Genomic DNA, 50,317 nt, shown 5'->3' on the forward strand with positions numbered 1-50,317 from the left:
GAATCCGGTACGTGATCGACACCGGCACCGCGCGCATCTCGCGGTATTCGGCACGCACCAAGGTGCACCGGCTTCCGGTGGAGAAGATCTCGCAGGCCAGCGCCCGTCAGCGCGCAGGCCGTTGCGGACGCGTCGCGCCCGGCGTGTGCATCCGGCTCTACAGCGAAGAGGATTTCGACTCCCGACCGGCATTCACCGACCCGGAGATCCTGCGCACCGATCTTGCCGCGGTGATCCTGCAGATGGCCTCACTGCGGCTCGGTGACATCGCCGAGTTCCCGTTCGTCCAGCCACCCGACGCACGTGCCATCCGCGACGGACTGTCGGTGCTCACCGAACTCGGCGCCATCACCGCCACCGACCGCACCAGCAGCGACCCACGGCTGACACCGGTGGGCCGCACCATGTCCCGCATCCCGGTGGATCCGCGGATCGCGCGCATGCTCATCGCGGCCCACGAGCAGGGATGTCTCGATCACGTGCTGGTGATCGCCGCCGCCCTCTCACTGCCCGACGTCCGTGAGCGGCCCGCCGAGCATCGCGAGGCCGCCGACACCGCACACCGCCGCTTCGTGGTGCCCGGCTCGGACTTCCTGAGCCATCTGGCGCTCTGGGAGTACCTGCGTGAACAACGAGACAACTTGTCGGGCAACCAGTTCCGCCGAATGTGCGAACGCGAGTATCTGCATTACCTGCGCATCCGCGAGTGGCAGGATCTGCACCGGCAACTCGAGCGGATCGTCGCCGACCTCGACTGGTCGACGACCGCCACCGAACGCGACGCCGACGCGATCCACCGTTCCGTTCTGGCCGGGCTGCTGAGCAACATCGCCGCCCGTAACGCCGAGGGTCGCGAATACACCGGTGCCCGCAACACCACGCTGGTGATCTTTCCCGGTTCGCCGGTCTCCAAGAAGCCACCGCCGTTCCTGATGGCCGCCGAGATCCTCGAGACCTCAAGGTTGTTCGCCCACACCGTGGCGGGCATCGACCCACTCTGGGCCGAACGCCTGGCCGGCGATCTCGTGAAACGCACCTACTCCGAACCGCATTGGTCGGCCAAACGCGGTGCGGCGATGGCCTATGAACGCGTCACCCTCTACGGCGTCCCGCTGGTGGCGCGTCGTCGCGTGAACTACGGACCGGTCGACGCGGTGGCGGCACGAGAGATCTTCATCCGGCATGCGCTGGTCGAGGGTGACTGGCGCACCGATCACGACTTCTTCGGGCGCAATCGTGCGTTGCTGGCCGACGCCGCCGACGTCGAACATCGCGCCCGCCGCCGTGACGTGGTGATCACCGAGGATCAACTCTTCGACTTCTACGACCGCAGGGTGGCGGCGGAGGCCACGTCCGCGCGCCACTTCGACACCTGGTGGCGCACCGCGCGCAAGCAGAATCCGCACCTGTTGGATCTGCGTCGCGAGGATGTCGCCGCCGACGTCACCGTGTCCGACAGCGACTACCCGGGAGCGTGGCAGCAGGGCGACACCCGTCTGGAGTTGCGCTACCGGTTCGAGCCCGGCGCCCCGGACGACGGGGTGACCACGGTGATCCCGCGTGCCCTGCTGACGCATGTACGGTCCGCCGGATTCGACTGGCTGGTACCGGGAATGCGCAACGAGTTGGCCGCCGAGCTGGTGAAGACGCTGCCCAAACAGATCCGCAAGACGATGGCACCCGCGCAGCGGTTCGCCGACCTGGCGTTGCAACGTCTCACCCCGCGCAAAGAGCCGATCATCGTCGGTCTGGCCCGCGAACTGTCGGCGATCACCGGTCATACGGTGCGGCCCGACGACTTCGCCCCGGAAAACCTGCCCACCCACCTGCGCATGCACTTCGCCGTCACCCGGCCCGACGGTGACAATTATGGCGGGGACAATCATGGCGGGGACATCATCGCCACCGGGACGTCGCTGCCCGACCTGGTGACCCGCCTCTCCGGAGACGCGCCGGCGCCGACACGTCGACCGGTCTACACCTCCTGGACCGCCGACGGCATCGGGACCCTCGCCGACGCGGTCACCGAACCCGTTGCCGGACAACACCTCACGCGTTATCCCTCGTTGGCGGTGGTCGACGGCGCCGACGTCCGGCGGGCCGTCTCGCCGACCACCGCGGCGTCGGCACATGCCCGCGCCGCGCAAATGTCCGCGGCGGTCACGGTACTTCTCGATCACGCCATCGCCCCGCTGAGCCGTAAGATCAGCGCCACCCTCGACCCAGCGGACCGGCTCGCGTTGAGCCAGAACCCGTATCACGACCCCGACGGCCTGTACCTCGACTGCACCCGGCGGGCCATCCGCGACATCGCGCCACGGACCGCCGACCTGGGAGACGTGCGCGACCCGGTGGCGTTCGCCGAGATCGTCCGCACCGTGAGCCCGGAGGTTCGGTCGGCGGCGCCGGACTACTTCGGCCTGGCGGTGGCCGCGCTGGCACAGGTAGCCCCGTTGCGGGCACAGATCGACCGGCACGCGGGCAGTGTGGCCGCCGACGACGTGGCAGATCAACTGGCGCAGTTGATTTTCGACGGTTTCGTGGTGGCCACGCCGCGCGAGCACCTGACGCACCTGCCCCGCTACCTGCAGGCCGCGCGGTACCGGCTGGAACAGTTGCCCGGCTCGGCCGACCGCGACCGCGCGGCGCTGGCGTCGGTGGACCGGGTGGTCGAGCGCTGGAATCAACGACTCGCGCAGGTTCCGGAGCCGCGCCGCGATGCGGTCAACGAGCAGGCGGTCTGGATGGTGGAGGAGTTGCGGGTCGGGCTGTTCGCCCAGCGCCTCGGCACCGCCTACCCGATCTCCGAGAAACGCGCGCTACGAACTCTGGACCGTCTCGGCTGACACCGACTGGCCGTCGCCGGCTGTGGTCTCTCGACGCCGGGTCAGGTTGCCCTGCAGATCATCGATCTCCCGCTGGAAATCCTCAAGCGAGTCGAACGAGCGATACACCGAGGCGAACCGCAGGTAGGCGACCTCGTCGAGGTCACGGAGCGGACCGAGGATCGCCAGCCCCACCTCGTTGCTGGGGATCTCCGCCGATCCGGACGCGCGCACCGCGTCCTCGACCTGCTGCGCGAGCTGTGCGAGGTCGTCCTCGTTGACGTGCCTGCCCTGACAGGCACGCCGAACCCCGCGCATCACCTTCTCCCGGCTGAACGGCTCGGTCACCCCGTTGCGTTTGACCACCGCCAACACCATGCTCTCCACGGTGGAAAATCGTCGTCCGCACGCGCTGCAGGCGCGTCGCCGACGAATGGCCTGACCTTCGTCGGCGACCCGGGAATCGATCACCTTCGTGTCTTCGTTGCGGCAAAACGGGCAGCGCATCTCGTCCTCGGGCACATCGCGGGACGCACCAGCGACGAACGCGAGCAGCGAGCCGTCGCCGTGTCGGTTTCCGACAGGACCCTGTGCCCTCGAGGATACCGTTCCGTGATCAGGCGGTCCGGGATCAGACGGTCCGGGATCACGCCGGGCTGGGGTGACGGTGGTCTGGGGTGACAGTGGCCGGGTCACCGGTAGGTGGGGGCGAGCAGCGGCTGACCCACCCGCAACCCGCTCGACGGCAGATCGTTGAGGTCGACGATCTCGTCGATGACGGCCTGCTCCGGCATGCCGGGAGCGACCCGCCCGGCGATGGTGCTGAGCGAATCCCCCGCCCGCACGTGGATCACCTCGGTCGACACCGGTGCGGGCATTACCGACCGCTGGTAGTCGGCGCCCACGATGCCGATGACCCACACGGCGACGGCAAGACCCGCCCCGACCAGCACCGCGAGCGCAGCGGCACGGCGCCGGCGATACACCGTGACGGCGGCTTCCCCACTGCAGCGGGTGCCCCGGGGAGTCGGACCCATCCGGTCGACAGCGGTGGGGCGCCCGGCGGGCGCGCGATACGGCCGCCCACGCCGGTCGTCGCGCGAGCAGCGTGCACCTCGCGGCAACGCGTGGACTCGTCCGGGATCGGTCTGCCGGGAAGTGCCGGTACCCGTGCCGGTACCGGGACGAAGGGTAAGGATGTCGGTCGCCATGGTGTCCTCCAATTGCTCGATCACGCGTTCGATGAACGGATGTTCGATTAGTATCACGGGGGACCGACAAAGTCTCGCGACACGTCGAACACATGTTTGAAGTTGTCGGGCTTCTGGGCTACTGTCGGCGACGGGCGATACGGAGATCAGCGGTTTTCCCGCCGTCCTCCCCGACCGTCCCGCAACCGTGGCATCGGGCAGTGAGCCGTGGTCACCCAGCAGCGAAAGGAAGCCATCCGATGAGCGACACAACCCGGCGCACCGAGGCGCCGCCGAAGAAGAAGTCCGGGGCGGCGCAGAAGAAGGGCCCCGCGTCGTCGGCGAAGGCCACCGCCGGGTCGGCGCACAAGAACACCGCCGGGACCGCGCACAAGACCACCGCCGGGTCGGCCGAACACCACGAGGATTCGGTGACCGTCGAAGCCGAACTGACCGCACGTCAGCGCGGTGTACTCGAGGTCATCCGCAAGTCGGTGCGCGAACGCGGCTACCCGCCGAGCATTCGGGAGATCGGCGACGCCGTCGGCCTCACCTCCACGTCATCGGTGGCGCATCAGCTTCGTACCCTCGAGCGCAAGGGCTTGCTCAAGCGCGACCACAACCGCCCGCGCGCGGTGAACGTGCAGGACGCGACCGATCCCACCACGCCGAATGAGGCCGCGATCGGCGACCTTCCCACGCCCACGTTCGTTCCGGTGCTGGGCCGGATCGCGGCCGGTGGTCCCATCCTGGCCGAGGAAGCCGTCGAGGATGTGTTCCCGCTACCTCGCGAGTTGGTCGGAGACGGTTCCCTGTTCCTCCTGCGGGTGGTGGGCGAATCGATGATCGACGCCGCGATCTGCGACGGCGACTGGGTGGTGGTGCGTCAGCAGAATGTCGCCGACAACGGTGACATCGTGGCCGCGATGATCGACGGAGAGGCCACCGTCAAGACCTTCAAGCGCAAGGACGGCCACGTGTGGCTCATGCCCCACAACCCTCTGTTCGAACCCATCCCCGGCGACGATGCGGCGATCCTCGGCAAGGTCGTCACCGTGATGCGCCGGGTCTGAATTCCGTTCAGCCGAGTTGGTCGGCGGCCGCGGCGCGAGCCTGCGCGGGTGATGTCGCGGCCAACGCTGCCGTCGCCGCTGCTCGGCAGCGATCGAGACCGACCCCGGCGAGCCGCGCACCCACCGCGGCAGCCGCAGCGGGTGCCGCCGACAGCGAGGTCACGCCCAGGCCGACGAGGACGCAGGCCAGCGCCGGATCGGCAGCGGCCTCGCCGCACACCCCTACCGGCTTGCCGCTCGCCGCGCCCGCCTGCGCCACCTGCGCGATCAGGTGAAGGACCGCCGGCTGCCACGGATCGGTGAGTTCGGCGAGTTCGGCCGACATCCGATCGGCCGCCATCGTGTACTGGGTGAGGTCGTTGGTGCCGATCGACACGAAGTCGACCTCCGCGAGGATGGCGGGCGCCAGGATCGCGGCGGCCGGGACCTCGATCATCACGCCCGCCGTGAGGCCGTGCGCACGCACCTTGGCGGCGAATGCGGCCGCCTCGGCCACAGTCGCGATCATCGGTGCCATCACCCACGGCGCCGACTCCGACTCGCGGCCGGCACGCGCGATCGCCTCGAGTTGTGTCTCGAGGATCTCCGGATGCTCGATCGCGATGCGGTCGCCACGCACGCCGAGTGCCGGATTGGCTTCGTGGGCATGCGTGATGAACTTCAGCGGTTTGTCCGATCCGGCGTCGAGCGTCCGGATCACCACTTTGCGTCCCTCGAACGCCTCGATCACATCCCGGTAGAGCCTGGTCTGTTCGTCGACCGTCGGCGCGTCGGCACGGTCGAGAAATGCGAGTTCGGTGCGGAACAAGCCAACACCCTCGACGGGATGCCCGGTGGCCGCGCGCGCCGACGCACCGTCGGCCACATTCGCCAGGATCGGCACCGGATGACCGTCGGCGGTGCATCCCGGTCCGCGCCATGCCGCGACCTGCGCGGCGTCGGCCCGACTGCGCTGCACCGCCGCGGCGGCCACCTCCGGGTCGGGTGCGACGATCAGCGACCCCGACGCGCCGTCAACGAGTACCGGTGTGCCGCCGTCGATCCCGGTGAGCCCCGCTACCGCCACCACGCAGGGTATGCCCAGTTGACGGGCGATGATCGCGGTGTGGCTGGTGGGTCCGCCCAGTCGCGTGACCAGCGCGGTGATCAGCGCGGGATCGAGACCGGCCGTGTCGGCGGGTGCCAGGTCGTCGGCCAGCAACACCGACGGCTCCGCCGGTTCCGGCACACCGGGTTCCGGCTCGCCGAGTAGTTCGGCGATGATCCGGTCCCGGACGTCGTTGAGGTCGGTGATGCGTTCGGCCATGAGGCCACCGAGCTTGGCGAACAACTGCGCAAACTGGTCGGTGGCCGCGGCCGCTGCGGCCGGCGCGGGCGTCCCCTGCCCGACGAGTGTGGTGGCTGCCTGAATCCATCCACGATCCTCGGCGAGGCCCGCCGTCGCGACGAGGACCTCGGCGGCCGCCCCGGAACTGTGGGAGGCGCGCTCACGCAGTCGCGACGCCACCGCGCCCGCAGCGTCGGAGAGTCGTTTGGCCTCCACCTCGCGGTCATCCTCGGTGATCAGTTCGTCGGCACCCAGATGTGCCGGATCGTGTGCCGGCCGACGTCCCGGCCAGACGGCCGGTCCATATGCGAAGCCGGCCACAACTGGTGTGCCCGTCAGTTCGGTAACTGTGCTCATGTGATCGAAGTTACTCAGAACTCTTGACTTGTCAACACAAACGGGCGTAAACAAACAGATAGGAACATCGAAAGCCACACATAGTCACAGACCGCCGGACTTGCCGGCGCTGGAGCTCAGATCGGAGACAGTGTGTACGCCGAGGAACGACAACAGGCGATCACCGAACAGGTCCTCACCCACGGGCGCGCGTCGGTGACGGCTCTCGCATCCCATTTCGACGTCACCAGCGAAACCGTTCGCCGCGATCTGGCCGCCCTCGAACGCGCCGGACTGCTCCAGCGGGTGCACGGCGGTGCGGTACGGCCCGGGCTGGTCACAGTGATCGACGAGCAGGGCATCGACGAACGCGAAAGCTCGCACACCACGCAGAAGGAGGCGATCGCCCGGGCAGCCATTCGCTTCCTGCCCCCCGACGGCGGATCGGTGATCTTCGATGCGGGCACCACCACCCATCGAACCGCGCAGCTGTTGCCGCACGATCGCCGCCTCACGCTGGTGACCACCAGCCTCCAACTCGGCGCCGTGCTGACCGCGTACGGCCGATGCACCCTGCAGATGATCGGCGGCCGGGTCCGCGGTCTCACCCAGGCCGCGGTGGGCGCCGACACCGTCGCCGCACTCGGCAAACTGCGCGTCTCCACCGCCTTCGTCGGCACCAACGGAATCAGCGAAGCGCACGGCCTGTCCACCCCCGACCCCGACGAGGCCGCGGTGAAGGCAGCCATCGTCAAGGCGGCACAACGGGTGATCGTGCTCGCCGACTCATCCAAGATGAATCGCGAGGACCTGAGCTCGTTCGCCGACCTCGAGGACGTCGATGTGCTCGTCACCGACGACGCGATCGATCCGGAGTTCTCCGCGGCGCTCTCCGCGCGCGGCATCGAGGTCGTGATCGCATGATCCTCACCGTCACCGCCAATCCCAGCCTCGATCGCACCCTCGAGATCTCCGGGCCGCTGCTGCGCGGCGAGGTGCAGCGCGCGGTCGGCGTCCGCGCCGAGCCCGGCGGGAAGGGTGTCAACGTTGCCCGGGTGATCGCCGAGGCCGGAATCGCCACCACCGCGATCCTGCCCGCCTCGGACACCGATCCACTGCTCGCCGCACTCGACGACGTGGGCCTGTCGTACCGCACCGTTCCGGTCGCCGGCGAGGTGCGGTCCAACATCACCATCGCCGAACGCGACGGCACCACCACCAAGATCAACGCCTCGGGTCAGCCGCTCGACAGCGCGCGACTGCGGATGCTCACCGACCTCATCCTCGATCTCGCAGATGGTGCCGGCTGGGTCACGCTGTGCGGATCGCTGCCTCCCGGCGTACCCACCGACTGGTATCGGACGGTCGCCGATCGTCTCGTCGGACTCGACTGCCGCGTGGCGATCGACACCTCGGGTCCACCGCTGGTCGACGCGGTCACCGGCCGCGTCGACCTCGTCAAACCCAACGACGAAGAACTCGCCGAGGTATGCGGTGCCGATCCGGCCGTGTTCGCTGCCGCGGTGGCCGGCGGCGACCTCGGACCCATCGTGGCGGCCTCCGCGCACCTCATCGGCACCACCGGCGGTGCCGTTCTCGCCACCCTCGGCGCCACCGGCGCCGTCCTGACCACGCCGTCGGGAAGCTGGTTCGCCACCCCGCCACCGATCGTCCCGCGCAGCACCGTCGGCGCCGGGGACGCGTCGCTGGCCGGTTACCTCATCGCCGAATCGCGAGGGCTCGACGAACCCGACCGGCTGCGCTGGGCGGTGGCCAACGGGGCCGCCGCTGCCGCACTCCCCGGAACACAACCACCCCGACCCGACCATCTCGACCTCGACGGCGTCACGGTCACCGACCTCGCAGGAGCCGCCCCGATCAGTTGACACCCACCGACACGCTCCGACGACGAAGCGGCCGGTACATCCGGCTCCCGGGTCCTTCACCGGACCGACCAGACGGTCACCCACCACCTTCGGCGAGAACGCCGCACATCCACCCCATCAGTAAAGGAAAGTCATGTCCGACCAGATCATCACCGTCGACACGGTGAATCTCGACGTCGACGCCGGCGACGACCCGGCCGCGGTGATCACCTTCCTGGCCGACGAACTCGGTCAGGCGGGACGCACCACCGATCCCTCCGAACTCGCCCGCGCAGCGCTGGCCCGCGAAGCGAAGTCGGCGACCGGCCTGCCCGGCGGCATCGCCATCCCCCACGCGCGCGCCGCATCGGTGACCGAGGCCAGCCTCGCGATGGCGCGTCTGTCACGCAAGGTCGATTTCGGGGCCCCCGACGGCCCCGCCGACCTCGTCTTCCTCATCGCCGCACCCGCCGGCGGAGCCAGCGAGCACATGAAGCTGCTCAGCTCCCTGGCCCGCGCTCTCGTCCGCCCCGATTTCGTGGCCGCACTTCGTGCGGCACCGACCGACAGCCGCGTGGTGGAACTGGTGAACGAGGCGATCAACCCCGCGCCCAGCACACCCGCTGCCGCACCTGCCGCAGCCGCATCGGCCGGATCAGCGTCGACAGCAGCCCCCGCGGCGACGTCGTCGACGACCACCGACGGTGCGAAGCGACCGTCGATCGTGGCGATCACCGCCTGCCCCACCGGTATCGCGCACACCTACATGGCCGCCGACGCACTCAAGTACGCCGCCGAGCGGGCCGGTATCGACTTCCACGTCGAGACGCAGGGCTCGTCGGGCACCACGCCGTTCGCGCCCGACGTGATCGCCGGTGCCGACGCGGTCATCTTCGCCACCGACGTGGGCGTGAAGGACAAGAGCCGCTTCCACGGCAAACCGGTGATCAGTTCGGGCGTCAAACGTGCCATCAACGATCCCGATGCCATGATCGCCGAAGCGGTGAGCGCGGCACACGATCCGCGCGCGGCACGCGTCGAGGGCGGTGCCGACGACGCGTCCCCCGACGCCGAGGGCGCATCCCACGGCGGCGGCCTGAGCCTCGGCAAGCAGCTGCAGCAGGCACTGATGACCGGTGTCAGCTACATGATCCCGTTCGTCGCTGCCGGCGGCCTGCTGATGGCGCTTGCATTCCTGCCGTTCCTCGGCACGTACAAGATCGCCAACAAGGACATCGAACCCGGCCAGTCGATATCGAATGGCGCGTACATCGCCCTCCACAACTCCCTCTGGGACCTGCCCTCGGGCGGTCTCGGGCAGTACATCGGCGCGGTGTTGTTCGCGATTGGTTCGCTCGCCATGACGATGCTCGTGCCGGTACTCGCCGGGTACATCTCCTTCGCGATCGCCGACCGACCCGGGATCGCACCGGGCTTCGTCGCCGGACTGGTCTCCGTCGCGGTGGGCGCCAGCTTCATCGGCGGCCTGGTCGGTGGCCTCATCGCCGGTGTGGTGTGCCTCTGGATCTCACGAATCCCCTTGCCGCAATGGGCACGTGGCCTGCAGCCCGTGATCATCATTCCGCTGCTGGGCAGCCTCGTCATCGGCTGCCTGATGTTCATGCTCCTGGGCCGCCCGCTGGCCTGGGTGACCACCGAGATGACCGACGCCCTCAAGGGCATGAGTGGCGGTTCGGCGATCGCACTGGGCGTGGCTCTCGGCCTCATGATGTGCTTCGATCTGGGCGGACCGGTCAACAAGGCCGCCTACCTGTTCGCCACTGCCGGGCTCGACATCGGCGGCACCGCGCAATTGGAGATCATGGCTGCGGTGATGTGCGCCGGAATGGTGCCTCCGCTGGCCATGGCACTGGCCACCGTGGTGCGTCCCGCGCTGTTCACCGAACCCGAACGCGAGAACGGTAAGGCCGCATGGCTTTTGGGGGCGTCGTTCATCTCCGAGGGCGCCATCCCGTTCGCCGCGAAGGACCCCCTGCGCGTCATCCCGTCGATGATGGCCGGCGGCGCACTGGCCGGAGCCCTGATCATGGCCTTCGGCGTCACCCAGTACGCACCGCACGGAGGAATCTTCGTGTTCTTCACCATGAACCACTGGTACCTGTTCCTGGTGGCCCTGGTCGCCGGAACGGTGCTCGCGGCATTCCTGGTGGTGGTGGCCAAGGAGTGGAAGCACGTCCGTGCCGCGGCCACCCAGAGCGCACCGGAACTCGAAACCGTCCCAGCCTGAGCAACCAACCCCGATAGTCGAAGGAGAACATCATGCCCAGCACCACCGTCGTCGTCGGCTCCGCCGTCGGCCTCCACGCCAGGCCCGCCACGATCATCGCCGAGGCCGTTGCCGATGCCGGCACGCCGGTCACCATCGGACTCGAAGGGGGTGAACCGGTGGACGCCGGGTCGGCCCTGATGATCATGACCCTGGGCGCCGAGAAGGGCGCCAGCGTGGTGGTCGCCTCGGACGACCAGGCGGCGCTCGACGCGATCGCCAAGCTGGTCGAGGCCGACCTCGACGCCGAGTAGCATCCCGACAACGAACGGCCCGGCGCAGATGCGCCGGGCCGTTCGTGCGTATCGATACGTCAGGACACGGTGAGCCCGGCGAGTTCTCCGGCGAACGCGGCGGGCACCCGCACCCGCATCCGGGTGCCGTCGGCGCCATGGTCGGCCGAGAGCACCTCGCCCTCCCGGTGAATGCGCGACACCAGATCACCGCGGGTGAAGGGAATGTCCACGGTCAGTTCGACGTCGGTGCGCCCGATGAACTCGCGCACCCGGTCGAACAGTTCCGGCAGGCCCTCACCGGTGCGGGCCGAGACGAACACCGCTCCGTCGAGTGCCCCCCGCAACTCGGTGAGCCGGGTGGCGTCGACGGCATCGATCTTGTTGATCACCAACATCTCCGGCGGCGCGGGCACCCCCTCGTCGGCGACCACCTCGTTGATCACCCGCCGCACCGCAGCGATCTGCTCCATCGGGAACGGATCGGAACCGTCGACGACGTGCAGCACGAGGTCGGCGTCGACGACCTCCTCGAGGGTGGATCGGAATGCCTCGACCAGCTGGGTCGGCAGGTGCCGGACGAAGCCGACGGTGTCGGTGAACACCACCTCACGCCCATCGTCGAGGGTGGCACGACGCGTGGTGGGGTCCAGCGTGGCGAACAGCGCATCCTGCACCAGCACACCCGAGCCGGTCATGGCGTTGACCAGGCTGGACTTTCCGGCGTTGGTGTAACCGGCCACGGTGATCCGCGGCACCGGACCGCGGGTGCGGGCGGCGCGTTTGGTGACGCGCGCGGTCCGCATGCCGCGGATCTCGCGCCGCAGCTTCGCCATACGCTCGCGGATGCGCCGACGGTCGGTTTCGATCTTCGTCTCGCCGGGTCCGCGCAGACCAACACCGCCGTTGCTGCCGGCGCGACCGCCCGCCTGCCGGGACATCGACTCGCCCCAGCCGCGCAGTCGCGGCAGCATGTACTCCATCTGGGCCAGCGCCACCTGCGCCTTGCCCTCCCGGGAACTCGCGTGCTGGGCGAAGATGTCGAGGATCAGCGCGGTGCGGTCGATCACCTTGACCTTGACGACCTTCTCCAGGGCGGTGAGCTGCGCGGGGGTGAGTTCACCGTCGCAGATCACGGTGTCCGCGCCGGTGGCGAGCACCACCTCGCGCAGTTCGGCGGCCTTGCCCGAGCCGATGTAGGTGGCGGGGTCGGGCGTCGACCGACGCTGGATCACCGCGTCGAGTACCGCCGAGCCGGCGGTCTCGGCGAGCGCGGCGAGTTCGGCCATGTTGGCCCGTGCCTGGGCGGCGGTGCCCTCGGTCCACACGCCGACGAGGACCACCCGTTCGAGTCGCAGTTGGCGGTACTCGACCTCGGTGACGTCGGTGAGTTCGGTGGAGAGCCCGGCCACGCGTTGCAGCGACGCACGATCCGAGAGCTCGAGGTCACCGATGGTGGGGGTGGGGGTGGATGCCCGATCCTCGGGGATCTCGATCAGATCGTCGGACAGATCGATGGGATGGTTGTCTGGCAGGTCATGTACCTGTGCTGATGATTCGGTCATACACCATCCATGGTGACACGCCCGGTGCCGATCGAGCACCTGGATTTCAGTCGGGGCGGTTCCACCCGGGCCGAAACCGTCCGTCGGCGACGAGAGCCGAGGGTCCACGCAACCAGGAGTCGCCGTCGACGATCCGCACCTCGACCCGGCCGCCGGGCACGTCGATGACGAGTTCACCGGTATCGCGGCCCAGCGCGTCGAGTGCGGCCGCGCCGGCCGCCACCAGCCCGGTGCCGCAGCTGCGCGTCTCGCCGACACCGCGTTCGAACACCCGCATCCGCGCCGCGAAGCGCTCGCCATCGCGTAGTTCGGGTGGAGTCAGGAGTTCCACGTTCGCGCCATCGGGAAACGCGCCCTCCTCGAGAGTGACGCCGGTGGTGAAATCGACCGCACCCAGGTCGGCGGCCGTCAGTTCTGGCACGACGCAGGCCAGGTGCGGGTTGCCCACGTCCACCGCGACGCCGCGATAGAGGTCGTCGCCGATGCGGACGGTGGCCTCGTCGCCGAGGGCGGCCGGTCCCATCCGGACGCTCACGTCGGCGTGCACGGCGTCGAAGGAGTGCACCACCACCGGACGGGCACCGGCACGGGACCCGACGGTGAATTCGTCACGGCCGACAAGCTCGATGGCGCGCAGATGGTGGGCGAACACCCGCACCCCGTTGCCGCACATCTCGGCAATGGAGCCGTCGGCGTTGCGATAGTCCATGAACCAGTCGTCGGGAGCCACCCCGGCGGGCAGGGTGTCGAGAACTCCGGCCGCGACCAGGGCGGCCGAGCGGGCGACCCGGAGCAGCCCATCGGCGCCGACACCGCGTTGCCGATCGCAGATGACGCTCACCGCGTCCGCGGTCAAGTCGATCTCCGCTGCCGGGTCGGTGAGGATCACGAAGTCGTTCTGGGTGCCATGCCCCTTGACGAAGTCGAGCGTCTCACCGATCGCAGTCACCCGACCAGCCTACTGCGTCACACACAGACCCCCACGGCACGCACAGACCCCGGCGGCTCACTCGTCGACGACGTGCAGCGCGGCGTCGAGCAGTGCCGGAGCGCCGGCGTCGAGCCACACGATCCGGTGGTCGCGCCGGAACCAGGACCGCTGGCGACGCACGTAGCGCCGGGTGCCGATGAAGGTGAGTTCCTCGGCAGTCGCCACATCGAGTTCCCCGCCGAGCACCGCGAGCACCTGGGCGTAGCCGATGGCGCGGCGCGCCGTGACGCCCGAACGCAGCCCGGCGTCGACGAGTGCACGCACCTCGTCGATCAGGCCGCCGGCGAACATCGCCGCGGTGCGCCGACGAATCCGGTCGTCGAGTTCTGCGGTGTCCCGGTCGAGCGCGAGGATCCGGGTACCCCACCGCGGCTCCCCGATCTGCGGCGCCGAGGCGGCAAACGGTGCGCCCGTCAGTTCCACCACCTCGAGGGCCCGCACGATGCGGCGGCCGTCGGTGTCCAGGATCGACGCCGCGGCAGCCGGGTCGACCTCGGCGAGACGCCGATGCATCGCGGCCACGCCCTCCTCGGCGAGCAACGCCTCGTAGCGGACGCGTACCTCGGGATCGGTTGCGGGGAAACGCCAGTCGTCGAGCAGGCCCTGGATGTACATCATCGAGCCCCCGACGATGACCGGGGTGCGGCCCGCGGCGAGCAGCGTCTCGATGTCGGTGGTCGCCGCTTCCTGGTACCGGGCCACCGTCGCGATCTCGGTCACGTCGAGTACGTCGATCTGGTGATGCGGGATCCCGCGGCGTTGCGACGGTGGGAGTTTGGCGGTGCCGATGTCCATGCCGCGGTACTGCTGCATCGCGTCGATGTTCACGATCTCACCGTCGAGGTGTGCGGCGAGGTCGAGGGCGAGATCGGACTTCCCGGTCGCGGTGGGTCCGACCACCGCAACGGGAGTGGGCCGCTCGCGCGCAGGCCGGGGAGCGCCGGCGGCAGTCATGGCGCCCCGGCACTCGTCGTCACGGGTTGCCAGGACGCCACCACGTAGCCGACGCCGAAAGGTGCGTCGGCGAAGAGCAGTCGCACATCCATCGCCCGGTCCCCCACCAGGCCGGCGCTCACCTGCCACGCGGCCCGGCCCGCCGCCCCCTCGGTGCGGCATTCAACCGTCGACAGATCACCCAGCGCCGAAACATCGCCGGTGCCGATCGCGTCGACGATCCGCTGCTGCAGGTCGACGGCCGTCTCCCGGCGACCACCACCCGGGGCGGTGGGGCTCAGCGCAGTCGCGCCGTCGGCGACGACGAGAACTCCGATCGGCTCGTCCGCGTCGTCCACCTCACGTGCCAGGCGTTCACCCAGCGCGATACAGGCCGGGGGCGATGCGTCGGGATCGACGATGACCGGACGCACCGACCGCGCACCCGAACGCTCCCGCAGCCATCCCGCGACCAGCATCGACAGCGGAAGGCGTCCACCGTCGTCGGTATCGCCTCGCGGTCGGGCGGCCAGCGTGACGGGCACGTCCACCCCGAAACGGGCGAAAGTGCCTGATGCGGGCACGCTCGACCCGAATGTGGGCACGCTCGACCCGAATGTGGGCACGCTCGACCCGAATGTGGGCACGCTCGACGGGTCTGCGGCGCCGATGGCAATCCAGCGGGAGGCGGCAGCGGCGAGACCGTCTCCGGCGTGCAGCGTTGCCGTCCGGACCGGCACGGTGTCGAGCGCTGCGGGACCGGCCAATTCGGGCACCAGGAGCGGAGCACTCGGGACGAACACCACGGACGCGAGCACGCCTGACACGCTAGCCGACACAGGTCGATCACCGCCGTCGTGGCCACCGTCGTGCGACCGGATGTCACACAGGTCCCACATCGCCGTCCCTGACCTGCTTGAATGAATGTGCCCGGAGGAACCCCCGCACGCGTTCGGTACCCGCAGTGCCAGCGCGACGGCGTTCTGCCCGGGGGTGAAGTGACCGGCAGCCGTGGCGCGCGGCAGCAAACCTGCTCAGAGGGGCATCAGGACATGACCAGCGACGAGAACACCCCGGCCCAGACGCCGTCCGCGGAGAGCGCCGTCGAATCGACGCCGCCGCCGAAACCCGCTCCCGGACCCAAACCGGGGCCCCGTCCGGGTCCTCGTCCCGGCCCGCGCCCCACCGCCCCCGCGGTCACCGCCCCGGTCGGGTCGCCCGTCTCGAGGACCGCCGCGCATCCCGACCCGCACCGGTTCGGGCGCATCGACGAGGCCGGCACCGTGTGGCTAATCACGGCCGACGGGGAACGGGCGATCGGTTCCTGGCAGGCGGGGTCGGTCGACGACGGACTCGCCCACTTCTCCCGCCGCTACGACGACCTGGCCACCGAAGTGGAGATCCTCGAGGAACGGCTCTCGGCGCGGTCGGGCGATCCGCGTAAGTCGCAGGCGGCGGCGCGTCACCTGCTCGACGCTCTCCCCGACGCCGCGGTGATCGGCGACGTCGGCGCCCTCGAACGCCGCCTGACCGCCATCGTCGGTAACGCCGACGAGGTGGCCGACACCCTCAAGGCCGAACGCGATGAGGCCAGAGCCGCCGCGATCACCCGCAAGGAACAACTCGCCGCCGAAGCCGAGACGATCGGCGCCGACTCCACCCAGTGGAAGTCCTCGGGCGACCGGCTCCGCGCCATCCTCGACGAGTGGAAGACCATCCGGGGAATCGACCGCAAGACCGACGACGCGCTGTGGAAGCGGTACTCCAAGGCGCGCGACGCGTTCAACCGCCGCCGCGGCGCACACTTCGCCGAACTCGACCGCGAGCGAGCCGGCGCCAAGGCACGCAAGGAGGAGTTGATCGCGCGCGCCGAGGAGCTGTCCGGGTCCACCGACTGGGGCGCCACGTCCGCGCGGTTCCGGGAACTCCTCGGCGAATGGAAAGCGGCCGGACGGGCGCCGCGCGACACCGACGAAGCGCTGTGGCAACGATTCAAGGCCGCGCAGGACGTGTTCTTCGCCGCACGCAACTCCGCGACCTCCGAACGCGACGCCGAATTCAGCGCCAACGCCCACGCGAAGGAAACGCTGCTCGCCGCGGCCGAGCGGTCGATCGATCCGGCCAGTGACCTCGACGGCGCCCGCCGGGAGTTCCGCGCGTTCCGGGACAAGTGGGACGAGATCGGCAAGGTACCCCGCGAGCAGATGCACTCCCTCGAGAACCGGGCGCGGGCGCTCGAGCGACGCATCCGCGACGCCGAGGACGCGCAGTGGCAGCGCACCGATCCAGAAGCCCAGGCGCGCGCGGCACAGTTCGCCGACCGTGCCGCCCACCTCGAGGAGCAGGCGCAGAAGGCGGCAGACCGCGGCAAGACGCGGGAAGCCGAGAAGCTGCGCGACCAGGCCAGGCAATGGCAGGAATGGGCCGAGGCGGCGCAGAGCGCCATCTCCGACCGCTGACGCCCGAGGCCCGTCCGCTTCAGTCAGCGCCCGGGAACATCAGCGGTCTGGAACATCAACGCCCGGGATCACCAGCGGTCTGGAACATCAGCGGTCTGGAGCATCAGCGGTCGGTGTGCGGTTTGCGCTGCAACTCGCGGACGGCGTCGTCGCGCGCGGATGCCTCCCGACGGCGTTCCTCCTCGAGCGCCAGGTGGTAGGTGCTGCGTGCCCACACCACCCGCGACCAGTGGAAGGTCAGCACCAGCAGCGCCAGCCAGCCCAGGATCAGACCCACTCCGACACCCGACGGGGGCGCCACTCCGCCCACTCCGGGCGTGTTGCGCGACCACCAGGCGAGCATTCCGGCCACACATCCGATGGCGCAGCCGCTCAGCGCGATCCACGCGATGATCCAGCGCCGGGTGACCAACGCGAGCATCGAGAAACCGATGCCGAAGATCACCAGCAGATAGACGAACACCTTGGAGGTGATCGTCACCCGTTCGGCGACGGAGTCGGGGGCGTCCGTGAGCACCTCGAGGCCGCTCGCCGAACCGGTGTGCGGCAACACCAGCGAGATCATCGCGACCAGCACCGCGACGGCGACCACCACCGCGCGCGCACCCGGATCGATCTCACCGGCCACCTTGCGTTCGGCCTTGCGCAGATCCTCGGCGTACCGAGCGAAGTCGGCTTCCATGTCCGACGACGTGGGTCGCACCGGCCCATCGGGGTGTGATCCCTCGCGACCGGTCTCGTGTGGTGGCTTGTTCCCGGGCGCTCGCTTGTCGGGTTGGTCGGCGGTCATGGCCGCACCTCTTCTCTGTTCCGTCGAGTTCGCGGCCGCGCTCGGCGCCGGCGCGCGTCGGATCGTGTCAGCCGCATGCTCCCGATTCACAGCCCGTTGCCGCCGGCATCGGCGCCGCACCCACGGTCGGCATTCCGAGTCCGACGCCGACCGGCGGCGTGGTGGGGGTCCGGCTCTGTTCGTGCGCGTCGCCGGCCCGTGTGCGGCGCAGCGTCGCGACCGGACCGTCGGCCATCAGGTGATGCGGCGCCGCGCCGGTGATGCGGGTGGTCACCACATCGCCCGGTCGGATGCTGCCGGTGTCGCGGCCGCCGGGGAGCTCGTCGGCCCGGAAATGTACGAGACGTCCGTCGCGGGCCCGGCCGGTGCGACGATGTGTCTGCGCGGACTTGCGGCCCTCGTCGGCCACCACGAGCAACTCCACCTCGCTGCCGATGAGCGCCCGGTTCTCGTCGAGACAGATCTGCTCCTGCAGCGCGATGAGCCGCTGGTAACGCTCGCGCACCACCTCCGGGGGCACCTGATCGGGCATGGTGGCCGCCGGCGTCCCCGGACGCGGCGAGTACTGGAAGGTGAACGCGCTCGAAAACCGTGACTGCGCAACCACGTCGAGAGTTGCGGCGAAGTCTTCCTCGGTCTCGCCGGGAAATCCGACGATGATGTCGGTGGTGATGGCGGCATGCGGCATCGCGTCGCGCACCTTGTCGAGGATGCCGAGGAACTTCGTGCTGCGGTAGCTGCGGCGCATGGCACGCAAGATGCGGTCGGACCCCGACTGCAACGGCATGTGCAACTGCGGACACACATTGGGGGTCTGTGCCATCGCCTCGATCACGTCGTCGGTGAACTCGGCCGGATGCGGCGAGGTGAACCGGACCCGTTCGAGTCCGTCGATGCGGCCGCAGGCCCGCAACAGATCGGCGAAGGCCCCACGGTTGCGGGGTTGCGCGGGGTCGGCGAACGACATGCCGTAGGCGTTCACGTTCTGTCCGAGCAACGTCACCTCCAGCACCCCTTGCTCGACGAGCGCGGACACCTCGGCGAGCACGTCACCGGGCCGGCGATCCACCTCCTTGCCACGCAACGCGGGCACGATGCAGAAGGTGCAGGTGTTGTTGCAGCCCACCGACACCGACACCCAACCGGCATAGGCGGATTCGCGTTTGGCCGGCAGCGTCGACGGGAACGCCTCGAGCGAGTCGAGGATCTCCACCTGGGCGGCGTCGTTGTGCCGTGCGCGGTCGAGCAGCGCGGGCAGGGAGCCGATGTTGTGGGTGCCGAAGACCACGTCCACCCACGGCGCCTTGCGCAGCACGGTGTCCTTGTCCTTTTGCGCCAGGCATCCGCCCACCGCGATCTGCATACCCGGACGCCGCGACTTGACCGGGGCGAGATGCGAGAGGTTGCCGTAGAGCTTGTTGTCGGCGTTCTCACGGACCGCGCACGTGTTGAACACCACGAGGTCGGCGTCCTCGCCGTCGGCGGCACGCACGTAACCGGCATCCTCGAGCAGTCCCGCGATCCGCTCGGAGTCATGGACGTTCATCTGGCACCCGTAGGTGCGTACCTCATAGCGCCGCGACGTCGACATCTCACCGTCGCGCCCACGTGCGGGTCCGGTCGCGGTGGATCCGGGCAGCTCACGCCGCTCCGACAACTCGATACTCACTGGATCCAGGATACGGGCCGAAGCAAATCGCCCGAAGCGAGGTGGTTTGTTGCCACGCCGAAATCGCGCTCGGCCGGTACAAAGCGCCGTGCGGCACTAAGGTTGCCTCGTATGACCGATTTACCGACGGGGGCGGCGAGCGAACCCTCTTCCGCGCATTCCGCGACCGACACCCCGATGATCACCATGCGAGGCGTCCAGAAACACTTCGGTGAACTCCACGTCCTCAAGGACATCGACATCGAGGTGCCCGCCGGCCAGGTGGTGGTGGTCCTCGGCCCATCGGGTTCGGGCAAATCGACGTTGTGCCGCACCATCAACCGACTCGAACCGATCGACACCGGTGAAATCCGGATCGCCGGTGAGGCCCTCCCCGCCGAGGGCAAGGATCTCGCCAATCTGCGCGCCGACGTCGGCATGGTGTTCCAGTCGTTCAATCTGTTCGCGCACAAGACGATCCTGCAGAACGTGACGCTCGCCCCGATGAAGGTGCGCAAGAAGAACAAGGCCGACGCGGAGAAACGCGCACTCGAACTGCTCGAACGAGTCGGGATCGCCACCCAGAAAGACAAGTATCCGGCGCAGTTGTCCGGCGGCCAGCAGCAGCGCGTCGCGATCGCGCGGGCGCTCGCGATGGAACCCAAGGTCATGCTCTTCGACGAGCCCACCTCGGCCCTCGACCCGGAAATGGTCAACGAGGTCCTCGACGTGATGGTGTCCCTCGCCAAGGAAGGGATGACCATGCTGGTGGTCACCCACGAGATGGGCTTCGCCCGCAAGGCCGCCGACCGGGTGATCTTCATGGCCGACGGCGCGATCGTCGAGGACACCGACCCCGACAGCTTCTTCGACAACCCCCAGTCCGAGCGCGCACGCGACTTCCTCGGAAAGATCCTGGGTCACTGATGAATCACACGAGAAGAACGGCATCGACGCCGCTCCCCCGGCGTCACCGCACCCGGGCCGCGCTGCTGCTGGCGGTGCTCGGCGTTCTCGCCTCGCTGATGGCCGCATGCGGCAGTTCCGAGCCGCGCAGCCTGGTGGACTCGATTCGCAGTGGCTCGGTGGTACTCGGCACCAAGTTCGACCAGCCCGGATTGGGCATCTACAACCCCGACCAGACGATGAGCGGCTTCGATCCGGCCGTGTCGAAATACGTGGTCGATCACATCGCCGACTCGATGGGCGTGGCGCATCCGAAGATCAGCTGGCGCGAGACACCGTCGGCCAGACGCGAGGCGATGATCGATCACGGCGAGGTGGACATGATCGCGGCCACCTACTCGATCACCTCGGCGCGCGCGAAGAAGGTGTCCTTCGGCGGACCGTATCTCATCACCTATCAGGGGCTCATGGTGCGGGCGTCGGACACGTCGATCACCGCCCTCGCCGATCTCGGCAAGGGCAAGAAGCTGTGCTCGGTGACCGGCTCCACCTCTGCCCAGAACGTCAAGGCGCAGTTACCCAATGTCGAGTTGCAGGAGTACGACTCCTATTCGGCGTGCGTGGAGGCGCTGCGCCGCGGCAAGGTGGACGCGCTCACCACCGACGAGTCGATCCTGGCCGGATACAACAACTTCTGGAAGAACGAGTTCCGCCTCGTGGAGATGACCTACCTGAAGGACGCGTGCGTCAAGGACGCACTGAAGACGGCGGGTACGCCGTTCTCCACCGAGCGTTACGGCATCGGCCTGGCCAAGGGTGATCAGGAATCGGTCGACAAGGTGAACGAGGCTCTCGACGCGATGCTCGCACCGGGGCCGGACAACGCCCCGTCCGCATGGCTCACCGCGCTGCGCGACAACCTCGGCGCCAGCTATGTCAACGAGATCGAAACGCGTGCGGCGCAACCGGATTCCAAGTTCAAGTTCATGCCGACACCCGGCGACCTGGACTTTCTCGATTCCACGTCCACGCCGTGCCCGCCGGGCCTGCAGTGAGGGAGGTGACCGATCATGAGTGAACTCTGGGAAGACATGGGGCCACAGTTGTGGCCGGCGTTCTGGGTGACCATCCAATTGACGTTCTGGTCGGCGATCGGTTCGCTGATCTGGGGCACGATCCTGGCGGGTATGCGGGTGTCGCCGATCCCGGTGATGCGGTCCTTCGGCACCCTGTACGTGAACATCGTGCGCAACACCCCGCTGACCTTGATCGTGTTGTTCGCGGCGGTGGGCCTCTACCAGAACCTGGGTCTGACGTTCTCGTCCACCATCAAGACGAACAACTTCTGGCTCGCGGTGCTGGCGTTCATCGTCTACACCTCGACGTTCGTGTGTGAAACGCTGCGATCCGGCTTCAACACCGTGCCGATCGGTCAGGCGGAGGCGGCCCGATCGCTGGGGCTCTCGTTCAACCAGGTACTCGGCATCATCGTGCTGCCGCAGGCCCTGCGGTCGACGATCGGGCCGATGGGTAGCGTGCTGATCGCGCTCACCAAGAACACCACGATCGCGTCGGTCATCGGCGTCGCCGAGGCAGCGGCCCTGATGAAGACCGAGATCGAGACCTTCGCCGATCAATTGCTGGTGATCTTCGCGGTCATCGCTGTCGGATTCATGATCATCACCCTTTCGGAGGGCGCCGTGTTCGGCTACCTCGCACGACGTCTGGCGGTGAAGCGATGAGCCAGGCCACCGTCCTCTACGACGCGCCCGGTCCACGGGCCCGCGTCCGGAACATGATCATCGCCGTCGTCTTCATCGCGGTGATCGTCGCCATCATCGCCTACGTCGTGGTGATCTTCGCCGGCAACGACCAGTTCGCGGGCGAGAAGTGGAAGCCGTTCATCACCGCGAGCACCTGGACGGGATACATCCTGCCCGGCCTGTGGCGAACATTGGCTGCCGCCGCGGTGTCGATCGTGCTCTCGCTGATCCTCGGTTCGGTGCTCGGCATCGGACGGCTGTCCGACCATGCGTGGGTGCGTGGCATCGCCACGCTGTTCATCGAGGTGTTCCGCGCCATCCCGGTGCTCATCCTGATGCTGTTCCTGTGGTTCTTCTTCGCCGAGTACGGAGTGCTGCCGTCGTCGTGGTTGGCGTTCGGGGCCGTGGTGTGCGGTCTCACCCTGTACAACGGCTCGGTGATGGCCGAGATCCTGCGCTCGGGTATCAACTCGCTGCCGGCGGGGCAGACCGAGGCCGCCAAGGCGCTCGGGTTGCGCAAGACGCAGATGATGCGTCTCATCCTGCTGCCGCAGGCCATCACGGCGATGTTGCCCGCACTGATCTCGCAGATGGTGGTGGCGCTCAAGGACACCGCGCTCGGCTACGTCATCGGTTACTCGGAGATCATCCACATGGGCCAGCTATCGGCGGCCCGCTACGGCAACTACATCCCGGTCCTCATCGTGATCGCGATCATCCTGATCCTGATCAACTTCGGGCTCTCTAGCCTGGCCACCCGGCTGGAGCGCACGCTGCGCGAGGGCCGCAGCAGCGCCGGGACAGCCGATGGCGAGGAAGCCGACATGGAGGCGATGGAAAACATGCCACGCTTCGGCGGGAAGGCCTGACCGGGCGGGTCACTCTCGTCCGTCGTACTCGGTCTGCCTGCTCAGTCGGGGGTCGCCGAGTCGAGTGCCTCGGTGACGACGTCGATCGCCATCGACTGCGGGTATCCGCGGCGGACCAGCATGCCGACGAGACGCCGAAACTGCTTGTCGCGCAACACCCGGTCAGCGCTGGCGAGTTCGTCGACGACGCGAACCGTCAGCTTGCGCGCCACGAGGGCGGCCGCGGCGGCGCGCTCGGCATCCGGGTCGACGTCGTCGAGGGCGCGTTCGGCGACCGCGGGGTCGATGCCCTTCTCCGCGAGTTCGTGACGCAACGCGACCCGGCCCCGACCCGAGTACGTGTGCCGGGACCGCACCCACTCGGTGGCGAAATCCTCGTCGTCGAGAAGCTCAGCCTTGTCGAGCCGGGCCATCACATCGGCGACGGTGTCCTCGTCGAATCCCCTGCGCGTCAACCGCTGCGCCATCTCGGAGCGGCTCCGCGCGCGAACCCCGAGGAGCCGCAGCGCGGCGTCCCAGGCGCTGGGGCCCGACGGCTCCCCGGGGTCGGCGGCCGAACTCATTGCGGTGATCAGAACTCCACCGGTGCGGGGGCGATGTCGTCGGCGTCGACCACTGCACCGATTCCGAGCTTCTCCTTGATCTTCTTCTCGATCTCGTCACGGATGTCGGAGTTCTCGAGCAGGAACTTGCGGGCATTCTCCTTGCCCTGGCCGAGCTGGTCGCCCTCGTAGGTGAACCACGATCCGGACTTGCGGATGAAGCCCTCCGACACACCCATGTCGATGAGCGAGCCCTCCTTGGAGATGCCCTGCCCGTAGAGGATGTCGAATTCGGCCTGCTTGAACGGCGGGGCGACCTTGTTCTTGACGACCTTGACCCGGGTGCGGTTACCGACCGCGTCGGTACCGTCCTTGAGGGTTTCGATGCGCCGGACGTCGAGTCGCACCGACGAGTAGAACTTCAGCGCCTTGCCGCCGGTGGTGGTCTCCGGGGAGCCGAACATGACGCCGATCTTCTCGCGCAGCTGATTGATGAAGATGGCGGTGGTCTTCGAATTGCTCAGCGCCGAGGTCATCTTGCGCAACGCCTGACTCATCAGACGAGCCTGCAGGCCCACATGACTGTCACCCATCTCGCCCTCGATCTCCGCGCGCGGCACCAGCGCGGCGACGGAGTCGATGACCAGGATGTCGAGGGCGCCGGAGCGGATCAGCATGTCGGCGATCTCGAGTGCCTGCTCACCGGTGTCCGGCTGGGAGACGAGCAGTGCGTCGGTGTCCACACCGAGTTTGGCGGCGTAATCGGGATCGAGGGCATGCTCGGCGTCGATGAACGCGGCGATCCCGCCGGCGGCCTGCGCGTTGGCGACCGCATGCAGTGCCACGGTGGTCTTACCCGAGGACTCCGGGCCGTAGATCTCGATCACGCGGCCGCGCGGCAGACCTCCGATGCCCAGTGCGACGTCGAGGGCGATGGAGCCGGTCGGGATCACCTCGATCGGTTGACGACTCTCCTCGCCCAGGCGCATCACCGAGCCCTTGCCGAAATTCTTGTCGATCTGCGCCAACGCGAGGTCGAGCGCCTTCTCGCGGTCCTGCGGAGCTGCTGCCATGGGAATCTCCTCGATGGTTCGGGGCCGGGGCCGACCCGTTGGTGTCCGGTCGATCAGGTCTGCATCGATCCGTTGTGCCCCGCACGCTAGCCACTGCCTCCGACAATCCCGTTTCCGCAAAGGAACCGACCTGTGGAGAACCTTGACTCAGCGGTGGCGACAAACGTTCAGACGCTCGCCCTCCCGGCGTGGTTCCGGTCTCCACCACAATGGACGAACGTGTGTTCGATGGCAAGCATGACACGCGGGCGCGTCGACTTTTCCACCAACGGTGAACGGAGGGGTTTCGGTGACGGCGGGGGTTTCGATCACCACTGTTCGCGCGGCACGTCGAAATCGCGGCAGATCGCGATCCACACGTCTCGCGGGTCCACCCCGTCGTCGATCGCGCGGGCACCGGTGCGGCCACCGAGGTCGATCAGCACGTGATCGGCGAGGATGGCATCCGCCGATGCCACCCCGAAATGGGATGTCATCAACTCGGTGAATTCGGTGAGCCGCACGCCAGCAGCCTACGTGCCGACCGTGTCGAGAACGCCACGGACGATCCGGACCGGATCGACGGCGTCGGCAACGGATTCACCCGCAGCCACCGCCGCGGCCCGGTAGGCCGGTTGGGCCAGCACACCCTCGATCGCACCACCGAGGGCTGCGCGGGTGACCGGCCGCACCACCACCCCGCTGCCCTGACGCCGAATCCGATTGGCCAACTCCCACTGGTCACCACCACCGGGTACCGCCACCACCGGGACCCCGGCCAGCAACGATTTGGCCAGCATCCCGTGCCCGGCCCCGCACACCACCAGGTCGGCGTCACCGAGCACCTCGTCCTGGCGGGCCAGCCCACTGGTGACCGCCACCGAACCCGCGTCCGCGAGCACCTCGTCGGAGGGTTGGTGAAGCGACGAGATGATCACGCGCACCGGGGTTCTGGTGGAGATCTCGCCGAGCGCACCCAATGTTTCGGCGAGCATGTCGGGGGCGCCGATGACTGCGGTCGACGGGGCGAGAACCACCAGCGGCCCGGTACCCGCCGGGCGATCGAAGATCTCGGTGGTCGGTTCCCACAACAGCGGTCCCACGATGTGGGTGTCGGCCGGCCAGTCCGGTCGCCACACCTCGAGTGCGGGCAAGGTTGCCACCAGATGAGCCGACGGCGCCGGCGCGGTCGCCGGTAGTCCGATCCCGGCGCGCGCCGCGGACCGCTGTCGAACCCCCAACGCCACCGACCGGTTGCTCGCCGTCCGCATCGCGACGTCGCGCAGGTGTCCCATCACGCCGCGGCCCGGCGCCATGCCCGCGCCCACCGGCGGTCTGCCGCGAGACGGCTCATACAGCGGGTGCGGCGAGAGTTCGACCGCGGGCAGACCGCACAGTTCGGCAGCCCAGGCGCCGGCGAGGGTGATCACGTCGTAGATCACCAGGTCGAACCCGCGGGTGGCCAGGACGGGGGCCAGTTGCACCGCCATGCGGGCGGCGCGGGTGCTCAGCTTGTCGCCCGCGTCGAGATCATCGTCGGCGCCTGCCACCTCGAGACCCGGGAGTTCGGCGATGTCGATGCCGCGGGCGGTGGCCACCGGATACCACGTGGTGCCGGTGAACACCGTCGCCGAGATGCCGTCGTCGGTGCAGCGTTGCGCCAGCGCGAACGCCGGGAACGCGTGCCCTGCGTCGGGTCCGGCGACGATCGCGACCCGGGGTCGGCGACTCAGTTTCCGGTCTGCGGCTGTTCGGCGACCGGTTGGCCGGGGTTGGGTTGTGCATCCTGGCCAGGCTGGGGAACGCCGGCCGCGCCTTCACCCGACGGGAGTGCGCCGCCGTTCATGCTGGCCCGGATCTGCTCGAGGCGCGCGTGCCCGGCCATCTGCACGCTGGCCTGCTGAACCTCTTGCATGCGGCCCTGCACCGAGTTCTTGGCCAGTTCGGCGGAGCCGAGCGCATCGGCGTAGCGGCGTTCGATCTTGTCGCGAACCTGATCGAGGCTGGGCGTGTTGCCCGGAACCGACAGCTCACTCATCTGATTGAGCGACGCGCTGACCTGTTCCTGCATCTTGGCCTGCTCGAGTTGGCTGAGCAGCTTCGACCGTTCGGCGAGCTTCTGCTGAAGGATCATCGCGTTGCGTTCAACGGCCTGCTTGGCCTGCTGCGCCGCCTGCAACGACTGGTCGTGCAGACTCTTGAGATCCTCGACGCTCTGCTCGGCGGTCACCAGCTGTGCGGCGAAAGCCTCGGCGGCGTTCGCGTACTCCTGGGCCTTTTGTGCATCACCGGCGGCACTGGCCTGATCGGCCAGGGTCAGTGCCTGACGGGTGTTGGCCTGCAGTTTCTCGATCTCTTCGAGCTGACGGTTGAGCTTCATCTCAAGCTGGCGCTGGTTGCCGATGACCGCGGCGGCCTGCTGGGACAGCGCCTGGTGCTGACGTTGCGCATCCTCGATGGCCTGCTGAATCTGGATCTTCGGGTCAGCGTTCTCGTCGATCTTCGCGTTGCCCGCCGCCATCAGGTAGCGCCACAGCTTCACGAATGGGTTCGCCATGCGTTCGTCAACTCCGTTCAACGATCAGGTGAGTACGGGGATCTCTGTGAGATCCGGATGTTTCGCCCACCAATCTAGCGTCTGAACCGGCGATGTGGAGCAGTCCGACTATGCAGCGGCCAAAGCGGTGGGACGGTGGTGCACCTCGGGTGCGGGAATCACGACCTTGGTGGCCGCGATGGCGGCATCACCGGAGACGGTGGCCTCGGCGTCGGCCATGGCGGGCCGCAGCGCGCTTCCGACCTCGAGGAGCAGATCGGCGATCTCCACGTCGAGCGCGTCGCAGATAGCCGCGAGCAGTTCACTGGAGGCTTCCTTCTGACCGCGTTCGACCTCGGACAGATAGCCGAGACTCACCCGCGCAACGGAGGACACCTCGCGCAACGTCCGGCCCTGCTGGGTGCGCACCCGGCGCAGGCTGTCGCCCAGCGCCTCTCGCAAGAGCATCGCCATCGAGTCTCCTCTCGGTGTCCTTCGGGAAACCGCCCGGTGAGCAGTCGCCGTGTGCAGTCAACGCCTGACGGCCCCGCCACGTTCCCCCATCGACGCGATCGGGGTAACCCTCAGCGCGTGTGCACGACAGTAGTCGAATATCCCGACAGGTGCCGGTCTGCGGTAGCAGGGCGCGGAGAAGAGGTCAGACGGAGTCGGTGCGACGAGGCACCGACTGGTGTTCGGCATGGTCGGCAGCCGTGGTCCCTGCGCCGGTGGTGTCATCGCCGGCGCTCCCGGCGCGGGCGCGCACCCGCAACGCCCGCCAGGTGTAGTCGAGCCCGGTCGCCACGGTCACGATCACCGCCAGATACATCACTGCCATCGCCGCGATGTGCCAGGCCCCGCCGAGTGGGAGCAGCAACAACCCGATGGCGATCGCCTGAAGCAAGGTCTTCAGCTTGCCGCCGCGACTGGCCGCGATGACGGCATGCCGCCGCACCCAGAACCGCAAGGCGGTCACCCACAGTTCGCGCGCCAGGATGATGCCCGTCACCCACCACGACAGTTCCCCGAGCACCGACAGCCCGACGAGTGCGGCACCGATGAGGGCCTTGTCGGCGATCGGGTCGGCGAGTTTGCCGAAATCGGTGATCAGCCCACGTTCGCGTGCCAGCCGCCCGTCGATGCGGTCGGTGAACGCAGCCCCGGCAAAGATGAGCGCCGAGGCGATTCGCCATCCGGTGTCGTGCCCGCCGTCGGCGAAGAGTGCGACGAGAAACACCGGGACCAGCACGATCCGGAACACTGTCAGCGCGTTGGCGATGTTGACCACCGGCACCGGATCGACCGGATCGGTGATGGGATCGTGGCTGCGCACGGTCTCAGCGTATCGGCCGCGCGGTGTGAATCCGAATACCAGGTGTCCGGCAGGGACGAAACCCCGTCGGGTGCCGACTAGTCTCTGTGTGCATGGCCTCTCCCGAACCGGTGTCCATGGCCTCTCCCGAGCCCGGTCGCGAACCCACGATCCGGCGTGCCCGCACGTCCGACGTGCCGCGCATCAAAGAACTCATCGACCGCTACGCAGGTCGGATCCTGCTGGAGAAGAACCTGGTGACGCTGTATGAGGCCGTGCAGGAATTCTGGGTGGCCGAGGTCGACGGCGTCGTGGTGGGCTGTGGAGCGCTGCACGTCCTGTGGGCCGACCTCGGCGAGGTGCGCACCGTGGCCGTCGATCCCGCGCTCGCCGGCCGCGGCATCGGCCACCACCTCGTGAGACGGCTGATGGACATGGCCCGTGAACTCCAGTTGTCGCGGGTGTTCGTCCTGACCTTCGAGACCAGATTCTTCGGTCGCCACGGTTTCCGGGAGATCGAGGGCACCCCGGTCACCCGCGAGGTGTACGAGGAGATGTGCCGCTCCTACGACACCGGTGTGGCCGAGTTCCTCGATCTGAGCTACGTCAAACCCAATACGCTGGGCAACACGCGGATGCTGGCGACACTCGACCCGCACCCCGACGACGATCCGCTCGTCCGATGACCACCCGATAACCCACCCACCCGACGTCAGGAGCCCCGATCGTGGCCTTTTTCGCCGTCCACTACACCTACGAACCGGCCAAGGCGGCGTTACGCGACCAGTACCGTCCACTGCACCGCGAGTGGCTCGGCGAGGAGTTCAAGGCGGGCAATGTGCTGCAGGCCGGCGCCTACCCCGATGGCTCGGGTGCGCTGATCGTCATCCGGGGCACCGACCTCGACGGCGCCGAGGCGTTCATGGCCAACGACCCGTTCCTCGCGCATCAGGCCGTCGATGCGGTGCGGGTGGTCGAGTGGTTCCAGCTCTACGGCCCGTACGACGACTGAATCCCGCTGTCGTATGTGGCCGCTTCGTCGACTCCTGATCGGCGACCGGCTCCACACCCCGGCGGCTAGTGATCCGACCGGTCGGCGTCAGCCGGCGCTGTCGCCGCGCCACCACCGCCCCGCGACCGCAACAGACTCGCCACCGTGGTGATGACGAGAGTGCCGATGATGACGCCCAGCGACATCGGCGTCGAGATCTCCGGCACGGGCACATGCTCACCCCCGTTGATGAAGGACAACGTGTTCTCGTGCAGCGCGTGCAGCACCAGCTTCACACCGATGAAGGCGAGGATGAACGAGAGCCCGTAGGACAGGTACACCAGCCGGTCGAGGAGTCCGCCGAGCAGGAAGTACAGCTGCCGCAGACCCATCAACGCGAAGGCGTTGGCGGTGAACACCAGGTAGGGCTCCTGGGTGAGGCCGTAGATCGCGGGAATGGAGTCGAGCGCGAACAACAGGTCGGTGAAACCGATGACGATGAGCACCATCAGCAGCGGCGTGGCCATCCGCTTGCCGTTCTCCTTGGTGAACAGCTTGTCGCCGTCGTAGTTGTCCGCCGTGCGCAGACGCTTCTTGAGGAATCGCTCCAGCCGGGATTCGCGCTGCTCCTCGTGCTCCACCGGATCGTCGCTCTCGCTGAGCAGTTTGATGGCGGTGTAGATGAGGAAGGCACCGAAAAGGTAGAACACCCAGCTGTAGGCGTTGATCGCCGCCGCGCCGACCGCGATGAAGATGCCGCGCATGATCAGCGCCATCACGATGCCCAGCAGCAGCACCTTCTGCTGGTACACCTTGGGCACCGCGAACTTCGTCATGATGATGACGAAGACGAAGAGGTTGTCCACCGACAGCGCCTTCTCGGTGACGTAGCCCGCGAAGTACTCGCCGCCGTAGGTGCCACCCCACCGCCACCAGACGAACAACCCGAACAGAACCGCGATCGAGATGTAGACCGCGGACCAGAACCCGGATTCGCGCAGCGTCGGGGCGTGCGGCACACGCACGTGCGCGAAGAAATCGAAGACGAACAGGCCCAGAATCACCAGACAGGTGATGATCCAGACGGTAGGTGACACATGCATGGGTGCGATCTCCTCCAGCGCGCAACAGAAGTGCGATGCCAGAGGTCTCTCCCGCCGGCGTCGTGCCGACCGGCGCGCCCGGGTGTGCAGTGGTGATCGGTGATCGGCACCGACCTGCACCACTCACCGTACTGACGAACGGGCCGTGGGTGGGGATACTCCCCTCGTGGATCTTGTAGGCGAGCCTAATACACGCCGGCCCGCCGATGCATCCCCGCGCCTACTCGTCAGCGCCCGACGGCGTGTCGCCGCCGTTGATCGAGGCGATGACTCCGGCGAGGTCCTCGGGCTTCACCAGCACTTCGCGCGCCTTCGATCCCTCGCTGGGCCCCACCACACCGCGGGTCTCCATCAGATCCATCAGCCGCCCGGCCTTGGCGAAGCCCACTCGCAGCTTGCGCTGCAGCATCGACGTCGACCCGAACTGGCTGCTGACCACGAGTTCGATCGCGGCGAGCAGATCGTCGAGGTCTCCGCCGATGTCGGCGTCGATGTCCTTCTTGTCGCCGGCCTTCGCGGTGGTGACACCTTCGGTGTACTCCGGTTCGGCCTGTTCGCGCGCGTACTCGACGACGGCCGCGATCTCCTCGTCGGTGATGAAGGCACCCTGCAGGCGGATCGGCTTGTTGGCACCCATCGGCAGGAACAGACCGTCGCCCATGCCGATCAGTTTCTCGGCACCCGGCTGATCGAGGATGACCCGCGAGTCGGTGAGCGACGACGTCGCGAACGCCAGTCGTGAGGGCACATTCGTCTTGATCAGGCCGGTGACGACGTCGACCGACGGTCGCTGCGTGGCCAACACCAGGTGGATACCGGCGGCACGCGCCTTCTGCGTGATCCGCACGATCGCATCCTCGACGTCGCGGGGTGCGGTCATCATCAGGTCGGCGAGCTCGTCGACGATCGCGAGAATGTAAGGATACGGCTTGTACACGCGCTCGGAGCCGAGCGGTGTGGTGATCTCACCGGAACGCACCTTGGCGTTGAAATCGTCGATGTGCCGCACCCGGGACGCTTTCATGTCCTGGTAGCGCTGTTCCATCTCCTCCACCAGCCAGGCCAGTGCGGCGGCCGCCTTCTTCGGCTGGGTGATGATGGGGGTGATGAGGTGCGGAACACCCTCGTAGGGCGTCAGCTCCACCATCTTCGGATCCACCAGGATCAGCCGGACCTGTTCGGGGGTGGCGCGGGTCAGCAGCGACACCAACATCGAGTTGACGAAACTCGATTTACCCGAGCCGGTGGACCCCGCCACCAGCAGGTGGGGCATCTTGGCCAGGTTCGCACTGACGAAGTCGCCCTCGATGTCCTTGCCCAGCCCGATGACCAGCGGATGGGGATCCTTGCGTGTCGACGGCGCGGTGAGCACGTCGGCCAGCCGCACCATCTCCCGGTCGGAATTGGGCACCTCGATGCCGACCGCCGATTTGCCGGGGATCGGTGCAAGCAGCCGCACGTTGTCGGTGGCCACCGCATAGGCGATGTTGCGGGCTAGCGCGGTGATCTTCTCCACCTTCACGCCCGGCCCGAGTTCCACCTCGTAGCGGGTCACGGTCGGGCCACGTGTGTACCCGGTCACCGCGGCATCGATCTTGAACTGCTCGAGCACACCGGAGATCCGATCGATCATGTCGTCGTTGGCGCGACTGCCCTGCTTGGGCGGATCACCGTCGATGAGCAACGCCACCGGAGGTAGTCGGTAATCACCGTCGACGGGCTCGACCACGGGAACGTCGTCCCCGGCGGCGGCACGATCATCCGGACCGGCATCGGACACGGGTGCGGCACCCACCTTGTTGCGGGTGGCGGGGCGCCGCGAGCGCGTGCGGTTGCCGGTACCGTCCGGCGGGATGGGTTCGGTGACGGCGTCGACGATCGGCTCGGTCACCATGTCGTCGTAAGAGTCGGTCGGCGTGTCCGACAGATCCGGCATGTCGTCGAGTTCGATGGGGGCACTGCGCCGGGTCCTGCTCGCCGACCGGCGACCGCTGCGCACACCCGGTTCGATGTCCGGCGGATAGTTGTCGTACGGGTCGGCCGAGCGCCGCGCGGATCGTCCCGAGGGCCGATCGGCGTCATCGAGGTCGTCGAACGGGGTGTCGAGGTCGTCGTCGAACTCCTCAGGGTCGTCGATCACGTCGTCATCCCAGGGCAGCGCCTCGTCCCGGTCGACGGCGCCGAGGCCGAGGTACCCGCGTGCCGCGTCGACCACCTGGCGCACGGTGCGGCCGGACAGGACGAGGACCCCGAAACAGATGCACAACAACAGGATCGGGACCGACACCCAGGCGGTCACGCCGGTGGTGAGCGGGGTGCCCACGGCAAAACCGAGGAAACCGCCCGCCCTCGAGCGGCCGGGCAGGTCGTCGGGCGCGCCGGCGACGAGGTGGATCAGTCCCAGCACGGGCAACACGATCAGCAGGCCCGCACCGACGTAGCGGGCGCGACGCGCCGGATTGGGTTCACGTCGCATCAGTACGACCGCCACGGCCACCAGCGCAATCGGGGTGAGCACCGCCGTCACGCCCACCACGGATCGGATCAGCGCGTCGATGAACGCACCCACCGGCCCGGCGGCGCCGAACCACACGCCGACCGACACCACGAGGGCCAGCGCCAACAGTCCCAACGCGACACCGTCACGGCGGTGGGTGTGACCGGGGGGCGGAGTGGACCGCCGGACGTAGCCGTCGCTGAGATCGTCGGCGCCGTACACGTCGGAGGCGTCGGCGTCTGCGTCGGCGTCCAGAAGATCGTCGAGGTCGTCGGCCGGGGCGGCACCGCGACCACCACCCGCGCGTGCCATCCCGCCGACACCACGTGCCAGCAGCAACCAGCCGGCGCCGAGGCCACGGCCGACGCCGCGACCGATGGCGCCCGCCGTGCCGGCGCCCGAGCGGCGGCTGATGTCGGCGGACTCTTGCGCGCGACGTCTTCCTGCCCCGGAACCGGTGCCGCGGGTCGAACGGGGGGACGCGGTGGCAGACACCGCCCCTTGACGCGACCGTGCTGCGCTCCTCGACCCCGATCGGGTACTACTCGTGGACTTCTTGGATGTGGTGGACGCACGCGTGCCCTGTGACTGTCGCCCTCCCGACGCCCGCGCCGCGGACGCGCGAGAACCCGTGCCTGCCTTCGAAGCCATGGGGACAGCCTAATGGTCACCCGTCGCTCCAGTCACACGGGCAACACCAGCCCCGGCGTGTGTATCGAATTTGTGACCATCAGCGCGGGCCGACGCTCCGGGGAGTGCGTGTGTCGCCCGCGATCAGAAGCCGCGTGCGGTCCCGACCACGGCATCGACGGCCCGCTGATCGCCGCTCATCGACACGTCCACCGGGGCACGGCCGGTCGCGAACAGCAGCAGCTCACCGATGGTGCCGGTCACGGTCACCGGCTCACCCTTTCCGGCGGCGAGGACGGTGTCGCCGTCGGGGGTTGCCAGCGTCACGCGGGCAGGCGCCTTCCGCAGCGTCATCCGGCCCATCGAGGTCAGCGGGGTACGGAGCGCGTGGGACGCGTCGGGCGTCAGTTCGCGGGGCAGCCACGGGCCTGCCGGGTCGGCACCACCCCGAAGGACGTCTTCGTGGTGGATGAACATCTCGCCGAGGTTGACCCACCGGTCGAGCGGCGCGATCGGCGAGTACCACGGCGGCCCGCTCGCGATCTGATCGAGCAGGTTCTGCCAGGGTTCGGTGGCGGTCTTGTCCTGCACCGTTTTCGTGTACCCGGCCAGCGGACTCACCATGATTCCCACGGCCGCGTCGGGGCGTCGTTCCCGGATCACCAGGTGCGCGGCGAGATCCCGCGACGTCCAGCCCTCGCACAGTGTCGGGGCGTCGGGTCCCACCCGGCGCAGGGTCTCGACGAGGGCGGCGCGTTCGTTCTGTGCCAGGCTCACCCGTGTCAGGGTAGTCGCGCCGACGTGTCAGATCGAGGGCAGCAACAGCGTCTTCCGCAGTGCTGCGACATCGGCGTCGGACAGGCGCAGACCCCTGTGGACGTAGTTGTCGAAGCTGCCGTACCGCTGCGTGGCGGTGTCGAATGCGGCGTCGAGAAGTCCGATGTTGACGCCGTTGATCGCATCGCTGGGCGACGCGTGACGGAAGGTGTTACTGGCCAGGTAGTCGGCGTTCACCACGGCCCGGTCCACCCCGAGAATGGTGAGCAGCACCGCGGCGAGCCACCCGGTGCGGTCCTTGCCCGCAGTGCAATGGAAGACCACGGTGCCACCGGAAGCGACGGTCGCCTCAATGTTGAGGAGCGACTCGCGGAAGGCTTCGCGGGCCTGCGGGTCGGTGACAAAGGCGCGGTAGGCATTCGGCAGGTCGATGAGGAAGTTCGGCGGCACCGCACCGAGCACATCGAAGTGGTGCCAGGTGGCTCCGGGCACCGGCTTGTCGGGCTGCAGCGCGATCTCCACCGTGGTCCGCAGGTCGATGATCGACCGCACCTGATGTCGCTCCAGCGCGTTGACTCCCAGCGGCGTGGGTGTCGACAGGTTCGCGCTGCGAATCACCTTGCCGGAGATCCGCATTCCGCTGCGCGTCGTGTAGTTCGTGAAATCCCGGGCATTGAGCACGTCGGGCACACCGACCGCGTTCGGTACGGGAATCGTGTGCGACGCCACCGCAGGAGCTGCCGCCGCGGTGACCGTGGTGGCGGCGACCGGTGCGAAGGCGGTGATCGCCGCGACGAGTGTGGTTGCTGCTCGCCGACGCAGTGCGGAGCGCTGGAAGCGGATCACGTTTGTGAGACCTTTCGGACATATGAACACGCGGGTGGTGCCGTGCGGCCGTGGCCGGTTGGCCAGGGCGGGGTGAAGCGTAGGTGGTACCGGTGAACAGATGGGGTCGCGACCGATGGGCGTCGCGGTGTCAGGAACCCACGGCGAGCACGGTCGGCACGATCATGGGGCGCCGCCGGTAGGTATCGGCCACCCAGCGGCCGACGGTGCGGCGGATGGCCTGGGCGATGCGGTGGGTGTCGGTGACACCTTCGGCGGCCAGCGCGTCGAGCGCCTGATCGACGAGGTCGGCTGCCTCTTTGAGGGCACCGGGATCGTCGGAGAAGCCACGACCGGACACCTCCGGGCGGCTGACCGGACGCCCGGTGGTGGCGTCGATCGCGATGGTGATCGCGATGAACCCGCCCTCCCCGAGCACCAGGCGTTCCGACAGCGTGGACTCCCCGACATCGCCCACCGACAATCCGTCCACGTACACATGACCCACCGGCACGCGCCCGACGACCTCGGCGCGCCCGTCGAGGAGATCGACGACGACGCCGTCCTCGGCGAGCATCACCCGGTCCGGATGCACCCCGGTGGCGACGGCGAGCGCGGCGTTCGCGCGCAGGTGGCGCCATTCGCCGTGCACCGGCATCGCGTTGCTCGGACGCACCGCGTTGTAGAGGTAGAGCAGTTCACCCGCCGACGCGTGTCCGGAGACGTGCACCTTGGCGCTTTGCTGGGTGATGACGGTGGCGCCACGCTTGGCCAGCCCGTTGACCACGGCGAATACCGAGTTCTCGTTGCCGGGGATCAGCGAGGAGGCGAGCACGACGAGGTCGTCGGCGCGGATGTTGATCTGGCGGTGTTCGCCGCGCGCCATCCGCGAGAGCGCCGACAGCGGCTCTCCCTGCGAGCCGGTGGAGATCAGTACGAGACGGTGGTCGGGCAGCGTCGCCGCCGTGTCCATGTCGACCACCACACCGTCGGGCACCTGCAGGTAGCCGAGGTCCTGGGCGATCTGCATGTTGCGGACCATGGAACGGCCCACGAAGGTGACGCGTCGGTTGTGATCGTGTGCGACGTCGATGATCTGCTGGATGCGGTGGACGTGGCTGGCGAAGGAGGCCACGATGACGCGTTGGCGTGCTTTGCCGATCACCTGGTCGAGCACGGCGCCGATCTCCCGCTCGGGGGTGACGAAGCCGGGTACCTCAGCGTTGGTGGAGTCCACCAGGAACAGGTCCACGCCGTCGTCGCCGAGTCTGCTGAACCCGGCGAGGTCGGTGAGGCGACCGTCGAGGGGTAGCTGGTCGAGTTTGATGTCGCCGGTGTGCAGTGCCAGACCGGCCGGGGTGCGGATGGCCACCGCGATGGCGTCCGGGATCGAGTGGTTCACCGCGAAGTACTCGCACTCGAACGGGCCGTGGGTGGTCCGCTCCCCCTCGACAACCTGAATCAGCTTGGGCCGCAGTCGATGTTCCCGGCACTTCGCCTCCACCAGGGCGAGGGTGAACTTCGATCCGACCACGGGGATGTCGCTGCGCAACCGGAGCAGGAACGGGACCGCCCCGATGTGGTCTTCGTGACCGTGGGTGAGGATCACCGCTTCGACGTCGTCCATCCGGTCCTCGATGTAGCGGAAGTCCGGAAGGATGAGATCGACGCCGGGCTGCGCGTCCTCGGGGAAGAGCACACCGCAGTCGACGATCAGTAGCCGGCCGTCGTACTCGAACACGGTCATGTTGCGACCGATCTCGCCGATCCCGCCGAGCGCCACCACCCGAAGGGCGCCGCGCGGCAGGCGGCGTGGAGTGCCGAGACGGTCGACGGCGGCGTCGGGTGGGATCGACGCGCCCCGCTCCCCGCCGCCGCGGGCGGTTTCGGTGCGCCCGGGGCCACGCGGTTGCGACTGCGCACCCGAGGGTCTGTCCTGCTTTTCGTGGCGTCCACGGCGTGAGCGCGGGCGGCCACCCTGTGACGCGGACGGTCCGGCGTTCTCGGCGGGCGCCGGTGTGTCGGAACCCTGCGCCGCGGGCGGTGCGGTCGCGTCGCCCGATGTCGGCGCCGAGGCCGGCGGTGCAGCTTGCGGCGGGCCGGCCTTGCGCGTCGCGGCGCGGCGGCGCGGGGGCGTCAACGGACCCCCTCGCAGGTGTGGGACCCGGGCGTGGACGTGGAGATGAGGGGTTCCATACCCATCAGGAAAGCACTCCCGCCGCTCGCAGGTCGGCGATCAGGGCCTCGATCTGGGGGCCGGTGGCCGGCACCTGTGGGAGTCGTGGGTCGCCGACCTCGAATCCGAGGATGCGCAGCGACGCCTTCACCATGGTGACTCCGCCGAGCCTGCCCATCGCGTTGACCAGCGGTAACACCGACGCGTTGATGGCGCGAGCGGCGGGCAGGTCGCCCTTGTCCACTGCGATCTGCATGTCGCGAAGGCGATCGGCCACCAGGTGACCGATCACACTGACGAATCCGGTGGCGCCGATCGAGAGCCACGGCAGGTTGAGTGCGTCTTCGCCGGACAGGTATTCGATGTCGGTGGTGGCGATGATGCCCGCCGCGGAGTGCAGGTCGCCCTTGGCGTCCTTGACCGCGCGGATGCGCGGATGCTCGGCGAGCGCGAGGATCGTCTCGTTGGCGATGGGCACCACCGAACGCGGGGGGATGTCGTAGAGCATGACCGGAAGGGCGGTGGCGTCGGCCACGGCACGGAAGTGCGCGAGGAGTCCGGCCTGTGGCGGCTTGGAGTAGTACGGGGTCACCACGAGCAGTCCGTGGGCGCCGACCTGCTCGGCCGCCTGCGCGAAACGAACACTCTCGGCGGTGTCGTAGCTGCCCGCACCCTGGGTGATGCGGGCCCGGTCACCCACGGCGTCGAGTACGACGCGGAGCAGGTCGAGCTTTTCCGGGACCGTGGTGGTGGGCGATTCACCGGTGGTGCCCGAGACGACGAGGCCGTCGCATCCCTTGCCGACGAGGTGATCTGCCAGTTCGGCGGCCTTGTCGAGGTCGAGGGAGCCGTCGGCGCGGAAGGGGGTCACCATGGCCACCGCATTGGTCCCGAAGGGATGCGAGTGGAACTGCTCGACGCCAGCGTTCATGGTGCTCAAGGCTACCGTGGCGCCGGGAGCGACAGCGAATGACCACGCCGCCCAGGCTCGCCCCCGGGTGGCTCAGCCTTCGAGGACGAACGGCGAGGTGGCCACCTCGGTGCCGTCGGAGAGTGTGCCGATCTCGAAATCCCCGAACACCGTGGGCGCCACGTCCATGAGCTGACGCAGGCATTCGACGGCGAGCTGCCGGATCTCCACGTCGGCGTGCTCGGTGGCACGCATGCCCACGAAGTGACGCCATGCCCGGTAGTTGCCGCTCACCACGATCTTCGTCTCGGTGGCGTTCGGCAGCACCGACCGCGCCGCCTGCCGCGCCTGTTTGCGCCGCAGGATGGCATTGGGGACGTCGGCGAACTTGGCCTCGAGGGCGTCGAGTAGCTCGCTGTAGGCCTTGCGACTCGCGTCGGTGGCCTGCGTGAACAGCGCCTCCAACTCGGCGTCACCCCGAATAGCCGGTGGGGCAACCACATTCGAGTCATGCTCGGGCACGAACCGCTGCGACAACTGGGAGTAGGAGAAGTGGCGGTGCCGGATGAGTTCGTGGGTGCACGAGCGTGAGATGCCGGTGATGTAGAAGGTCACCGACGCGTGTTCGAGCAGGGAAAGGTGGCCCACCTCGAGGATGTGCCGCAGGTACCCGGCGTTGGTGGCGGTGCGCGGGTTGGGCTTGTCCCAGCTCTGGTAGCAGGCGCGGCCGGCGAATTCGACGAGCGCCTCGCCACCCTCGGCGTCGGTACTCCACGGCACCTCGGGTGGTGCGCTGAACGCGGTTGCGGCCACCATCTGGACCTTCAACGGAACCAACTCGGACATACCGCCTCCTCTCCTGCATCGACCCTGCGACGGGCACGCCCGATTGTCCCTCAGTACCCCGGATTCGCGTGGACGGCCCCGCACAGTCGTTGACCGTCGGACTCAGTTCGCCAGCAGTTCCCCGAGCTTGGCGTGGGTATCGGTCCAGCCATCCACCGGCACCGAGGTGATCCCGAGTTCCATCACCGGGCGGTCGTTGCCGCCCTCGTCGAGGCGGTCGCCGAAGAACAGGATGTCGTCGACACCGAGTCCGAGGATCTCCATGAGCCTGCGCGCCCCGTAGGCCTTGTCGATCCCTTTGCGTGTCACGTCCACGGAGGTGGAGCCGCCGCTGCGGACCTCGAGGTCGGGCAGGCGCTCGGCGGCGTAGGCGCGCAGGGCCTCCTTCTTGCGTCCGTCGGGATCCCACGCCTGCTTGGCGTCTACCGGCGCGGACTGGCCGAGGGCGGAAAAGGTGATCTGGCTGCCCCGATCCTCCAGAATCGGCCCCCACGTCTGGGTCTCCCACAGCCCGAGTTCCTTGGCGCCGGTTTCGAGGGTCACCCACGTGCGGTTCTTCTCGTCGTCGGTGAGGTGTTCGGCGTAGACGGTCTCCCATTCGGCGCCGTTCCACCGCACGTACTGGGTGCCGTTGGTGGGCATCAGGTGCAGATTGGCGCGGGCGACCCCGTCGCCGAGCCGATCGAGGACCTGCGCCTGGAACTGTTCGAATCGGCCGCCGGAGATGATGGCGACCAGCCCGCGATCGAGTAACCGGGTGAACACCTCGACCATCTCGTCGGCCATCGGGCTCTTCGACGGTGCGAGCGTGTCGTCGAGGTCGAACATGACCAGCCGGTAGTCACGATCGTCATAGGTCACGGTCATGGGTGGCCTTCCTGCAGTTGCGGAGCGCTGCGCCCGTCGGTATGCCGAACACGATTCCGGGGAACAGCATGTCATGAAAACAAGGCGTCGACCGAAGCGGCCAACTCCGCCGAGAAGTCGCCGCGCGTTCCCACCCGCACGGTGTGCAGCCCCAACCAGGTGGCCATCGACGCCAGATCCGCTGCGAGGCGTCGCGCCACCGTCGGCGCATCACATCCGGGCTCCAGGTGCGCCGAGGGCACCCCGAGGATGCCCGAGCGACGATCGGCCTTCAGGTCCACGCGCGCGACGATCGCGTCGCCGAGGAGGTACGGGTGTACGTAGTAGCCGTGAACGCGTTTGTGCTCGGGAACGTAGATCTCGATGCGGTACTGGAAACCGAAGAGCCGCAGCGCACGTGGACGGAAGAAGACGAGCGGATCGAACGGTGAGAGAAGTGCCGATCGGGTCGCGTCGGCGCGGCCGATCCGCTGTGGCACGCGCGCTTGTGCGTGAAGGTAGGCCGGGTCGCGCCACCCCTCGACGGAGACCTGTTGCAGCACACCGGAATCGATGAGATCCAGGAGCGCCGTGCGGGTGTCGGCGGTCTTGAGCCGGTAGTAGTCGGCGAGATCGGCCGCAGTGGCAACGCCCAGCGACGAGGCCGCATGTGCGATGAGTTCGCGGTGGGCGTCGGCACGATCGACGCGACGGTCGGCGACGTCACCGATGACGCGGCCGGTCAGGTCGTAGTGCCGCCCGAAGTTCGCGTCGCGGACAGCGGAGAGCTGCCCGGCGGCGAACATCGCCTCGCACAGATGTTTCACGTCGCCGCGATGCCACCAGCCACCGGCGACCCGGGGTCCGCGCTCGATGCCGAGGTGGTCCTCGATCGCCCGCGGCGTGGTGGGACCCACCTCGGCGATCACGTCCCGCACGTCGTCGGCCAGGCGGCGATTGCGGGCCATCAGCTCGCGGGTGTGCCGGTAGCGTCCGTCCCGGAACTCGTTCATCCGCCACGTGAACAGCGGCCAGTGGTCCACCGGGATCAGGGCGGCCTCGTGCGCCCAGTATTCGACGAGGAGCCTGCGGGCCCGACCGGGACGCCACGCGGCGCGGTCGAGCAGCGAGTGATCGTAGGCACCCATCCGGCTGAACAGCGGTAGGTAGTGCGCACGGACGGCCACATTCACCGAGTCCATCTGGATCAGACCGGTGCGGTCGACCATTCGCGTCAGGTGGGATCGACCGACGGCACCCGCAGGGCGACGGTCGGCGAATCCCTGGGCGACCAGCGCAATCCGGGTGGCCTGCGCGGCGGAGAGGTCCGACGGCGTCATCGGCGCCGGCTACACGCCCTGCCGTAGCGCCTCGGCACGCACGTGCCGGCGGTAGTCGACGAATCGGTAGCGCAGTCCCGACGTGGAGGACTGCCAGGGTCCCGGTTCGTCGACCTCCCACGCGTACGGGTCGATCTCGGGGGCGAACGCGTCGGCGCCCTTGACGAGCAGATCGATCTCGGTGACCCGCAGGTGGGTGGCCGATCCGATTGCGGCCTCGTAGATCTCGCCGCCGCCGATCACCGCCGCGGCACCGGAGATGCGGTCGAGCGCCTCGATCAGCGAGTGTGCGATCTCGGCGCCGTCGGCGACGTAGTCGGCCGAGCGCGTGATCACCACATTGCGACGCTGGGGCAACGGCCGGAATCTGGCCGGAAGCGACTCCCAGGTCTTGCGGCCCATGACCACGGCGTCGCGACCGGTCAACTCGCGGAAACGTCGCATGTCCTCGGGTACACGCCATGGGATGCCGTTGGCGCGTCCGATGGCGCCGGTGCGGTCCTGCGCCCACAACAGCGTGACGGTGGTGGCCATCAGCGGCCCGCTCGGGTGTCGCGGGAACGGTCGTCGACGACGCGTGCCTTCATATGTGCCACGATACCGCCGGTCCGCGTCGTTTCCGTGCGCACCGCCGCTACGGGCCGGCCGGTGTACCTGCGAGCGACGCGGAGTCGGGCTTGGGTGCGGCATCCGGCTTGGGTGCGGCATCCGGCTTGGGTGCGGCATCCGGCTCGGGTGCGGTATCCGGATCGGGTGCGGCGTCGGGCTCGGGTGCGACGTCAGGCTCGGGTGCGACATCGGCCTTGGGTGCGACGTCGGGCCCGGGTGCGACGTCGGGCTCGGGTGCGGGCGCGCCCGCCTGCGGCGGTCCGGGTACGGGGTTCGGCCCCGGGTCCGGGTCCTGATTCGCATTCGGCATGCCACCGCCGGTCTCGGGGCCCGTGACGTCCCGGCCGGGTTGCGTCACCGATGGCGTGCCGTCGGCGCGGTGCTGGTCATCACCACCCTGCGGCGGGGCGCTCGCGCCCGGCGTGCCCACCAAGGACATCGTGTCCGCCGTGGGGAGAGAACGGGCGGACGGGGCCGCGACCGCCGGAGCGGTCGACACCAACGCACTGTGCCGCGACACCCACCAGTCGGCGAAACTGAACTCGGGAACGCCGAAGGGACCGCTCACCGGTGTGGTGCCCAGCGGACGGTTGGATGCATCGCCGGTTTTCTGCGCAATGGCGTCGTCGATCCCGGTCGCGATGGCGATCGCCACGGTGACCACATCGCGAAGCGGCGAGAACCGCAACCACTGGGCGCTCACCGGTTCACCCGGGCTGATGTCGCGGCTGTAGCCCATCTCGATCACGGTGCGCAGCGGCATGTCGAGCGCGGTGATCCAACTTGCCGGCAAGATGCCTTGCAGCGGAACGAGGATGGGAACCGTGGTCGCGGGCATCAGGTAGTAGCGCGTGTCTCCGTAGACGCCTTGATCGATGGTGGTGGCAAGGGTGAACGGATCGTAGAACGGGTAGTACCCGTGCTCGTACGCGATGCCCAAGACCGCGTTCAGGTCCGCCAGCACGTTGAGCGGATGCGACGGGAAGTCGGAGAAGCCGTCGTACTGGAAGCTGATGTCGATGGTGGAGAGGTGGCAGACGCCGGTCGAGTCGCAGCTGTTGGTCGGCGCAGGCCCGTCCGCGGTGACTCCCAGAAAGGGGATCGAGAGGCCGGTGAATCGGGCGAGAATCCCGCCATTGGGGCGATTGACGTCGGCAGCGAGGACGAAGGACACGTCGGGTGCGCCCTGCCAGTCGTTGTACTCGTAATAGTCGATGAGAGACCGCTTCACGATGACGGCGATGCGCGTGCTCTGGGAGTAGCCGAACACGACGGTGGGGCCGGCTTCCGGGGTGCCGAAGGAGAGGTTGCGTGGGCACGACGACCCGCTGGACAGACAAGCGCTGAGATTGGTGGCCCCTACGGCCACCGACTGATCGAAGGTCATGTCGCCGGCGGTGAAGGGTGCGAACTGCTCTGGTGTGTAGACCGCGACCTTGTTCATCTGGTCAGGGTCTATCCCCGTGGCGCCCTGCAGGTAGTTGTGGCTGATGACATCGAGGTATGTGCTGACGAACTCGTCGGTCTGCGCCTGGGGTCCGTAGCCCACGAGTGGACTCCAGGTACCGCCCATGATCAACGCGGTGACCGTCGCCGCGCTGGCCACGACCAGCGAGAAGGTCGACCAGGCGGTGGCGAGCACACCCCCGGCGATCGCCACGGCCGCCGCACCCGCCCGGAGCAGCGTTCCCATAGTCATCACACGACCGATCGGGCCGACCGCACCCAAACCGAGACCTGAACCCGTGCGGGCGCGGAACGCCCCGGTTGTTCCCGCACGGCCCCCTAATTGTACGACTCGGCACCATCTGGATACCAGCGGTATCGAGGCTCAGGGTGCAGAATTACGCCGTTCGGACGACGCGATGCCGACCGGCGGCGAAGAGCGGTCGGTCAGACGGCAACGGGTGCCTTGATACCCGGATGCGACCGGTATCCGATGATCTCGATGTCGTCGTACTCGTAGTCGAAGAGCGACGGCCGACGCCGCAGGTTCAGTTCGGGATAGGGGTAGGGGTCTCGCGACAACTGGAGTTCGACCTGCTCGACGTGGTTGTCGTAGATGTGGCAGTCACCACCGGTCCAGACGAATTCGCCCACGTCGAGTCCGGCCTGCTGGGCCATCATGTGCGTGAGCAGCGCGTAGGAGGCGATGTTGAAGGGAACACCGAGAAACAGATCCGCGCTGCGCTGATAGAGCTGGCAGGAGAGTTTGCCGTCGGCGACGTAAAACTGGAAGAAGGCGTGGCACGGCGGTAACGCCATCTGCGGGATCTCCCCGACATTCCACGCCGACACGATGTTGCGCCGGGAGTCGGGGTTGGTGCGCAGCAGGTCGAGTGCGGCCGAGATCTGATCGATGTGTTCGCCGGACGGCGTGGGCCAGTTGCGCCACTGCACCCCGTACACCGGACCCAGGTCGCCCTGGTCATCGGCCCATTCGTCCCAGATGCTGACGCCGCGTTCTTGCAGCCAGCGCACGTTCGAGTCGCCGCGCAGGAACCACAGCAGTTCGTAGATGATCGACTTGAGATGCACCTTCTTGGTGGTGATCAGCGGAAAGCCCTGGGCGAGGTCGTAGCGCAGCTGATGACCGAACAGACTGCGCGTGCCGGTTCCGGTGCGGTCGGCCTTGGGGGTGCCGGTGTCGAGGACCAGCCGCAGGAGGTCCTCGTACGGGGTGGGGATCGCCTCGGTCGCCGCGATGTCTCTGATGGCCGTGCTCACGACAGCAAGTCTAGAGCGACGGTCCGCAGCGCCGACCGCGCAACGCCCGCAGGTGAATCAGTGTGGCTGGTGATGCTCAGGAGAAGATCGCCAGACCCTTGCCGAGGAAGTACGCGCCGACCACCAGCAGCGTGACGATCGTGATCGGAGAGATGTTGTCCTCCAACCATTGCCGAAACGATGCGAGCGCCGGGTCCAGGCGTCGTCCTCCGACGATCGCGACGATCAGCGGAACGATCATCCCCAGGCTCGCGAGGATCACGAACACTCCCACCGCCACCCATGCCGACGTCCCACCCTGGGTGTCCTCGGCGATGCGTGCACCCGCGCCGAGGCTCAGGGGCGTGTTCTTGATGATCGCGACTCCCTCGACCATGCCGAGCCCGAGAACGGTGATCCCCGACATCCCGGAGATCCTGGCGAGAACCTTGGCCTCCTTGGCAAGTTCACCGGGCTTCGGCCGTCCCTTCCAGGCGTAGGCCGCCAAGATGAGGAACCCGACGCCGAGGATCAGCGACACGATGCTGACGCCGTTCTCGGTCTCGGCCGGTGCGTCCTCCTCGACGGCGTCGGTGATCAGTACCGCGATGCCGGTCAGGATCAGAAGAGTGATACACCACCCGAGGATGAACAATGCGGCCTTGATCCTGCCGTGATCGGAGAGCAGGAACACGATGCTGGTGATGATGGCCAGCGGACTGATCGCCACCGCGATCGCCACGGGAAGAACGTCACCGATGGCGGTAGCAATCACGATCGGCGCTCACTCGCTGCAGCGTGAACGTCGCCTCGTCGACCTGGCACCGGAGCATCTCCCCCTGTCGAATTCGGTCCCGTTCTGGTGGAACAGGTTACATATCTTCCCGAGGGGATGGTCCCATGGCCGATTTCATGCCGCCGGACGTGTCGAGCGAGATGTCACACGTTGACGCGCGATTGGCACGCGATGGGTGTCTCCGACCGGTTGCCGATCTCACCGATCACATGTCCATCAGCTGTGCGGCGACGGTCGCGCCCAACTCCCAGCACGCCTGGAGGTCGGCTTTGGTCGGCTCTTGCGATACCACCACGTCGGCTGCCGCCCTGGTCCAGCCGAGGCCGGTGGTGATCGAATCCAGGGCGCGCTGTGCACCCTCGGTCCCCTGGTTCCCGTGGAAGTACGCCCCGAACGGGTGGCCCTTGGTCGAGTCGAGAATCTGGTAGTAGCTCTGATCGAATGCGTGCTTGAGCGCGCCGGAAATGTATCCGAGGTTGGCCGGGGTACCGAGCACGTAGCCGTCGGCGGCGAGAAAATCGCTCGCCGTCACCGACAGTGCCGCACGCCGGAGAACCTCGACGCCGGTGATCTCGGGGTCGGTCGCACCGGACAGCACGGCCTCGAACATCGCCTGGCAGTGCGGCGACGGCGTGTGATGCACGATCAGAAGTTGCGTCACGGGGCCTCGGACCGAGTCTCGTTGTATTGCGCGACAGCACGTTTCATCATCTGACGGGCCCTGGTGCGATCACCGGCGTAGTCGTAGGCACGCGCGATCCGGTAGGTGTTGCGCCAGTCGGTGGGGTCGCTCTCCCACTCCTGCTTCACCTGCGCGAAGAGTTCGTCGGCGGCGTCGCGCTCGATGCGGCCCGACGGGCGCCGCGGCAGGGACGACACGTCGAGTTCGCGACCCTCCTCGGCCATGATGCGCGCGAGCCGCTGATGTTCGATGCCGGCGCGCAGCGTCGCCCAGATCATCCAGACGCCCAGAAACGGAAGGACCAGAACGCCGATACCCAGACCGATGCCCGCGACGCTGCCGGTGGCGATGAGTTGCACACCGCTGCGTCCCAGCAACACGAAGTAGACACACATCGCGAGCACGAGAAACGCGATCATCCACACGATCGGACGCGAATCGCGCGGCTTCGGCGCACCCGACCGGGCCGCCTGGTTGTCGCGGGGTTCGGGATCTCCGGTCATCGGCTCGTGCCCGACACTCACAGGTCCATGAACGCGTCGAGCCCGACGGTGAGTCCCGGACGGGCGGGGATCGTACGGACGCCCAGCAGCACGCCGGGCGCAAACGAGCTCCGATCGAGCGAGTCGTGCCGGATGGTCAGCGTCTCGCCGGTGGTGCCGAGCAACACCTCCTGATGGGCGACGAGACCGGCCAGCCGCACCGAGTGCACGTGCACACCGTCGACGACGGCACCGCGTGCACCCTCGAGTTCCTCGGTGGTGGCATCCGGACTCGGTCCCAACCCGGCTGCCGCGCGGGCCTCCCCGATCAGCGCGGCGGTACGGTAGGCCGTCCCCGACGGCGCATCGGCCTTGTGCGGATGGTGCAGTTCGATCACCTCGACGGATTCGTAGAAGCGCGCGGCCTGCTGCGCAAACCGCATCGACAACACCGCACCGATGGCGAAGTTGGGCGCGATCAGCACGCCGACGCCCGGTGTGTCGGCGAGCCACTCCTGCACCTGCGCGAGCCGCTCGTCGGTGAAACCGGTGGTACCCACGACCGCGTGAATACCGTTGCCGATCAGGAATTCCAGGTTGTCCATGACGACGCTGGGGTGGGTGAAGTCGATGACCACCGCGGTGCCGGTGTCGACGAACCTGCGCGGATCGTCGCCCTTGTCGACGCCGGTGGTGAACACGAGGTCGTCGGCCGCTTCCACGGCGTCGACCATGGCCTGCCCCACCTTGCCGCCACTGCCGAACACACCCACCCGGATCTCGTCACTCATCGGCGCCCTCTTCTCGCATACTCGGTCACAAGTGCGGGTTCGAGTCTAGTGCGCTGGTCGACGCCGACGGACGGCGCGGCAATGCCGTAGATCGGTGTCGGTATATGGCGCCGATCTACGGCACAGACCGCTGGGAACCACATCTCAGTAGAGAGGTGCGTCACCGCGCAGGTGGTCGAAGACCAGTGAGGTGGTGGTCCCGGCCACCTCACGCCGGGAGTTGAGCATCTCGACGAACGTCCGCAGCGATTCTGTGTCGGACGTGGCCACGTGCAGCAGGTAGTCGTCGGTGCCGGCGAGGAAGAACACATCGATCACCTCGTCGCTGCGGGCGATCTCGCCGACGAAACGCCGGATCTGACCCCGCGCATCCGACTGGAGGCTCACGGCGACCATCGCCCGGAGCGGTCGTCCCACCGCAGCGGGGTCCACGTCGGCGAAGAAGCCGCGGATCACCCCCGAATCGACGAGCCGCCGGAGCCGTCCGTGGCAGGTCGACGGCGCGATGCCCACCTTGGCGGCGAGCTCACTGTTGGGCATTCGCGCGTCGGTCTGCAACAGACGCAGCAACTCACGGTCGGTCTCGTCGAGCACCGCCGGGCGAACATCCTTCGGACTCGCGACCATCACACTCCCCGTTCTCGAACAAACATCAGATTCGATGCCAGCCACCAGAATTATCATCGCACTCATTGCCCGAAAATCGCACTTACTTCACCATTATGGGTGTTCAACGTCGAGCACTCGCCTGCGAGCGCCCACCGCGCCGCCCACATCCACCCCCAGCCCGCCGGCTCGAGCCCGATCCGGCAGTCTGCCACAGCCACACACGTGATTCACCAGGAGAACTGACATGCGTATCGGCATCCCCACCGAGATCAAGAACCACGAATACCGCGTTGCCATCACCCCGGCCGGTGTCGCCGAACTGTCCCGACGCGGTCACGACGTGATCATTCAGGCCGGCGCGGGCCTCGGCTCGGCGATCGACGACGCCGACTTCAAGGCCGCGGGCGCGCAGATCCTCGACACCGCCGCCGCGGTGTGGGAGCAGGCCGACCTGCTGCTCAAGGTCAAGGAGCCCATCGAGGCCGAATACGGCCTGATGCGCGAAGGCCAGACGCTGTTCACCTATCTGCACCTGGCGGCGAGCCGCCCCTGCACCGACGCGCTGCTGGCGTCGGGGACCACCTCGATCGCCTACGAGACGGTGCGCGCGGCCGACGGCTCGCTGCCGCTGCTCGCGCCGATGAGCGAGGTTGCCGGCCGGCTCGCCCCGCAGGTGGGCGCTTACCACCTGATGCGTTCGGAGGGGGGCCGCGGCACGTTGATGGGCGGGGTCCCCGGCACCGAACCCGCCGACGTCGTCGTGATCGGTGGCGGTGTCAGCGGTGCCAACGCCGCGACGATCGCGATGGGTATGGGCGCCACGGTGACCGTCTTCGATCTCGACATCGCGAAACTGCGCGCCGTCGACGCTCGCTTCGGCGGTCGCGTGCAGACGCGGTACAGCACGACGCTGGCACTATCGGAGGCCATCAAGGGCGCCGATCTGGTGATCGGCGCGGTGCTGGTTCCTGGTGCCAAGGCCCCGGTGCTGGTGCCCAACAGTCTCGTCGCCGAGATGAAGCCGGGTTCGGTACTCGTCGACATCGCGATCGATCAGGGCGGCTGCTTCGAGGACTCGCACCCCACCACACACGACGACCCCACGTTCACCGTGCACGACAGCGTGTTCTACTGCGTCGCCAACATGCCGGGCACCGTGGCCCGCACATCCACCCAGGCCCTGACCGGAGCCACCCTGCCCTACGTGCTGCAACTCGCCGACAAGGGCTGGGAGACCGCGCTCGCGCAGAACACCGCGCTGGCTCACGGACTGAGCACGCACGCCGGTGAGCTGTACACCCCCGAGGTCGGCGCGGCACTCGGCATGCCGGTGACCGCGAACCCGTTCGCCGCCAACTGAATCCGACCTGCTCGGTGCGACACACGTCAGCCGGACACCTCGGTGTGTCCGGCTGACGTGCGTGTGCGGTCAGAGTGCTTCGAACCCGTTGGTGGCGACCACCACGCCGAGCACGACGAGCACGGTCCCCACGATCACCGTGTTGTACCTGGTGACCCATGCGTCGATCCTCGCGAGTGCCGGTTCGGCGCGGGAGCCGAGGACCGATGTGGCGATGGTCGGCGCCGCGATCGCGGTACTGCCCACCACGACGAATACCGCGACGGCGACGGCCTGCGCACCGACCGCTGCGGTGGTCTCGGCGATCGTGGTCGCTGCCGACACCGTGATGAGAAGGTTCTTCGGATTCACCGCCGCCAGCGCCAGACCCAGCGCGACCACCCTCGCCGGCCCGATGGTCTCGACGGTCCGATACCAGCCCGGTACGTCGTCGCCACCGGATGAGCGCCAGGCACCGACCAGCTTCTCGACCCCGAGCCCGAGCAGGAGAACTCCGACGCCGACGCCGAGAACTCCCATGACGGGCCCCGATCCGCCGGCCACCGACAACAGGTCGGCAAGCGCGATCACCACCACGCACACCGCCGTGAGACCGACGAACCACCCGGCCAGGAAGCACCAGCCGACCGATGCGGATCGCTTGATCACCAGCGCCATGCTCACCATCACGAGCGGAGCCGACGCCATCAGCAGGGCAACGGCAACGGGAAGGACTTCGGCCACAGCGTCTCCCACGGCTCGAACCTAGTGTCGCGTTTCGTTAGTTGGTTTTCGGTTGAGCTTTCTTGAGAATCTCCTCGACCGGTTTCGTCCACACGAAGGGGTGTTTGCGGTCGTTC

General features: G+C 68.1%; 47 protein-coding genes and 1 pseudogene (1 of these 48 running past the window's edge). 14 read left to right on the top strand and 34 right to left on the bottom strand.

Going from position 1 to position 50,317, the window contains the following annotated elements; all coding sequences use genetic code 11:
* A protein-coding gene (hrpA, locus tag ACWDTD_RS17025) for an ATP-dependent RNA helicase HrpA (RefSeq protein ID WP_449748306.1) crosses the window boundary here: on the top strand, positions 1–2,846 show its 3' portion. It extends 1,183 nt beyond the left edge of the window; 2,846 of the gene's 4,029 nt are visible here — the last part of the coding sequence; its start codon lies off the left edge, out of view; the stop codon is at positions 2,844–2,846.
* On the opposite strand, the gene nrdR is transcribed toward hrpA, so the two are convergent.
* On the bottom strand, positions 2,820–3,332 hold the full coding sequence (gene nrdR / locus ACWDTD_RS17030) for a transcriptional regulator NrdR (protein WP_449748357.1): 513 nt from the start codon (positions 3,330–3,332) through the stop codon (positions 2,820–2,822). The two genes, hrpA and nrdR, sit on opposite strands and share 27 nt — an antisense overlap.
* Positions 3,333–3,517: 185 nt before the next feature.
* On the bottom strand, positions 3,518–4,036 hold the full coding sequence (locus tag ACWDTD_RS17035) for a LysM peptidoglycan-binding domain-containing protein (protein ID WP_449748307.1): 519 nt from the start codon (positions 4,034–4,036) through the stop codon (positions 3,518–3,520).
* Between the two features lie 422 nt (positions 4,037–4,458).
* Between ACWDTD_RS17035 and lexA the strand changes: the two are divergent.
* Positions 4,459–5,088 (top strand): annotated as a pseudogene (lexA, locus tag ACWDTD_RS17040) (transcriptional repressor LexA); the annotation flags it as partial.
* A gap of 7 nt (positions 5,089–5,095) precedes the next feature.
* Here the strand turns inward: lexA and ptsP are convergent.
* A complete protein-coding gene (gene ptsP / locus ACWDTD_RS17045; RefSeq protein WP_449748308.1) occupies positions 5,096–6,772 on the bottom strand; it encodes a phosphoenolpyruvate--protein phosphotransferase in 1,677 nt (558 codons plus the stop codon).
* Positions 6,773–6,904: 132 nt separating this feature from the next.
* Here ptsP and ACWDTD_RS17050 point away from each other — a divergent pair, with 132 nt between their 5' ends.
* The 4 genes from ACWDTD_RS17050 to ACWDTD_RS17065 all read left to right on the top strand — a co-directional run bounded on the left by ACWDTD_RS17050 (position 6,905) and on the right by ACWDTD_RS17065 (position 11,157).
* A complete protein-coding gene (locus ACWDTD_RS17050) occupies positions 6,905–7,675 on the top strand; it encodes a DeoR/GlpR family DNA-binding transcription regulator (RefSeq protein ID WP_449748309.1) in 771 nt (256 codons plus the stop codon).
* Positions 7,672–8,637 (top strand): 1-phosphofructokinase family hexose kinase, encoded by a 966-nt coding sequence (locus tag ACWDTD_RS17055; protein ID WP_449748310.1) that lies wholly within the window; start codon positions 7,672–7,674, stop codon positions 8,635–8,637. The genes ACWDTD_RS17050 and ACWDTD_RS17055 overlap by 4 nt, the downstream gene beginning before the upstream one ends.
* Positions 8,638–8,770: 133 nt before the next feature.
* Complete coding sequence (locus tag ACWDTD_RS17060; RefSeq protein ID WP_449748311.1) at positions 8,771–10,864, top strand: PTS fructose transporter subunit IIABC; 2,094 nt, start codon at positions 8,771–8,773, stop codon at positions 10,862–10,864.
* 32 nt (positions 10,865–10,896) lie between these two features.
* Complete coding sequence (locus tag ACWDTD_RS17065; protein ID WP_449748312.1) at positions 10,897–11,157, top strand: HPr family phosphocarrier protein; 261 nt, start codon at positions 10,897–10,899, stop codon at positions 11,155–11,157.
* A 59-nt stretch (positions 11,158–11,216) separates the two neighbouring features.
* Here the strand turns inward: ACWDTD_RS17065 and hflX are convergent, their stop codons facing one another.
* Genes hflX through ACWDTD_RS17085 form a run of 4 tightly spaced genes read right to left on the bottom strand, consistent with a single transcriptional unit; the run spans position 11,217 to position 15,443 of the window.
* Complete coding sequence (hflX, locus tag ACWDTD_RS17070) at positions 11,217–12,701, bottom strand: GTPase HflX (protein WP_449748313.1); 1,485 nt, start codon at positions 12,699–12,701, stop codon at positions 11,217–11,219.
* A 46-nt stretch (positions 12,702–12,747) separates the two neighbouring features.
* Positions 12,748–13,650 (bottom strand): diaminopimelate epimerase, encoded by a 903-nt coding sequence (gene dapF / locus ACWDTD_RS17075; RefSeq protein WP_449748314.1) that lies wholly within the window; start codon positions 13,648–13,650, stop codon positions 12,748–12,750.
* A 57-nt stretch (positions 13,651–13,707) separates the two neighbouring features.
* On the bottom strand, positions 13,708–14,646 hold the full coding sequence (gene miaA / locus ACWDTD_RS17080) for a tRNA (adenosine(37)-N6)-dimethylallyltransferase MiaA (RefSeq protein ID WP_449748315.1): 939 nt from the start codon (positions 14,644–14,646) through the stop codon (positions 13,708–13,710).
* Positions 14,643–15,443, bottom strand: a complete 801-nt coding sequence (locus tag ACWDTD_RS17085) for a hypothetical protein (RefSeq protein WP_449748316.1) — start codon at positions 15,441–15,443, stop codon at positions 14,643–14,645. The genes miaA and ACWDTD_RS17085 overlap by 4 nt, the downstream gene beginning before the upstream one ends.
* A 234-nt stretch (positions 15,444–15,677) precedes the next feature.
* Between ACWDTD_RS17085 and ACWDTD_RS17090 the strand changes: the two genes are divergently transcribed.
* On the top strand, positions 15,678–17,084 hold the full coding sequence (locus ACWDTD_RS17090) for a DUF349 domain-containing protein (protein WP_449748317.1): 1,407 nt from the start codon (positions 15,678–15,680) through the stop codon (positions 17,082–17,084).
* Positions 17,085–17,187: 103 nt separating this feature from the next.
* On the opposite strand, the gene ACWDTD_RS17095 is transcribed toward ACWDTD_RS17090, so the two are convergent.
* Both ACWDTD_RS17095 and miaB read right to left on the bottom strand, forming a co-directional pair.
* A complete protein-coding gene (locus ACWDTD_RS17095; protein WP_449748318.1) occupies positions 17,188–17,874 on the bottom strand; it encodes an Rv2732c family membrane protein in 687 nt (228 codons plus the stop codon).
* A gap of 67 nt (positions 17,875–17,941) precedes the next feature.
* Positions 17,942–19,543: a tRNA (N6-isopentenyl adenosine(37)-C2)-methylthiotransferase MiaB gene (miaB, locus tag ACWDTD_RS17100; protein ID WP_449748319.1), complete on the bottom strand. Its 1,602-nt coding sequence runs from the start codon at positions 19,541–19,543 to the stop codon at positions 17,942–17,944.
* A gap of 177 nt (positions 19,544–19,720) precedes the next feature.
* On the opposite strand from miaB, the gene gluA reads away from it, so the two are divergent.
* Genes gluA through ACWDTD_RS17120 form a run of 4 tightly spaced genes read left to right on the top strand, consistent with a single transcriptional unit; the run spans position 19,721 to position 23,060 of the window.
* Positions 19,721–20,449 carry a glutamate ABC transporter ATP-binding protein GluA gene (gene gluA, locus ACWDTD_RS17105; RefSeq protein ID WP_449748358.1) on the top strand — a complete coding sequence of 243 codons (729 nt, stop codon included), beginning with the start codon at positions 19,721–19,723 and terminating at the stop codon, positions 20,447–20,449.
* Positions 20,449–21,483, top strand: a complete 1,035-nt coding sequence (locus ACWDTD_RS17110; RefSeq protein ID WP_449748320.1) for a glutamate ABC transporter substrate-binding protein — start codon at positions 20,449–20,451, stop codon at positions 21,481–21,483. Before gluA ends, ACWDTD_RS17110 begins: the two co-directional genes overlap by 1 nt.
* A gap of 15 nt (positions 21,484–21,498) precedes the next feature.
* Entirely contained in the window at positions 21,499–22,170 is a 672-nt protein-coding gene (locus ACWDTD_RS17115; RefSeq protein ID WP_449748321.1) for an amino acid ABC transporter permease, read from the top strand.
* The gene (locus ACWDTD_RS17120) at positions 22,167–23,060 is read left to right on the top strand and encodes an amino acid ABC transporter permease (RefSeq protein WP_449748322.1); all 894 of its coding nucleotides are present in this window, start codon (positions 22,167–22,169) and stop codon (positions 23,058–23,060) included. Before ACWDTD_RS17115 ends, ACWDTD_RS17120 begins: the two co-directional genes overlap by 4 nt.
* A 41-nt stretch (positions 23,061–23,101) precedes the next feature.
* On the opposite strand, the gene ACWDTD_RS17125 is transcribed toward ACWDTD_RS17120, so the two are convergent.
* From ACWDTD_RS17125 to pgsA, 7 genes are all read right to left on the bottom strand, one after another.
* Positions 23,102–23,623 carry a regulatory protein RecX gene (locus ACWDTD_RS17125; protein ID WP_449748323.1) on the bottom strand — a complete coding sequence of 174 codons (522 nt, stop codon included), beginning with the start codon at positions 23,621–23,623 and terminating at the stop codon, positions 23,102–23,104.
* An 8-nt stretch (positions 23,624–23,631) separates the two neighbouring features.
* The gene (gene recA / locus ACWDTD_RS17130) at positions 23,632–24,675 is read right to left on the bottom strand and encodes a recombinase RecA (RefSeq protein WP_449748324.1); all 1,044 of its coding nucleotides are present in this window, start codon (positions 24,673–24,675) and stop codon (positions 23,632–23,634) included.
* Positions 24,676–24,983: 308 nt separating this feature from the next.
* Positions 24,984–25,178, bottom strand: a complete 195-nt coding sequence (locus tag ACWDTD_RS17135) for a DUF3046 domain-containing protein (protein ID WP_449748325.1) — start codon at positions 25,176–25,178, stop codon at positions 24,984–24,986.
* A gap of 9 nt (positions 25,179–25,187) precedes the next feature.
* Positions 25,188–26,387: a glycosyltransferase gene (locus tag ACWDTD_RS17140; protein ID WP_449748359.1), complete on the bottom strand. Its 1,200-nt coding sequence runs from the start codon at positions 26,385–26,387 to the stop codon at positions 25,188–25,190.
* Positions 26,384–27,211, bottom strand: coding sequence for a PspA/IM30 family protein (locus ACWDTD_RS17145; protein ID WP_449748326.1), 828 nt, complete (start codon positions 27,209–27,211; stop codon positions 26,384–26,386). The genes ACWDTD_RS17140 and ACWDTD_RS17145 overlap by 4 nt, the downstream gene beginning before the upstream one ends.
* 108 nt (positions 27,212–27,319) lie before the next feature.
* On the bottom strand, positions 27,320–27,664 hold the full coding sequence (locus ACWDTD_RS17150; protein ID WP_449748327.1) for a helix-turn-helix domain-containing protein: 345 nt from the start codon (positions 27,662–27,664) through the stop codon (positions 27,320–27,322).
* 184 nt (positions 27,665–27,848) lie between these two features.
* On the bottom strand, positions 27,849–28,523 hold the full coding sequence (gene pgsA, locus ACWDTD_RS17155) for a CDP-diacylglycerol--glycerol-3-phosphate 3-phosphatidyltransferase (protein ID WP_449748328.1): 675 nt from the start codon (positions 28,521–28,523) through the stop codon (positions 27,849–27,851).
* Between the two features lie 92 nt (positions 28,524–28,615).
* Between pgsA and ACWDTD_RS17160 the strand changes: the two genes are divergently transcribed.
* Positions 28,616–29,188 (top strand): amino-acid N-acetyltransferase, encoded by a 573-nt coding sequence (locus tag ACWDTD_RS17160; RefSeq protein WP_449748329.1) that lies wholly within the window; start codon positions 28,616–28,618, stop codon positions 29,186–29,188.
* A 41-nt stretch (positions 29,189–29,229) separates the two neighbouring features.
* Entirely contained in the window at positions 29,230–29,514 is a 285-nt protein-coding gene (locus ACWDTD_RS17165) for a YciI family protein (RefSeq protein ID WP_449748330.1), read from the top strand.
* Positions 29,515–29,579: 65 nt separating this feature from the next.
* Here ACWDTD_RS17165 and ACWDTD_RS17170 read toward each other — a convergent pair whose 3' ends face one another.
* The 17 genes from ACWDTD_RS17170 to ACWDTD_RS17250 all read right to left on the bottom strand — a co-directional run bounded on the left by ACWDTD_RS17170 (position 29,580) and on the right by ACWDTD_RS17250 (position 48,136).
* On the bottom strand, positions 29,580–30,596 hold the full coding sequence (locus ACWDTD_RS17170; RefSeq protein ID WP_449748331.1) for a TerC family protein: 1,017 nt from the start codon (positions 30,594–30,596) through the stop codon (positions 29,580–29,582).
* Positions 30,597–30,816: 220 nt separating this feature from the next.
* Complete coding sequence (locus tag ACWDTD_RS17175) at positions 30,817–33,744, bottom strand: DNA translocase FtsK 4TM domain-containing protein (RefSeq protein WP_449748332.1); 2,928 nt, start codon at positions 33,742–33,744, stop codon at positions 30,817–30,819.
* Between the two features lie 123 nt (positions 33,745–33,867).
* Positions 33,868–34,500 carry a TIGR03085 family metal-binding protein gene (locus tag ACWDTD_RS17180; protein WP_449748333.1) on the bottom strand — a complete coding sequence of 211 codons (633 nt, stop codon included), beginning with the start codon at positions 34,498–34,500 and terminating at the stop codon, positions 33,868–33,870.
* Positions 34,501–34,527: 27 nt separating this feature from the next.
* Positions 34,528–35,346 carry a tyrosine-protein phosphatase gene (locus ACWDTD_RS17185; protein ID WP_449748334.1) on the bottom strand — a complete coding sequence of 273 codons (819 nt, stop codon included), beginning with the start codon at positions 35,344–35,346 and terminating at the stop codon, positions 34,528–34,530.
* Between the two features lie 130 nt (positions 35,347–35,476).
* Positions 35,477–37,465 (bottom strand): ribonuclease J, encoded by a 1,989-nt coding sequence (locus ACWDTD_RS17190; protein WP_449748335.1) that lies wholly within the window; start codon positions 37,463–37,465, stop codon positions 35,477–35,479.
* A gap of 61 nt (positions 37,466–37,526) precedes the next feature.
* Positions 37,527–38,432, bottom strand: a complete 906-nt coding sequence (gene dapA, locus ACWDTD_RS17195) for a 4-hydroxy-tetrahydrodipicolinate synthase (RefSeq protein WP_449748336.1) — start codon at positions 38,430–38,432, stop codon at positions 37,527–37,529.
* A 72-nt stretch (positions 38,433–38,504) separates the two neighbouring features.
* Positions 38,505–39,257: an FAD-dependent thymidylate synthase gene (thyX, locus tag ACWDTD_RS17200; protein WP_449748337.1), complete on the bottom strand. Its 753-nt coding sequence runs from the start codon at positions 39,255–39,257 to the stop codon at positions 38,505–38,507.
* 102 nt (positions 39,258–39,359) lie between these two features.
* Positions 39,360–40,124: an HAD-IIB family hydrolase gene (locus ACWDTD_RS17205; RefSeq protein WP_449748338.1), complete on the bottom strand. Its 765-nt coding sequence runs from the start codon at positions 40,122–40,124 to the stop codon at positions 39,360–39,362.
* 71 nt (positions 40,125–40,195) lie between these two features.
* The gene (locus tag ACWDTD_RS17210; protein ID WP_449748339.1) at positions 40,196–41,443 is read right to left on the bottom strand and encodes a winged helix-turn-helix domain-containing protein; all 1,248 of its coding nucleotides are present in this window, start codon (positions 41,441–41,443) and stop codon (positions 40,196–40,198) included.
* A gap of 9 nt (positions 41,444–41,452) precedes the next feature.
* Positions 41,453–41,977, bottom strand: coding sequence for a dihydrofolate reductase (locus ACWDTD_RS17215; protein ID WP_449748340.1), 525 nt, complete (start codon positions 41,975–41,977; stop codon positions 41,453–41,455).
* 100 nt (positions 41,978–42,077) lie between these two features.
* Entirely contained in the window at positions 42,078–43,745 is a 1,668-nt protein-coding gene (locus ACWDTD_RS17220) for a PE-PPE domain-containing protein (protein WP_449748341.1), read from the bottom strand.
* Positions 43,746–43,945: 200 nt separating this feature from the next.
* Positions 43,946–44,779 carry a thymidylate synthase gene (locus ACWDTD_RS17225; protein WP_449748342.1) on the bottom strand — a complete coding sequence of 278 codons (834 nt, stop codon included), beginning with the start codon at positions 44,777–44,779 and terminating at the stop codon, positions 43,946–43,948.
* 76 nt (positions 44,780–44,855) lie between these two features.
* Positions 44,856–45,533: a GAP family protein gene (locus tag ACWDTD_RS17230; RefSeq protein WP_449748343.1), complete on the bottom strand. Its 678-nt coding sequence runs from the start codon at positions 45,531–45,533 to the stop codon at positions 44,856–44,858.
* Positions 45,534–45,759: 226 nt separating this feature from the next.
* Entirely contained in the window at positions 45,760–46,164 is a 405-nt protein-coding gene (locus ACWDTD_RS17235; protein WP_449748360.1) for a flavodoxin family protein, read from the bottom strand.
* A 47-nt stretch (positions 46,165–46,211) separates the two neighbouring features.
* Positions 46,212–46,739: a tetratricopeptide repeat protein gene (locus tag ACWDTD_RS17240; RefSeq protein ID WP_449748344.1), complete on the bottom strand. Its 528-nt coding sequence runs from the start codon at positions 46,737–46,739 to the stop codon at positions 46,212–46,214.
* Between the two features lie 17 nt (positions 46,740–46,756).
* A complete protein-coding gene (gene dapB, locus ACWDTD_RS17245) occupies positions 46,757–47,509 on the bottom strand; it encodes a 4-hydroxy-tetrahydrodipicolinate reductase (protein ID WP_449748345.1) in 753 nt (250 codons plus the stop codon).
* A 144-nt stretch (positions 47,510–47,653) separates the two neighbouring features.
* The gene (locus tag ACWDTD_RS17250) at positions 47,654–48,136 is read right to left on the bottom strand and encodes an Lrp/AsnC family transcriptional regulator (protein WP_449748346.1); all 483 of its coding nucleotides are present in this window, start codon (positions 48,134–48,136) and stop codon (positions 47,654–47,656) included.
* A gap of 226 nt (positions 48,137–48,362) precedes the next feature.
* On the opposite strand from ACWDTD_RS17250, the gene ald reads away from it, so the two are divergent.
* Entirely contained in the window at positions 48,363–49,478 is a 1,116-nt protein-coding gene (ald, locus tag ACWDTD_RS17255) for an alanine dehydrogenase (protein ID WP_449748347.1), read from the top strand.
* Between the two features lie 69 nt (positions 49,479–49,547).
* Here ald and ACWDTD_RS17260 read toward each other — a convergent pair whose 3' ends face one another.
* Entirely contained in the window at positions 49,548–50,213 is a 666-nt protein-coding gene (locus ACWDTD_RS17260) for a GAP family protein (RefSeq protein ID WP_449748348.1), read from the bottom strand.
* Between the last annotated feature and the right edge of the window lie 104 nt (positions 50,214–50,317).

Source organism: Gordonia sp. NPDC003425 (genome assembly GCF_053588635.1).

What these genes read in the sequence shown, in the direction of transcription:
- nrdR (WP_449748357.1), bottom strand. Translation starts at nt 3,332, where the DNA reads ATGCGCTGCCCGTTTTGCCGCAACGAAGACACGAAGGTGATCGATTCC.
- ACWDTD_RS17035 (WP_449748307.1), bottom strand. Translation starts at nt 4,036, where the DNA reads ATGGCGACCGACATCCTTACCCTTCGTCCCGGTACCGGCACGGGTACC.
- ptsP (WP_449748308.1), bottom strand. Translation starts at nt 6,772, where the DNA reads ATGAGCACAGTTACCGAACTGACGGGCACACCAGTTGTGGCCGGCTTC.
- ACWDTD_RS17055 (WP_449748310.1), top strand. Translation starts at nt 7,672, where the DNA reads ATGATCCTCACCGTCACCGCCAATCCCAGCCTCGATCGCACCCTCGAG.
- ACWDTD_RS17060 (WP_449748311.1), top strand. Translation starts at nt 8,771, where the DNA reads ATGTCCGACCAGATCATCACCGTCGACACGGTGAATCTCGACGTCGAC.
- ACWDTD_RS17065 (WP_449748312.1), top strand. Translation starts at nt 10,897, where the DNA reads ATGCCCAGCACCACCGTCGTCGTCGGCTCCGCCGTCGGCCTCCACGCC.
- hflX (WP_449748313.1), bottom strand. Translation starts at nt 12,701, where the DNA reads ATGACCGAATCATCAGCACAGGTACATGACCTGCCAGACAACCATCCC.
- miaA (WP_449748315.1), bottom strand. Translation starts at nt 14,646, where the DNA reads ATGACTGCCGCCGGCGCTCCCCGGCCTGCGCGCGAGCGGCCCACTCCC.
- ACWDTD_RS17090 (WP_449748317.1), top strand. Translation starts at nt 15,678, where the DNA reads ATGACCAGCGACGAGAACACCCCGGCCCAGACGCCGTCCGCGGAGAGC.
- ACWDTD_RS17095 (WP_449748318.1), bottom strand. Translation starts at nt 17,874, where the DNA reads ATGACCGCCGACCAACCCGACAAGCGAGCGCCCGGGAACAAGCCACCA.
- gluA (WP_449748358.1), top strand. Translation starts at nt 19,721, where the DNA reads ATGATCACCATGCGAGGCGTCCAGAAACACTTCGGTGAACTCCACGTC.
- ACWDTD_RS17110 (WP_449748320.1), top strand. Translation starts at nt 20,449, where the DNA reads ATGAATCACACGAGAAGAACGGCATCGACGCCGCTCCCCCGGCGTCAC.
- ACWDTD_RS17115 (WP_449748321.1), top strand. Translation starts at nt 21,499, where the DNA reads ATGAGTGAACTCTGGGAAGACATGGGGCCACAGTTGTGGCCGGCGTTC.
- ACWDTD_RS17120 (WP_449748322.1), top strand. Translation starts at nt 22,167, where the DNA reads ATGAGCCAGGCCACCGTCCTCTACGACGCGCCCGGTCCACGGGCCCGC.
- ACWDTD_RS17125 (WP_449748323.1), bottom strand. Translation starts at nt 23,623, where the DNA reads ATGAGTTCGGCCGCCGACCCCGGGGAGCCGTCGGGCCCCAGCGCCTGG.
- recA (WP_449748324.1), bottom strand. Translation starts at nt 24,675, where the DNA reads ATGGCAGCAGCTCCGCAGGACCGCGAGAAGGCGCTCGACCTCGCGTTG.
- ACWDTD_RS17145 (WP_449748326.1), bottom strand. Translation starts at nt 27,211, where the DNA reads ATGGCGAACCCATTCGTGAAGCTGTGGCGCTACCTGATGGCGGCGGGC.
- ACWDTD_RS17150 (WP_449748327.1), bottom strand. Translation starts at nt 27,664, where the DNA reads ATGGCGATGCTCTTGCGAGAGGCGCTGGGCGACAGCCTGCGCCGGGTG.
- ACWDTD_RS17160 (WP_449748329.1), top strand. Translation starts at nt 28,616, where the DNA reads ATGGCCTCTCCCGAACCGGTGTCCATGGCCTCTCCCGAGCCCGGTCGC.
- ACWDTD_RS17170 (WP_449748331.1), bottom strand. Translation starts at nt 30,596, where the DNA reads ATGCATGTGTCACCTACCGTCTGGATCATCACCTGTCTGGTGATTCTG.
- ACWDTD_RS17175 (WP_449748332.1), bottom strand. Translation starts at nt 33,744, where the DNA reads ATGGCTTCGAAGGCAGGCACGGGTTCTCGCGCGTCCGCGGCGCGGGCG.
- dapA (WP_449748336.1), bottom strand. Translation starts at nt 38,432, where the DNA reads ATGAACGCTGGCGTCGAGCAGTTCCACTCGCATCCCTTCGGGACCAAT.
- thyX (WP_449748337.1), bottom strand. Translation starts at nt 39,257, where the DNA reads ATGTCCGAGTTGGTTCCGTTGAAGGTCCAGATGGTGGCCGCAACCGCG.
- ACWDTD_RS17205 (WP_449748338.1), bottom strand. Translation starts at nt 40,124, where the DNA reads ATGACCGTGACCTATGACGATCGTGACTACCGGCTGGTCATGTTCGAC.
- ACWDTD_RS17210 (WP_449748339.1), bottom strand. Translation starts at nt 41,443, where the DNA reads ATGACGCCGTCGGACCTCTCCGCCGCGCAGGCCACCCGGATTGCGCTG.
- ACWDTD_RS17215 (WP_449748340.1), bottom strand. Translation starts at nt 41,977, where the DNA reads ATGGCCACCACCGTCACGCTGTTGTGGGCGCAGGACCGCACCGGCGCC.
- ACWDTD_RS17220 (WP_449748341.1), bottom strand. Translation starts at nt 43,745, where the DNA reads ATGGGAACGCTGCTCCGGGCGGGTGCGGCGGCCGTGGCGATCGCCGGG.
- ACWDTD_RS17235 (WP_449748360.1), bottom strand. Translation starts at nt 46,164, where the DNA reads ATGTTCGAGGCCGTGCTGTCCGGTGCGACCGACCCCGAGATCACCGGC.
- ACWDTD_RS17240 (WP_449748344.1), bottom strand. Translation starts at nt 46,739, where the DNA reads ATGACCGGAGATCCCGAACCCCGCGACAACCAGGCGGCCCGGTCGGGT.
- dapB (WP_449748345.1), bottom strand. Translation starts at nt 47,509, where the DNA reads ATGAGTGACGAGATCCGGGTGGGTGTGTTCGGCAGTGGCGGCAAGGTG.
- ACWDTD_RS17250 (WP_449748346.1), bottom strand. Translation starts at nt 48,136, where the DNA reads ATGGTCGCGAGTCCGAAGGATGTTCGCCCGGCGGTGCTCGACGAGACC.
- ald (WP_449748347.1), top strand. Translation starts at nt 48,363, where the DNA reads ATGCGTATCGGCATCCCCACCGAGATCAAGAACCACGAATACCGCGTT.